Here is a 57671-nt window from a genome sequence, read left to right on the forward strand (position 1 = left end):
CTTGGAGATCCAGCCTGCATCGACGACCGCGGTCAGGTTGTCCTTGGTGACCGGGAGCGGTGCCAGGAACTTGGCGGTCAGCTCGGTGCCGGACGGAGACGTCCAGGCAGCTGCGCCATCGACGCCGGACATGTCGGTGCCACTGGCCAGGCTGACGGCAATTTCACCGGCGGCCTTGCCGAGTTCGCGAGCGTCCTTCCAGACGGAAACCGTCTGCGTGCCCTTTGCAACGCGGTTCAGAGCGGCATGGTCGCCGTCCTGACCGGACACCGGAATGCCGTCCATGCCCTGTGCGGTCAGAGCGGCCACGACACCGCCGGCCGTACCGTCGTTGGAGGCAACAACCGCGTCGACCTTGTTGTCGTTGGCGGTCAGGATCTGTTCCATGTTGCGCTGTGCGTTCGCCGGCAGCCAGCCGTCGGTGTAGGCTTCGCCAACGATCGTGATGTCACCCGCATCGATTGCGGACTGCAGGACTTCCTGCTGACCACCGCGGAGGAAGTCCGCGTTCGGGTCGGTCGGGGAGCCCTTGATCATGACGTAGTTGCCCTTCGGCGCGGCAGCCAGAACGGCGCGAGCCTGCATGCGGCCAACTTCAACGTTGTCGAAGGTCAGGTAGAAGGCGCGCGGATCATCGATCAGGCGGTCGTAGCCGACAACCGGGATGCCTTCGTCGGCAGCGGCCTGCACGGCCGGGCCGATTGCCTGGGAATCCTGCGCCAGGATGATGAGGGCGGTCGCGCCTTGTGCGATCAGCGCCTCAACGTCGGAAAGCTGTTTTGCGGACGAGCTCTGCGCGTCGGCGGAAATGTAAGTCGCGCCGGCTGCCTCAAGGGCGCCCTTGATGGCGGCTTCGTCAGTCTTCCAGCGTTCTTCCTGGAAGTTGGACCAGCTCACGCCGACAATGACGTCTTCTGCGTGGGCCAGGTTCAGTGCGGTCGCGGACAGCAGGGCGCCCGCCAGCAAAGTGGTGATTTTACGCATTGCGATGTTTCCTCCAGTTGGCGCATCCCACGTCGGACGGATGTGCCTGAAATGCGTCAGTGTCGAAGCGCCTTTTCGAGGCGCCTTCAGAAAGGACAGCCTTATTGTTATTTTTTTTGGTGCCCGAAAAAAAGTTGCAGGAAAGCGCTGCTCCTGTCAACATGGTTTTGCAAAACACTGTTCCGCGGGGTTTGACACGCCCGGTGAGAAGCAGGAAAACCGGGAGAAACCCGGGACAGAGGAAACACCTTGGGAAGAGCTGAGCGAGCATGACACGCAAGGCGGACCGGGATCAGATCCGGCGGCAAAACAGAAGTATTGTTCTACAGGCCCTGCGCCGGAACGGCCCCATGGCGCGGATAGATCTCGGCCAGATGACACGGCTGAGTCCCGCGACGGTGACGGCCATCACCTCCGATCTTCTGGACCAGGGATTGATCCTGAGCCTGGAGAGCGAGGAGCCCAAAACACCCCAGGCGCGTGGACGGCCACGCACCCTTTTGAAGCTCAAGCCGGACGCGGTCTATACGGTTGGCGTCCGTCTGTCGGTCAACAACATCGACCTGTCGCTGGTGAATTTCGCCGGCGAGGTGGTGTGCGACAGGCGCAGCCATTTTGACAGCGCCACAGAAGATGCCGACAGCTTTCCCGAAACCCTGATCAAGGCGATCAGACAGTTCCTTGATGAGGCTGAAATCGGCCCGTCACGGGTTCGGGAAATCGGCGTTGCCGCACAGGGTGTCGTTGAAACGGAAACCGGCGTCGTTGCCTGGAGCCCCGCCTTTGCCGGGCGCAAGATCCCTGTCGTCGGTCCATTGCACGAAGCCTTCGGGGCGGATTGCTACATTTCCAACGACACCAACATGATCACCGAAGCGCTGCACTGGTCGGACCCGAACAAGTACAGCGGGACATTCGCGGTGATCATGCTCGATTACGGTGTCGGCATGGGGCTTTACCTCGACAACCGGCTGTTTTCGGGGGCAAGCGGCACGGCGGCCGAGTTCGGCCATGCCAACCATCTGCCCGGCGGGGCGCTCTGCCGATGCGGCAAGAAAGGCTGCCTTGAGGCGTATCTTTCCGATTACGCGCTGGTGCGGGCTGCCTCGCATCTGCCGGAAAACACCGATCCGGGCACCATCAAGGCGGGCGTCAGCGGCCTTGCCCGGCTGATCGAACTGGCCGGCTCCGGAGACAAGGACGCCTGCAACGCGTTTCACGAGGCCGGCCGGGTTCTGGGCTATGGTCTTGCCCGGGTGATTGCGATGATCGACCCCAAGCGCGTGGTGCTGACCGGCGCTGCCATGCGCGCCTTCTCCTTCATGGAAAAAGGCATGTGGGAAGGGCTGGAAGAGGCTCTCGTTTCCGATCTCAGGAACAATTTCTCCCTGGACGTGATGCCGTGGAATGAGGACTTCATTCGCAGCGGCCTGATCGCCCAGTCGATGGAACGTCTCGACAAGGATTTTCTCGGCAACGCAACTCCGCCCTCTGGCCGCATAGCGCGGGTCGACCGCAAGGAGGCGACAGCATGACAGGCAAATCCCGGTTCGCGGTCTCTGCTCTCGTCCTCGGCATCACCCTGCCTGCATCGGCGCTTGCCGATCCCGCACCCTGGAGCGAACGGGCCATCAAGGAAGACGTCGATATCGACGCCCTGGCGCAATCGGGCGAAGATGCCATCACCGTGCTGCAGCCGCTTGGAGAAGAGCTGTTCAAGGCCAAGTTCACCACGCTGGATGGCGCAGGCCGGCCGGACGCGACGCGGGCTATCGTGCCGACAAAAGTGCGCCGCAAGGCACCGCAGGCCTTCCAGCGTCTTGCAGGAATGGACGCCAATTCCTGTTCTTCCTGCCACAACGAGCCTGTGATCGGCGGTTCCGGTGCGTTCACAGCAAACGTGTTCGTGTCCGAAGGCTTCGAAAGCGCCGACTTCGACACAACGGATCCCCAGTTTTCCAACGAGCGCAATACGGTCGCGCTTCAGGGAGCCGGGCTGATCGAATTGCTTGCCCGGGAAATGACCACGGACCTGCGCAGCCAGCGGACGGATCTGCTGGCCCGGGTGCGGAAAAGCGGTCAGGAAGAAACCGTCAGTCTGGAAACAAAGGGCGTCTCCTTCGGCAAGTTGACCGCCTTTCCCGATGGGACACTGGACGTTTCCCGTCTCGAGGGTATCGACGACGATCTGACCTTGCGGCCTTTCAGCCAGAAGGGTGTCTTTGCCTCGCTTCGTCAGTTCAGCGTGAACGCCACCAACGATCATCATGGCATACAGGCGGTCGAGCGGTTCGGCGCCGAGTGGACAGGATCGGACGACTTCGACGGTGACGGCCATACAGGCGAAATTTCGCCGGGTCAGATCTCGGCGCTGGTCGCTTTCCAGGCAACCCTTCCCGCACCCACCCGAAAACAGGATCTGCCGGATGTCTGGCAGCAAGCGGCGGCAAAGGGAGAAGCGCTTTTCGGCACCATCGGCTGCAGCTCATGCCATATTCCCGAATTGCCGCTCGAAAGCCTCATCTTTCAGGATCCCGGCCCGTTCGACACCGCCGGCACCCTGCGCCAGAGCGACGTGAAGGCGCCGCTCGAACTTGACCTCGGCACGCTGGACTGGGTGAAGGCCCTGCCGCGCGATGACCAGGGCCGGGTGCTGGTTCCCCTTTACGGCGACCTGAAGCGCCACACGATTGCCGATGCGGCCAACGACACCTTCGGCAATGAACTGCTGGCCCAACGCTTTGTTGCGCGCGACGTTTTCATCACGTCCGAGCTATGGGGCATCGGCAGCACGGCGCCCTATGGGCACCGGGGCGATATCACGACGCTGGAAGAGGCGATTCTAGCCCATGGCGGCGCTGCTTCCGACAGCCGCAAGGCCTATGCGGGTCTGGCGGAAACCGAGCAGCAGACGATCATCGCCTTCCTGCGCAGCCTGGAGATCGCGGAATGAAGCCTTTCAGCCTTTCCGTGTCCGGTGCGCTGTTGAGCGTAATCCTTGCGGCCCCGGCCCTGGCAGACGACACCCGTCAGGCTTCCGTTGCGCCCGTCCCCTCGTTTGTGGAAGAGGCTTCGGCTGCGGGCATCGAACATTCCTATGACGGTGCATGGGAATTCTTCGTTGGTGGCGGCACCGCGATCTTCGATTGCGATGGCGACCGCAAGCCGGATCTGTTCTTTGCCGGCGGCAAGAACCCAGCGCAACTTTTTCGCAACGAAAGCCGTGTGGCAGGACCGCTGAAATTCACCGCGGTGGAAACCGGCCTCAATGAAAAACAGGCCACCGGCGTGCTCGGCGCCTATCCACTCGACATCAACAACGACGACATCCTGGATCTCGTCGTGCTGCGCCTGGGTGAAAACCTGATCCTGGAAGGCAAGGGCGCCTGTACCTTCGAGGTCGCCAACCGGGCCCTTGGCTTCGACGGCGGCCGTGAATGGAGTACCTCCTTTTCCGCCACCTACGAACCAGGGCTCGATTATCCAACGCTTGCATTCGGCAATTATGTCGATCGTTCTGCCCCCGGTTCGCCCTGGGGCACCTGTCACGACAACTTCCTGTTCCGGCCGGAAAAGACGGAGGACGGCAGCCCGCTCTACGCGGAAGCAACGCGCCTGTCGCCGGGATACTGCAGCTTGTCGATGCTGTTCACCGACTGGAACCGCTCCGGCGAACCTGCACTCAGGATCTCGAACGACCGGCAATATTACCGCGGTGGCGAGGAGCAGCTCTGGGCCGTTGCGCCCGGCAGACCGCCTCGCCCCTATCGCAAGTCCGATGGCTGGCAACACTTGAAGATCTGGGGCATGGGCATTGCGTCCATCGACCTGGATGTGGACGGTTTTCCAGAGTATGCGCTCACCAGCATGGGCGACACCAAGCTGCAGAAGCTCGACCCGGAAGCGGACGAGACCGTGCCGGTCTATCAGGACATTGCCTTCGACCTTGGCGTTACCGCGCACCGGCCCTATGCGGGGGAAGACCTGAAACCGTCAACCGGATGGCATTCCGAGTTTCAGGACGTCAACAATGACGGGCTCTGGGATCTCTTCATAGCCAAGGGCAACGTGGAAGCCATGCCCGACTTCGCGGCCTATGACCCGGACAATCTCTTGCTCGGCCAATGGGACGGCCGCTTTGTGGAAACCGGCGATACGGCCGGGATCGCACTGAACCGGCGCGGACGCGGGGCGGGTCTGGCGGATTTCAACGCGGACGGACTGGTGGATCTGGTTGTCGTCAACCGCTCCGGACCGGTGAGCCTGTTCCGGAACGTTGGCCAGGGGACTTCAGAAGAACCGAAACAGCTCGGCAACTGGCTGGCTGTGGACGTGCGCCAGCCGGGCAAACCCAACTCCCGCGCAGTGGGTGCCAAGATCAGCGTGAAGACGGGCAACCGGACCGTGGTGAAGGACATCCAGGTGGGGGCTGGCCATGCCTCCGGCCAGATGGGCTTCGTTCACTTCGGCCTGGGTGTGGCGGAACGTGCCAACGTGCGTATTAAATGGCCGGACGGCGACTGGAGCCACGGCTACCGGGTCTTTGCCAACGGTCACGTGATCATTGAACGGGGTGCGGAAAAGGCAAAGCTCTGGTATCCGGAGTAGCCCCCGGCAAGGTACCTTTCCGGCACTGAATAACTGGTTCGCGAGGCCATCGTAAACTCAGAAAAGCTGCATTTTTTCAATGACTTTCCGGCTCTTTTGCCGGAACATGCAGGACAAGATGCAATTTCTGGAGAACCTGCGCTCATGGCCGGTCCAACCGACAAGAAATCCTTCAATCCTCCTTCCGTTCGAACACCCTTCGGGCAGTATAATCATGGCCTTTACGTGCCGCCCGGCGCCAGCCTGCTGGTGACCTCCGGCCAGCTCGGCATCCGGCCGGACGATACGATTCCGCCGGACGTGACCGGCCAGTCCGAAATCTGTTTCGAGGCCATCGCCGCCATCCTGAAGGAAGCGGAGATGAGCTTTGACGACGTCATCCGCATTTCCGGTTTCGTTACCCGGCGGGAAGATTTCGCGGACTATATGGCCGTTCGCGACCGCTACACCGGAACGCTGAAACCGGTCTCGACCCTTTTGGTGGTTGGTGGCTCACGCGTCCGGAATTTCTGGTGGAAGTGGAAGTGACCGCGGCGAAGGTGTTCTAGCCCAGCCAGCCTGGAGCGGTGTCAGAACCGCTCCATTTCCTTGCCGACCTTCTCCAGAAAGGCACCGGTCGAGGCCGGGGTGCAGTTGTTCATGTCGTAATGGGCGAGATATTTCACCGGTGCGCCAATCTTGATCTGTGCCCGGATGACCCGATTGACCACCTTGCGCGGTGGATCGCCAACCAGAAACGCCCGCCACCGGCTGCCGCCATAGGTCATGACGGCCGCCATCTTGCGGATATGGCGCAAGGTCGGTGTCAAGGTGCCGTCTTCCAGATGAAACGAAACGCCCGGCAGCCAGACACGGTCGAAGTAACCTTTCAGCATCGCGGGAAAACCGAAGTTCCAGACCGGCGTGCAGATGACCAGACCTTCCGCCGCCAGCAAGCGCTCGCAGTAATTGTCGACCAGTTCCCGGTTGTCGGGAACCGTGTGATAGATGTCCCTGTCGCGTGCGGAGAGGACCGGGTCGAACCCTTCCTCATAGAGATTGCAGCCGTCGACCTCATGCCCGGCCTTGGCCAGGCTTTCACAGGTCTTGTGATAGAGCGCCCGGCCGAAACTGTGCTCCTGCGGGTGGGAATGGAGAACCAGTACGCGCATCTGATCAGGCCTCGGCAAAGGCCTGAAGGCCCGGGAAAAGATAGTTCTGGCCGGAATTGAAGTCGAAGTCCGGATTGTCCCAGGCGATCATCTTGCCCGGATTGAGCAATCCCTCCGGGTCTGTCTCCTTCTTGAAGGCGAGCTGGACCTGGTCGGTCTGTTTCATGCCGCCTTCTTCAAGGGTGTAGCGATGCGGGTTGAACACCCGGCAGCCGTTTTCCTCGTGCAGCCGGATGATCTCGTCCAGCCGTTCTTCCGTCGTGTAGCGGATCAGGGGAAGGCCGGAGCATTGGACCTGACCATCGAACCGCAGGAACTCCAGGTGTCCGAAGATCTCGCCCGGGAACATTTCGGTGGTCTTGCGCACAAGCTCCACGTGGTTCGGGCCCGGATATTGCGTCTGCAGATAGGTGAAAGAACTGTCGAATTTCAGCGCCCGCAGCGTCGTGTGGTTCCAGGCAAGTTCATAGACATGCGGAATGCCCTTCATGCTTTCCACTTCGTCCGACCGGAAGCGCACTTTGCCCTTCATCCGTTCCGCAAGCGCAAGCATTGCCGACATGGAGTGCGGCGCCACCATCAACACGGTGACCGCCTCGCCTTCCTTCAGCCAGGGCTTGTGCCGCGTGAAGAAATCGAACGGAATGGGTGCCGCAATCGGGGCGACTTCCTTCAGCAGAATACCGTTGCTGCGCGCCAGCTTGTCGGAAAAGACGACCGCATCCATGAAGGTTTCATGGCCGACGATCACGTCCACCCAGTCATGGGCCGTCGTCAGCGGCATTTCGACTTCGGTGATGATACCGTTGGTGCCATAGGCATGACTGACCTTCTGCAGGTCCCAGGTGGACAGCTCGATCACCCTGGGTTCGGCTTCCATGGTGACGATACGCAGGCGCAGGATGTTGCCGAGGTCGCGCAGGCCGCCCCAATGAACCGAACCGACACCGCCGGAGCCACCGGCGATGAAGCCGCCGATGGTCGCGGTTTGCGCGGTTGAAGGATGGAAGCGCAGTTCCTGGCCCGAATGTTCCTTTGTAATCTTGTCGAGCTTGGCAATGACGATGCCAGGTCCGCAGACGACCCGGCCCGGTGCGATCTCCTTGACCTCGTCCATCTTCGACATATCGAGCACGATGCCGCCGGACAGCGGCATCGCCTGGCCATAGTTGCCCGTGCCCGCACCACGCGGCGTGACCGGCACACCGTGGGCGAATGCCGTTTTCAGAACCTTTATGACTTCGGCTTCATTTTTCGGCGAGACCAGAAGGTCTCCGGTGACGTTGTCGAGCTGGGCCTTGAGGACCGGCGAATACCAGTAGAAGTCACGGCTCTTCGCCTGAACCAGACGCGGATTGTCCTCAACCGCGATGCCATCAAGTTCGGCCTTGATTGTCTCGTAATCGGCCATGGTCAGCCTTTCGTCAGCGGGTCAAGTTCAGAATAATCCGGCAGGCGACGGTCGATGCCCATGCCATTCCGCATCACGATGCGGTCCGCCTGCGGACGGGACAGAAATTCGCTCCAGCTTCGAGCGTTGAAGATGACAAGATCGGCGCCCAGCCCCTCGGCAATCCGCCCGGCTTCGGGAACTTGCAGGATGTCGGCCGGAAGGCTGGTGACCACCTTGGCCGCATCATCGAGCGGGTGGTCCAGATGCGCAATGCGGACGGCCTCGCGGAATACTTCCACCATGTCGAGATCGCCATAGGCGTAGAAAGGATCGCGGGTGTTGTCAGATGAAACGGCCACCGGCACGCCTGCGGCCCGCAGTTCGTGCAGCAGTGTGACGCCACGCGAACGCGGTGTGCGGCCCGGGTGCCGGTCTTGCAGATACATGTTGCACATGGGCAGGGAAACGACGGAGAGGCCTGCCTCCCGCACCTTGTCGATTGTCGCCTTGGCCTTGTCGTCGTCCTGGCGCGCCAGGGAACAGCAATGGCCGACCGTAACGGCGCCTTCGAACCCGTTGCGCAGCTTGGCTTCCGCAATAGCAAGCAGCGTCAGGACGTTGGCATCCTGGGTCTCATCAACATGCAGGTCGATATCGAGGCCGTTGTCCGCAGCCGTGCGAAACAGGATATCCAGCCTGCGGTCGAGATCCGGCAACGGGAACGTCACGCCGCCAAGCAGACCGCCGTTTGCCACGACGACCTCCACCAGGTCGGAAAAATAAGCGTCGTCGTCGATGGCATCGATCGGAAACAGCGCGGCAGCCTGCAGGGCGATCCGGCCTTTCCATCGTTCGCGCATGTCGGCGAACACCTCGAAGGAAATCCGGTGCTGCGGTGCCAGGCTGTCGAGATGGGTGCGCAGGAGGCTGGTCCCGTGCGCATAGGCGCAGCGCAGGGAGAAGTCCATGCGCGTTTCAACGTCCCTGGCCGTCCAGTTTGCCTCCCGGTCGGCCCTGACGGCGGCAAGTGCACCGTCGAAATCGCCGGTCGGGTTGGGTTGCCGGTCCCAGATATGACCCTTGTCGATGTGGGTGTGCATGTCGGCAAAGCAGGGCCAGACCATGCGCCTTTGCAGATCAACGCTTTCGATGTCCGCTGGGGCCGCCCCAGCCGGGAGAATGGCCTCGATCCGACCGTCTGAAATGATCAGATCGGCCAACGACAGGCCCTCGCGCGCAGGGAGCGCCGATCCCGGTGTGACTGCGGCGGGCAGGGTTGCGGTGCGCAGCGCGAACCGGCCGGTTTTGGGAAGGTCGAGTGTCATCAGTTTTCCCGCTTCAGGCTGCTTTCGTGCCAGCGATGCAGTGTCCACCAGGAGATGAAGGACGTCAAAGCGAAGATCAGCACACCCAGGCTGGCAAGCAGGAACAGCGCTGCGAACAGACGTGAAATATTGAGCCGGAACTGGCTCTCCAGAAGGCGGAAGGCAAGTCCCGAGCCTGCACCGGCCGATCCCGCCGCAAATTCGGCAACGACCGCCGCAATCAACGCAAGACCGCCACCGATGCGAAGGCCGGTCATGAAATACGGTAGGGAAGCCGGCAGCTTCAGATAGATCAGCGTCTGCCAGCGCGAGGCACCGTAAAGTTCAAACAGGTTCAGGAGGTTGTGATCCACGCTCTTCAGGCCCTGCACCATGTTGGACAGGATCGGGAAGAAGGCGACGACAAACGCACAGATCAGAAGCGCTGCCTGTGTTGACGGAGCGTAGATCAGGATCAGCGGCGCGATCGCGATGATCGGCGTGACCTGCAGGATAACGGTGATCGGATAGAGCGCCGTCTCGATCCAGCGGGACTGCACAAGCAGGATCGCCATGCCGCCACCGCCGATCAACGCCAGAGCAAGGGAGGCAAGCGTGATCTTGGTCGTCACCCAAAGAGCGGGCAGCAGGATGTGCCAGTCGGACATCAGCGAATTCACCACCAGTCCCGGGCCGGGAAGAATGTAATGGGGAATGTCATTCACGGTGACCATGACCTGCCACAGCGCGATCAAGCCTGCGATGACGAAGATCGGCACCAGAACCGTCAGGATGCGCTCCCGCCGCTTGGCAGCGGCAGCGCTTTCCTTTGTCGGCAGCTTGGCTGCTGATGCCGGCCTTTTGCGCGCAACTTGCGCTTCGCTGTCTGTTTCTTGCAGAACGTCGGCGGCAGCCAGGGTTTCGTTTGCTGGTGCGGTCATCAGTGCTCCTCGCCTCCCATGGCTTCCGACAGCATGGCGGAGACTTCCGCGCAGGCTTGCCTGTACTCCTCGGAGGTACGGTACTGCGCATCCCGCTCAAGACTGGTGTGCAGGGGAAAATCCGAATGCACGCGGCCCGGCCGGGCTTTCATCACCACGATCCGGTTTGCCAGATAGGCGGATTCATAAACGGAATGGGTCACGAAGATCACCGTGATGCCTGTCGCCTTCCAGAGCGCCAGCACATCGTCATTCAGCTTTTGGCGCGTGATCTCGTCAAGGGCCGCGAAGGGTTCGTCCATCAACAGCAGCTTGGGCTCGGTTACCAGCGCACGCGCGATGGAGACACGCATCTTCATGCCGCCGGAAAGTTCGCGCGGATAGGCATCGGCGAAGTCCTTCAGGCCTACGCTTTCCAGCGCGGTCATGATCCGTTCCGATGCCGCTTTCTTCGAGACACCCTTGAGGCGCAGGGGAAGGTAGACATTGCCGAAGACGGTTTGCCAGGGCATCAGCGTCGGTTCCTGAAACACGAAGCTGATGTCGCCGTCAGGCAACCCTCTGGAGTTGATGCGGAAACTCGGCCAGTCGATTTCGCCTTCCGATACACCACCAAGGCCGGCGATGATCCTGAGTGCGGTCGACTTGCCGCAACCGGACGGCCCCAGCAAACTTATGAACTCTCCCGGCCGAACCGTCATGGACATGCCGGACAGGGCCAGCGTCCCGTTGGAGAATACCTTCGAAACATTATCCATCGCCACCAGCGGGCGGGACGATTTCACACTGCGGGCCGACGGCGTCTTCGTTTCTGCGCTGCCCTGTTCGGCGATGACCATGCTCAACTCTGCATCTGGAGGCGACCGCTTCGCACGCCGTGGTGCGAAGCGGAATGTATTTGCCAAACCGGCCTTACTTCTTCAGGTCGAGGCCGACGCCCTTGCAGACGAAGTCCGTGGTGTAGGACTGCTTGTAGTCAAGAGAGGCATCCACGACGGCGATCGAAGCCAGCGTATCGAAGAACGCCTTGAAATGCTCGTCGGTCATGCAACCGATGCCCTTTTCTTCCGTGTCGCCGGAATCCACGATGCCGTATTCCTTCATCTTCGCAAGGGAATAGGCGAGCTGACCGTCGGTCATTTCCGGGTTGTCTTTCTTGATCAACTCGTTTGCCGCAGCGTTGTCGCCGTAGAGGTAGTTGTACCAGCCCTCGATGGAAGCATCGACGAAACGCTGCACCAGATCCGGGTTTTCCTCGACCAGCGCCTTGGAGGTGGTGATCATGGTCGAGTAGGGCGTCCAGCCTTCATCGGCCAGGAGGAACACTTTCGGCGCCCAGCCTGCCTGGTTTTCGATTTCATACGGCTCGGAGGTCAGGTAGCCCTGCTGCGCGGACTTGGGATCGACGATGAAAGGAGCCGGGTTGAAGGTATAGGGCTTGAACTGGGCGTCGGAGAAGCCTTCGAAGTTCTTCTTCATCCACTCGAAGTAGGTGACGTAGCCGTCCTTGCCCATGTAGATGGTTTCAAGCTTGGCAAGGTCGGTGAACTTGTCGATGCCCTGATCGGGATGCGCCACGAGGATCTGCGGATCCTTCTGGAAGATGCTGGCGACGTTGATCAGCGGAATGCCTTCCTTGACGTAGTCGAAGCCCTTCAGCGTCCCGCCCATGTAAAAATCGATCTTGCCGGAGATCAGCAGCGCATCGTTGGCAGCCTGCGGGCCGCCCGGCGCGATCGTGACCTTCAGGCCGTATTTCTCGTAGGTGCCGTCGGCAACGGCCTGGTAAAACCCGCCGTGTTCCGCCTGCGCGAGCCAGTTGGTGCCGTAGCTCACCTCATCCAGCGCCAATGCCTGGTGAGTGGCGGTTCCGGTGAGAAGAACCGCTGCGAGAAGCGTCTTCGCAGATGGGAAAACTGTCATTTCGTACCCTCCAGTAAAACAAAACTACCGTGAAACCGCACATTTCCGAAAATATTTGATCCCTTGCAGCGCACGTTGAAAAGCATCAAAATTCGCCTGCAGCGATGCCTTATTGTCATCGCTACCTTTTCTGACGATCAATTGTGCCGCATGCACAAAAAGGAGGCACTTCTTGGCTCTGCTCCACTCCCGCAAGCTGCTCTACCTGGATGAGATCGCGCGCTGCGGTTCCATTCGGAAGGCGGCTGATCGGCTGAATGTGTCGTCCTCCGCCATCAACCGGCAAATCCTTGCCCTGGAAGAGGAATTCGGCGTGCCGCTGTTCGAGCGCTTGCCGCGCGGGCTGCGGCTCACCGCGGCTGGAGAGCTGTGCGTTGAACATATCCGGGGCGTTCTGAAAGACTATGCCAGGCTAGAGACCCGGATCCGGGCGCTGAAAATGCCGCAGGCCGGCCAGGTCTCGCTGGTGACGACCGTCGGCCTCGCGTCGGGACCGCTGTCGGAAATCATCGCGAAATTCATCGAGAAGAACCCGCGCGTTCACATCAAGCTGCGCAGTGACGGCGGCACGACGACGATCAATCCGGTCCTGACAGGCGAAGTCGACATCGGCCTCGGCTTCAACATTGCCGCAACGCCGGGCCTGCGGACGCTGGCCACCTTCGACATTCCCATTGGTGCGGTGGTTCCGCCCGGACACAAGCTGGCGCAGGAAACCGGGCCGGTCGATCTCGTGGATGTGGTTCAGGAGCGGCTGGTGCTGGCCCAATCGGGAACCAGCCTGCGGGACGTGATCAATCTGGTGCTGTCGTCCGTGCCGATCCCGGTGGAGCCGATCCTGGAAACGAACTCCTCGGAAACGGTTCGCCAGCTTGTCCGGCGCGGCATCGGCATCAGCCTGCTCAATCCACTGGACGTTCTGGCCGAATGCCGGCGGGGTGAGCTCGTTTTCCGACCTTTGAACGTTGCCCGGACACATCACCAGCCGATGAAGCTGTTCACGCGGGCACGAGCCTCGATGGACGCGGCAACAAGCCTGTTCGTCGAATTCCTGCTGCAGGAACTCGTTGCTCAGGTGGAGGAATTGCAACGGGAAGGCAACCTGCCCGTTTAAGATCCGAAGATCGTTATGGCTTATACAGGTTGGTCAGCGAATAGGCTGTGAAGTCACGCAGCATCTCAATGAAACCGGCGGCCTGATGAGCACTGATCACCGCTCCTTTTTCCGCCGTCCCCCTGGAGGCGTCACCAACGACGCCGGCCGGGTTGAGATCATGGGCGATCCAGGCCAGGGCATGGGGCGGCGTCGGCTGGATGTATCTGGAGTTTTCCAGCATCTCTTCGGCTTTTGAGACGAAGTTCTCTGCCTTGTCCATGCGGACCAGTTCAGGCCGGAAATGCAGCATCAAGGATGTTTCGACCTCGCCGCCGTGAATACCGAATTTGGACTCGTGAGCGGAAATCATGCCGTCCGGATGGCCGAACCGGCCCCAATGCGTCACCAGAACAGCCATTTCGTAACGAACACGAAGTTCGCGCGAGACGATGCTGATGATGTCGGTGTTGCCGCCATGGGAATTGACGATCACCATCTTGCGAATGCCGGCTTCCGACACTTTCTGGCCAATGGCGGTCCAGACGGGGATCAGCAATTCAGCCCCGAGAGACAATGTTCCCGGGCCGTAGACATGTTCGTTCGCCTTGCCGATTTCCTGCACCGGCAACACCAGGATGTCGAGATCTTCCGGCAGCTGTTTGCGCGTTTCGGCAAGCATTCCCTGGGCGATTGCGACATCGGTCGCGATCGGCAGATGCGGGCCATGTTGCTCGGTCGAGGCGGTCGGCAGGATCGCAATGGTCCGCTCGGGATCAAGCGCCGCAAAATCCGAGGCATTCAATTCGTTCCAGAAGAAATGCTTGGCCATCGGCGCTGCCCCAACTCTGTTGCCATGATGCGTTCCTGTTTGGCGTAGGCAAGTCGGCGACACTTGAAAAGCATCATTATGTCTTCAGCCCGCTGCCTTTTTGTGCGCAGTGGGTTTCAAGCCCATTGCCGACCCGGAGCGAAATATGGCGACATCCGCCCGCCTCCTTGTGCTCAATCGAAAAATAAATTCCATTTCTGTCCACAAACATGTCCACAGGCGCGGGGTTCGGAAAACAGGCTGAAACCGGTCATTTTCCCGCTGCTGCAAATCCGGAAACCTTTTGTTAACCATGCAGTTAGCGGGAGTTCCCCAAGGAGACGTGCTGCATTCCGGGCTCACTCGCCCGGCTCGGATGGCGAGCGTTTGGGCGCACCTACACCTACCCAGAAGCGAAACGGCCACATTTACACCAAAGATTTGCCTTGTGATGTCCGAGGTAGGACGCCGCATTGAGGCTCGGGATGCGGCATTGGGTAAAATGTAAGGTGGGTAACCGACATGTATCTCCTGTTCTTCATGGGAGCCGTCCTCTATGGCGCCGTTACGCTGGTGTTTCTGATCCTGTCGTCTGCGGAATTGCTTGATAGCGGACTGAGCACACCAAAGCGGCTGCTGGGAGTTCTGGTCACATCGATCTTGTGGCCTGCGACTCTTGTTGCAGTCAGTCTTGTGCTCGCGTTCCAGAATGTGGGCGGACGGGTTCAAAGCCCCCGTCAGACAGTGCCCCTGCGCCTGTCACACCACTCGCACTAACCGGACACGGTTCCGGAACCAACGCTACCAGTTTGCCTGGCGGCCGCTTTAACTCTGGTGCACACAGGTGCGCCGGAGCGCTTTGGCGTGCGTGCGCGTTGATCTATTCTGTTTTCCCCGTCAAAACGCCGTGACAGGCAGCTATCAGGCCGGATTTTGCGCCATGGCGCAAATTTCATCACAGCACCTTTTTTGCGTTAAGGTGCTGTTTTTCCGGTAATTTTATTGCTGATTTTTTCCCTCATGTTTTTAATCATTCCAAAAAAAATTTGACTAACTGTTCAAATTTTCTTCCAATGCATTCTTGAGCCTCCTCATCAAACGAAGGAAGCCACCTTGAAAACGATCGCCAACCTTCCGGAGATCTCCATGACCCAGACCAAAGCCGGCCCGGACATTGCCGCCGGGCGCTTGCCTGAGGACGCATACGCTGAGAATTTCAGCGACCTGCACCCGCTGCTGGACCAGCACGAAGCGCAGGTCGAAGCCGACCGTTGCTACTTCTGCTACGACGCCCCTTGCATGCAGGCATGCCCGACCAGCATCGACATTCCGCAGTTCATTCGCCAGATCTCGACCGGGAACCCGACCGGGGCCGCGAAGACCATTTTCGCCCAGAACATTCTGGGCGGCATGTGTGCCCGCGTCTGCCCGACCGAGACACTGTGTGAACAGGTCTGCGTGCGCGAAGTTGCCGAAGGCAAGCCGGTGAAGATCGGCGAGTTGCAGCGGTATTCGACTGATCACTTCATGTCGGAGTTCAGCTCGACGCCGTTCACCCGCGCTGCCGCGACCGGCAAGAAGGTTGCCGTCGTCGGCGCCGGACCTGCGGGTCTTTCCTGCGCCCACCGGCTGGCGGTGCACGGTCACGACGTCACCCTGTTCGATGCCCGGGAAAAGGCCGGCGGCCTCAACGAATACGGTATCGCCTCCTACAAGTCGGTCGACGACTTTGCCGCGCGGGAAGTGGATTTCATCCTGTCCATCGGCGGTATCGAGGTCCGGACCGGAATGCGCCTCGGCACCAATCTGGATCTTGCGACCCTGCGTGCCGAATATGATGCCGTGTTCCTCGGCATCGGCCTTGGCGGCGTCAATGCGCTTGGGCTTGAAGGCGAAGACAAGAGCGGCTCGATCGATGCCGTCGACTACATTGCCGACCTGCGTCAGTCGAAGGATCTTTCCGAGCTTCCGGTTGGCCGGCGCATCGTGGTGATCGGCGGCGGCATGACTGCGGTCGACATTGCGGTCCAGACCAAACTGCTGGGCGCCGAAGACGTCACGATCGCCTATCGCCGCGGTCAGGACCGGATGAACGCCTCCGAATACGAACAGCAGCTGGCCCAGACCAGCGGCGTCCGGATCATGACCTGGGCCCAGCCGAAGGGCCTTGTCGGTGAAAACGGTGCGATTACCGCAATTGAACTGGAGCGGACCCAGGAGCAGAATGGTTCCCTGACCGGTACCGGCGAAGTCATCACCCTGCCTGCGGACATGGTGTTCAAGGCCGTAGGCCAGACCCTGGTGCAAGCGGATCTCGGCGATGCGCTGTCCCTTGAAAAGGGTCGCATCGTGGTTGATGCGGACCGCAAGACCAGCCTTGCCGATGTATGGGCGGGCGGCGATTGCGTGCTGGGAGGTGAAGACCTCACGGTTGCCGCTGTCGAGGATGGCAAGATTGCCGCCGAGAGCATTAACGCTGCCCTGACCGCCTGAGACTTGCGCGCCTGAAACCTGAGCGACTGGGACCTGAGCGTCCGACAGCAGCTGACGCGCTCGGCGCCACCGATTTGAGGGAGAGCCACCATGGCTGACTTGCGTACTGATTTTATCGGCATCAAATCGCCGAACCCGTTCTGGCTGGCATCCGCGCCGCCGACGGACAAGGAATATAACGTCGTCCGGGCCTTCAAGGCCGGCTGGGGTGGCGTCGTCTGGAAGACGCTTGGGGAAGATCCGGCGGTGGTCAACGTCAACGGTCCGCGCTACGGCGCGATCCATGGCAAGGACCGGCAGCTGATCGGCCTCAACAACATCGAACTGATCACCGACCGTCCGCTGGAAGTGAACCTGCGCGAGATCAAGCAGGTGAAGCGCGACTGGCCGGACCGGGCGCTCGTCGTCTCGCTGATGGTGCCCTGCGAGGAGCAGAACTGGATCGACATCCTCCGCCGCGTCGAAGAAACCGAAGCCGACGGTGTCGAACTGAACTTCGGTTGCCCGCATGGCATGAGCGAGCGCGGCATGGGCTCCGCCGTCGGCCAGGTGCCGGAATACATCGAAATGGTCACCCGCTGGGTGAAGCAGCATTCGCGCATGCCCTGCATCGTGAAGCTGACGCCGAATATCACCGATGTCCGCAAGCCGGCGCAGGCCGCCAAGGCGGGTGGTGCTGATGCTGTCTCGCTGATCAACACCATCAACTCGATCATGGGTGTCGACCTCGACATCATGTCGCCGTCTCCCTCTGTCGACGGCAAGGGTGCGCACGGCGGCTATTGCGGCCCGGCCGTAAAGCCGATTGCACTCAACATGGTTGCCGAAATCGCCCGCGACCCGGTGACCCACGGATTGCCGATCTCCGGCATCGGCGGCGTGACCACCTGGCGTGATGCGGCCGAGTTCATGGCGCTCGGCGCAGGCTCTGTGCAGGTCTGCACGGCCGCAATGACCTATGGCTTCCGGGTTGTCGAGGACATGATCGAAGGCCTCAGCGACTGGATGGACACCAAGGGCTATACGTCCGTCGACCAGTTTGTGGGCAGTGCGGTGCCGAATGTGTCCGACTGGCAGTACCTCAACCTCAACTACATCGCCAAGGCCAAGATCGATCAGGATCTTTGCATCGAATGCGGCCGCTGCCACATCGCCTGTGAGGACACGTCCCACCAGGCAATCACCAACATGGTGGACGGCGTTCGCAAGTTCGAGGTGATCGACGAGGAATGCGTCGGCTGCAACCTGTGCGTCAATGTCTGCCCGATCGAAGGCTGCATCACCATGGAACCCATGGAGGCCGGCAGCATCGACCCACGCACCAGGCAGCCTGTCGAAAAAGACTACGCCAACTGGACGACGCACCCGAACAACCCGATGGCCGTCAAGGAAGCAGCCGAATAGGCAAAGCTCCGGCGGTCACCTTCAACGCGGGCAGGATCCTCCCTTGCCCGCGTTTTTTTTGTTCGCTTTTCAGGCTAGGTAACCTTGAAAGGGATTGCCGCAAGCAGGCAGATCAGCCGCCGGCCCGACGGATGCCTTCCATCTGCGACAAAGGATCAGGCGGCATCAACTCGTTGAACGGCAGCGGCCTGTCGAAGAGATAGCCCTGCAGGAACTCGCAACCCGCCTCCACCAGGAAGTCGCGCTGTGCTTCCGTCTCGACCCCTTCGCCGACGCTTTGCATGCCCATTACCCGGGCAAGGCTCAGCATGGAGCGGACGACCATGTCCGCTTCCTCGTCCTCGCCGATACGCGACACGAAACTGCGGTCGATCTTCATCTTGTCGAAGCGATACTTGTGCAGGTAGTTCAGGCTGGAAAATCCGGTGCCGAAGTCGTCAATGGCGAGCCCGACACCAAGATCGCGCAGCTTGAGAATGGTGTTCCGCGTCTGCGCGCTTTCCTCCAGCATCAGGTCCTCGGTGATTTCGAGAACAAGTCTTTCCGAAGGAAAGTCGTATTTCCGCAGCAGTGCCTCGACCTTGTCCGCGAAACCTGTGGCCTGGATCTGGCTTGTGCAGACATTGACCGACACGCCGGTCTGCATCCAGCTGCAGGCATCGTGAAGCGCCCGCTCCAGCACCCAGGCACCGATCACAGGCATCAGTCCAGCATCCTGGGCAACCGGCAGGAACATCACCGGCGGCACCAGGCCGCGGCTTGGATGCCGCCAGCGGATCAGGGCTTCATAGAAGGCCAGTTCGCCCGACCGGGCGTCGACGATCGGCTGATAGAACAGGTCGAATTGCTCTTCACGCAGGGCTGAATCAAGATCCACACGGATCTCGCGCCGTTCGCGCAGAAGGTCGTCCATTCGCTCGTCGTAAATCCGGAACGAGCTTTTCTGCTCCATCTTGCAGCGCTGCAGGGCGATATCGGCAGCGCGAACAAGGCCTGTCAGTGTCTGGCCGTGGTCCGGGAAGCGGGCGATACCCGCGCTTACGGACGTTTCAATGCGCTTGCCTTCATAGTCGAACGGCTGCCGCAGCTTTTCAAACAGCTTGCCCGCTTCCTCCACGGCTTGCTCCGGCGTTTCCCAACGCTCCGTCAGGATCAGGAATTCATCGCCACCGCTGCGCGCGACCAGGTCGAACGGGCCGAGGACCGATCTGATGCGTTCGGCCTGAGCGACCACCAGGCTGTCGCCCACGGTGTGCCCGTAGATGTCGTTCACCTGCTTGAGGTTGTCGACGTCGAGATAAATGATCCAGGCGCCACGCTGCTGATCCTTGCTCAAGGCCAGCCTTTTCGTGGCTGTGGCGTGGAAGTATCCGCGTGTGACAAAGCCTGTCAGGGAATCGTGATTGGCGGCGTAACGGGCTTCCTGTTCACGGGCTGCCAGCCGTGCCCTGGCGTTGGCATTCTGCCGGAGAGCTATCAGGGCCACCGTCAGAATGACCCCGAGCGACAGCAGGAGAACCGGTATCGAAGACAGGATGATCCCCGACGACTGGCTCATCGGATACCAGGCGAGATAACCAAGCACCGTGCCGGATCCGTTCTGAACCGGGGTGCCGATCATTCCGTCGGGAATTTCCGAAGCGAATTTCAGATTGTCGAGGGCGAGGCTGGACAGAAGATTGCTGAGATGCGCCGCATCGATCTCGAATGCGTTGACGAGAACGTTCGGCGGCCCGAAGGACATTTCGATCCCACCCGGATCCGGTACGATCGCAAAGGCCGCGACGATGAAGGGGTGATCGTTGATCTCGACGATGTCGATGGCCGAAATGTCGGCCAAAGCCCCGGTGAAGCGGACTTCGCCTGGTTCTGACCGGACCAGGGCCTCGACGTAATTGCCGCGTATGCTGTCCAGCGTGCCGGTAATGCCCGTCTGGACGCTCTTGGAAAAGTCTTCCGCTCTCTCCTTGCCGTGGTAGTTGGACGAAAAGAGAACCTTGCCGCCCGGACCGAAAAGCACCGTGTAGTCGTGGGCGAAATCCAGGGCCATATCGACGCCGAACCGGGTCCTGATCCAGTCGGGCGACAGATTGGTATCGATATTCTGATAGGCGGCGTTGGAAGCGGCGTAGCGCTCCATTTCACGCAACAGCAACTGCTTGTGGTTCTGGAAGACGCGCGCGACCGATTTGGTCTCCCGCATCGCAGCTTCGCGCTCCGCGACCAGCACCTTGAACAGCACGGCGCCGAAAGAAAAAATCACCGCGCAGAACATCAAAATGATGACGAGGCTGGAAGAAATGCCGAAAACGCTCGCGGTCATCCGGCGCGGTTCGTCGGACACTGTCTCCGCCGCGGAATGAACCAGGTCGAATTTGTCTGTTTTTCCAGACAGATCGCGCATTTCGCTTTCAAAATCCCAAGCTTTTGTCAGCGAAGCAGTCTGGGTTCAAACCTTTAATTTTTAGTGCCTTGGCAGGCATCAGGCAAAGGCAGCCGGAACGAATTCCGCCCCGGCTGCCCGATTGACGTTACATCTTGTCGGTTACGACCGTTGTGGTAGCGCCTTCCGGCTCCTTGGTGATGACCGGGTCGGAGCCGCCGGACAGGAGGGACTTCACGGTGCGCTCATAGGCAGACATGTCCAGTTTGCCGTCAGATCCATCAACCAGCTTGTTGATTTCGCCGACCATGCGGATCTGATGCTTTTCTGTCTGCGCGCCAGTGGCGTCGTTCTCCAGAACGATTTCAGCAGCTTCTTCCGGGTTTTCGGCGGAATAGGCCCAGCCCTTCATGGAGGCTTTCACGAAGCGGGCCAGCTTGTCGACCATTGCCGGGTCGTCCAGGCTGGATTCCAGGACGTAGAGACCGTCTTCCAGCGTTGCGACACCCTGGTCTTCGTATTTGAAGACGATCAGGTCTTCTTCCGGAATGCCGGCATCGATGACCTGCCAGTATTCGTTGTAGGTCATGGTGGAGATGCAGTCGGCCTGCTTCTGCAGCAGCGGATCGACATTGAAGCCCTGCTTCAGGACGGTCACGCCTTCGTCGCCACCGTCGGTCGGAATGCCGAGCTGGCTCATCCAGGACAGGAACGGATATTCGTTACCGAAGAACCAGACGCCGAGTGTCCGGCCCTTGAAGTCTTCCGGCGAGGTGATGCCGGTTTCCTTCAGACAGGTCAGCATCATGCCGGACTTCTTGAACGGCTGTGCGATGTTGACAAGCGGCACACCCTTTTCGCGCGATGCGAGGGCGGACGGCATCCAGTCGATGATCACGTCCGCACCGCCACCGGCGATAACCTGCGGCGGCGCAATGTCCGGACCGCCCGGCTTGATCGTTACGTCCAGGCCTTCTTCGTCGTAAAAGCCCTTGTCCTTGGCCACGTAATAGCCGGCAAACTGGCCCTGTGTGACCCACTTAAGCTGCAGTGTCAGCTCGTCCGCGGCGTTGGCCGCACCTGACACCAGGCTTGCGCCCAGGACAGACGCGAGCGCCAGACTTTTCAATGCCTTCATTGCCATTCCCCTACTGGTTATGGGCGAGCCGCTGTCGGACTCACCCTTCTCTGGAACTTCAAACCCCAACCGGTGCGGACCTCGGAGCGTTTCCCGGCCGCCTGATCCTCTTCCGGCTGTTTGGCCGCATCCGGACGCCGGGGCATTTTGCCTTCTCAACGAACAGCGCTGACCAATTGGTCAAGAAAATCTAGAAAGGTGCCATGTCACTGGTCAAGGTTATTTTTTCATCAAGGCCATTTGGCGTTTCAAAGAGGAGCATAGGCGGGCTTGGTTCAAGTTGTGAAGCCGGTGGACTGGATTTTTAATTGCCTGACGCCCGGTCAGTCGATCCATACTTAACGGTGCATAGTGGGAGGAGATTGCGCGGCCCGGGTTCCTTGCGAATCCGCCGGTCGGCAATGCAAATGGACAAAAAACATGATTTCCAAATCAGCCCTGGATTACCAACCGTTGCCACTGCCGGACCGGCGAATTTACGACGACAAGGAAATGCTGGCCCGTGCGCAGGACTTTTATGACGATGTGCGCACCCGCCATACGGTTCGCCACTTCTCGGACCGTTCTGTGGACCGTTCCATCATCGAAGCCTGCATCCGCGCAGCCGGAACAGCCCCGAGCGGCGCCAATCACCAGCCATGGCATTTCGTGGCGATTTCCAATGCCGACCTGAAGCACAAGATCCGCCTGGCTGCCGAGGAAGAAGAACGCAAGTTCTATGATGGCGGCGCGGGCGACGAATGGATCAAGGCACTGGAGCCCATCGGCACCGACGCGGACAAGCCGCATCTGGACATCGCCCCCTGGCTGATCGTGATTTTCGCGCAGCGCTGGGGCACCTTCGACGACGGCACCCGCTACAAGCACTACTACGTGCCTGAAAGTGTCGGCATCGCCACCGGCCTCCTGATCACCGCACTTCACCATGCGGGCCTTTCGACCCTGACGCACACGCCCAACCCGATGAAATTCCTGAACGGGATCCTGAACCGTCCGGAAGCGGAAAAGCCGGTCATGATCCTGGCCGTCGGCCATCCCGCTGAAGACGCGACTGTACCGGCTGTCGCCAAGATCAAGAAGCCGCTGGAAGAGATCCTGAGCGTGTTCGAGGACCAGGAATAGCTTCAGAACCAAGTGCGTTTCCAGAACTCACCCCGGGCGGACTGCGCGAAGCCCGGGGCTTACTCGCCCGCAATACACGGCGATCACCCCGTCACATGTGTCGGGGCGGCGCTGACATTGGCCTTTATCTTCTCCAGCAATTCCTTGCGGTCCGGACTGCCGTCGGCGGCGTAGTTGAGGTTCTTGAAGAGCGATGTCTGTTCGGTGAAGAACTTGCGGACGGCTTCCTTGTCGTCAAAGGCAAAGTCGGTACGGGCGATCCTGTAGACGAGATCGAAGGTTTCCTGCTGACGCTTGAGCGGAGCCGATACATCGACGTCGTCAAAGGCATCCTGCTGCAGGTAGACCATGTCGAGGAACAGCGCCTTCTGCTGAAGGATGAAATCGTCGGTCGAGACGCCTTCTTCGCCTGTCACCTGCATCATTCGGGTGATCTCGTCGCCCTTGCGCAGGAGTTCAATCATCTCGGAAACGCGGGGCACCCAGTCCGGGCCGATATTTTTCTGGTACCAGTCGTTGAGCTGAATGTGATACCGCGACCAGGACAGCAGCGGGTCGACCGCCGGATAGAAGCGCTTGTAGGCCCGCTCGGACGAGAGGCCCAGGAAGGTCTTGACCGTGCCGAGGGTCGACTGGGTGACCGGTTCCTCAAAATTGCCGCCGGCCGGAGACACCGTGCCGATCATGGTGAGACTGCCGGTCTCGCCGCTGGCAGTACGCAGGACCCCCGCGCGTTCGTAGATGCCCTTGATGGCGCTGTCGAGATAGGCGGGAAACGCTTCCTCTCCCGGAATTTCCTCCAGCCGGCCGGAGGTCTCACGCATGGCCTGGGCCCAGCGAGAGGTACTGTCTGCGATCAAGAGCACGTCATAGCCCATCTGCCGGTAGTATTCGCCAAGGGTAATGCCGGTGTAGATCGAGGCCTCGCGCGCTGCCACGGGCATTGAAGACGTGTTGCAGATGATGACCGTGCGGTCCATGAGCGTGCCGTCTCCGGAAGGATCGGGCTGGTGCGGGAACTCGGTGATCGTTTCGACCACCTCACCGGCACGCTCGCCGCAGGCAACCACGATCACGATATTGACCGCCGAGAAACGCGAAATCAGCGATTGCAGCACCGTCTTGCCCGCGCCGAAGGGGCCCGGAATGCAGCCCATACCGCCACGGGCGATGGGAAAGAACGTGTCGATCAGGCGCAAGGTGGTGATCAGCGGCTCGCTTGGATAAAGCCGCTCGCTCTGACCGGCCTTGACCAGCCCTTCCGGGATTGCCCGGCGAACCGGCCAATGCTGGACCATGGTCAAGTCGCGGGTCTCGCCGCGATCGTTCTTGAGCGTTGCCACCACCTCGTTGATGGTGAAAGTTCCTTCGCGTATCCGGTCCACTGTCCAGGAACCCGTCGTGACGAAGGGAACCATGATCCGGTGCTCGAACCTGCCTTCCGGAACCGTGCCGAGCGTTTCCCCGGCTTTGACCACATCACCGGATTTCACCTTGGGTTCAAACGACCATTTGCGGTTCTGGTCGAGAGCGTTGGTAAGCACCCCGCGCGGCAGGAAGAAGCCGTGCTCGGCCGCAATGTCGGCCAGCGGGTTCTGCAAGCCGTCAAAAACCGTGCTGAGCAGGCCCGGTCCGAGAGCAACCGACAGCATCTCGCCGCTCTGGATCACCTTGTCACCGACGCGCACGCCCGCAGTGCTTTCGAACACCTGTGCTTCAGCGGACTTTCCGCGCACGCGCAGCACTTCGGCCTTCAGGTATTCCCGCGGCTTTCCATCACGTTCGGGACCATGGGGGATAATATAAACCACCTCGTTCTTGATGAGAGGGGCAGAGCCGAGCGGAGACAGTGTGACGAGATCGTCCTGCACGGCGACGATTTCCGCGGTCGGTTCGGGCAACTGAACATGGCTCGTCATGAAGGGGCTCCCTCAAGGGCAGAAGTGAAGTCTGAGAAAAGGTCCGGCCGGCCGGCTTGACTGCCGTCGTCCGTTTTGCCGCCAAGGGCTGACGCCACGAGCGTGGCCAGACGGGCACGTGCATCGGCCTCGTTGTAGCGTGACCAGCGTTCCACGATCACCCAGCGCAGCACGTAGATCGCAACGGCCTCGAAATCGAATTCATGCAGGTTGCCGTAATGGCCCATCTGCCGGAAGACCTGGGTGAGGACAAGACGTTCCATGGCGATGTGATCGCCCGCCCGCATCAGTTGGTGAGCTTCGCCCACCCACGGCATGAAATGGCCGAGCCCGAAGGCCGGGTCGCTCCAGTTGGCCTTGACCTGTGCGCACCAGCGGCCGAAGCCCCAGTTTTCGATATCTCCGGCGCTTTCCTGTCCGTCCCGGCGGCGGCGCAGCGCTGCAATCAGCGTCCGCGTTTCCATGCGTGCCCCGACAAGGTGTTGCAGATCCGGATAGGCAGCCAGATCGGCAAGAACCTTTTTTGCCCGCCGGATCACATCGATGTCGCGATCATAACCGGCAACGCCGGCCCAGGCCGTCACCTCCACCATCTCGCGCAGCAGGCTCGCATGCGCGGGCTCCAGCATCGACAGCCGCTGCTTCAACCGGAACCCCGAGATCGGCACGTCCTTGCGCGAGAACAGCTTGCCAAGATGGGGCAGGCTGGACACCAGCGCGATATATTGGTGCGGCCGGCTCATGTCAGCGCAGCACCCCTTCCATCACCGCCCTGAGACGCGGTTGCAGGTGCCGCTTCAACAGTGTCGCGATCGATTCTTCGGTCAGATCGATGGAAACATCCCTGTCGGTCAACTTCACCTTGATGCCGTCAAAGCCCGGTGCGGTGGAGAAGGTGACCCCTTGCCGCAACACCTCGCCTGCAAGCGCGATCACGAAGTGGGTGAGGGTTCCCGGCTCGACCGCTTCGGGTGATTGCTTCAACTCCTCGAAGGTGACGACCTTCTCCGGCAGGACGATCTCCATCGGCTCAGTATCGCTGACCGACGCATTGTCCTTTGCGTTGGCGGCCATCGCCAGAATGAGGTTTTTCAGGAATTCCTGGTCGGCAAGTGTTGTTGCCACCAGCCGGCCGGCTTCCTGCTGGATGCGGTCGCCCAACTCGTTGCGCAGACTGAGGACAAGATCGCGCGCGGCAACCTTCAGCCCGTCTTCCGTAGCGGCCTTTTCCCTGGCCGCTTCCGCTCTTGCATCAGCCAGCAGGCTGTCCGCCTTCTGCCTTGCTTCCTCGACGATCGTTTCCGCCTTTTCTCTGGCCTTGGCCAGGATGGCATCCCCCTCCGACTGGCCCGCGGCCACGCCTTCGGACTTCAGTCTTTCGATAAGCGCCTGGACACCGGCACCAGCGGCGTTCTCCAGGTCGTCTGCTGCGTCATGTTTGGACATTGCCGCCTCCTGTTCCTTCTGGCCCTAAGCGGGGATCGAGCCGGACAGGACCAGCGCGAAGACGAGAGCAAAGACCGAAAACCCTTCCAGCACCGCCGCCGGTGCGAGGGAAATGCCGAAGATTTCCGGCTTGGCCTTGGAAGCATGAATGGCCGAGGCGAGCACCTCGCCCTGGCGAATGCCGGTGTAGAGCATGGTGACGCCGGACAGGAGGCCGATGCCGAAAAGCGCGGCGCCATTGGCTGCATCGATGGTGGGCTGCTGCAACGAGAACATGATCACGATGCCGTAGATCACCTGGGACGACGGCATCAGCGAAACACCGATGAACCGGCCGTAACCACCGTCGCTGTCCAGCATGGCGCCGATCGCGGCGCTACCGCCAAGGGCGCAGCCCCAGGCGCTGCCGATTGCGCCGAGGGCGACCGGCGCGAACAGCCCAAACCAGCCGAGAGCCACAACGAATTCGTTCACAGGCGTGTCTCCTCTTTCTTGAACGGACGGAAAGGCGTGCCCTCGTCCTTCAAACCCCAATTGAAAAATTCAATGACATTCAGACGCAGGCCATGCACGCAGCCGGCGATCAGCCCCAGCCCGATATTGATGGCGTGCCCGAGCACAAGAACCGCGATGGCAATCAGCAGACCGACGCCAGGAACCGCGTGGTTTAGCTGGCCCGAGAGCGAATTGATGGTTTCGGCAAGCGACGCTGCCGCTAGCCCCAGCGCAAACAGGCGCATGTAGCTGAGAACATCAGAGAAGATGTTGACGATACGGGCCAGCGAGGCGAGGCCGTCGAAGACCCTCAGGCCGCCGGTCTTGAGCGATGTCACCTTGCGGTCGCTGCCGAAGATGCCGACCAGCAGGAGCCCACCAACCACCACGACCGGGCCGGCAACCGCAATGAGAGTGCCCTGCCCCAGAAACGTTGCCAGGCCACCGAGTGCCACCAGACACCAGCCGACAGGCTGCAGGCGACCGCTCAGGCTCGTTTCGTGCCAGGCGCGCATCAGGTTGGCAATGACGATATGGGTCACACCGATGGTCAGCGTGATCTTCATCATCGTGTCGACGTCCTTCAGATGCAGCACCTTCAGGCGTGCGAGAAACGTGCCTTCGGGAGGCGCGACCCCGAAGTAGCTACCCGTTGCCACGCCAAAGGCCGCCGTCGAGATCATCAGCCAGACGGACATCCGGAACATGCGCCGGCCCAACGCCGAACCTTTGAAGCGCGCCCGGAACAGGTACAACAGCAGCAGAAGAAGCAGGCCATAGCCCGCGTCCGTCATGATCATGCCGAAGAAGATCACGAAGGAAACATAGACGATTGCCGAAGGGTCCCACCCTCTGTAGCCGGGGGTCTGGTAGAATTCGACCAGATCCTCTCCAGCTTCCAGAGCAGGTCTGTTGTCGAGAAGCGTGGGCGGCGCATCGGCCTCTTCGACATCCGTCACCAGCAGGGCGATGCCGAGACTGTCCGAAAGCGTGCGGACTTCCGCGACCTGGTCCCGCCGCGCCCAGGCCTGAAGCACGAAGACCTGTTCGGTGTCCGCTGTTTCGAGCGACGCCCTGTGGCGGGCAGAATGGTCTCGAGCGGCGGCAAGGTTCTGTGCCAGCACGAACCGCCATTTGGTGAGAGCCTGACGCTGCAGCTCCAGTTCTTCCAGTTGGATGGTTGCATCTTCATGTTGACGGCGAAGCACCGAGAGCGCCTCGGCCCCCACGTGAACGCGCGGCACCGGCATGGCATTTGCCGCCGGTTCTTCCGGAGAAAGCAACACGATGTAGCTGCGGTACTTGTCGCGGTGGACGATCTCCAGGATCTTGTCGGAAGAATCGATCAACTTGAGCTTGGCGTTGGGCACCACGTAGAACCACAGCCGGTGCTCGCCGATTTCGGCCAGGTCGGAAAAGCTGAATTCGCCCCAGGGCTCCACGTCCTGAATGCGCTGATCAAGGCGCGCCACCCGGTCTTCGCAGTCACGGAGCGCCTTGCGGTTGGCGAGCGTCTTTTCGACCACCGCTTCCAGGTCGAAGTCGTCAAGATGGGTGACCGGACGACGCTGCGCCTTGCTGTCCATGAGCCAGCGCAGGGCTTCGCTCGCCTCGCGCCCCCGGCCTGCGGGAACGGCTTCCAGTTCCTTTTGTGCCGAAGTCAGGGGGATCAGATGCAGGGCGCCGAATTCCTGCGTGGCTTCCAGCACCTTGTCCTTGTCCTCAAGGATGCCGACCAGATTCACCTTGACGAGCGGGACAATGGTCATAGCTCGGCCACCGAGGTTTCGGCGCCGCGAGCTGCCGTCTTGCGTTTGGAGATCTTGGCACGGACCACGGCATCGCGTTCCGCGTCCGCCAGGGCCATGCGGATTTTCTTGATGTTGCGTTCCGCCTGCGGGATCAGCACCTTTTCGAACAGGTTGACCCGGCGAGAGATAACCGCTTCGGCCTCGATCAGCCGGGCAATACGCTCCTTGGCAATCTCCCGCTCCTTGTTGAGCCGCAACAGTTCCTGCATGCCTGCGACATAGGGGTCGACCCAATGCGGGCGCGCCAGACGGGAATAGGCTTTCGTCTCGACTTTGATATCCTCCAGGACCGGCAGCCGGGTGCCGGAGAGGTTCTGCTCGCCGACGACGGCCTGCTTCAACACCACGAGCCCTTCCAGCGGGACATGCTTGTTGGCCATCATCGGCAGAGACCGCGCAAGAGCGTTGAATCGCTCCTCATACTCCGCCTCCAGGCGGACGGCTGCTTCCTTCGCCTTGGCGCGCTCGGCCATGATCTGAAGCCTCTTCAGCTCAAGAGACGGCAGGAAGCGCTTGTATTCCGAGAGCTGTCCGCTTTCCCGGGCCAGAGACGACTTGTTGAGGGCCAGCCTTGCCATCAGGCAGCCTCCTCGTCAGACGCCCCGCCGGCAGGTTTCCTTTTCGGGAAATACTTGTCGATCAGCCCCTGCTTCATCAGCAGCTGTTCCGGCTGGAAGCATTCGGCAAGCGTCTGCCAGCACAGGTCGAGCGCCTCCTCCAGAGGCATTGCGACATTGATATCCATGAAACGCCGCCGGAAAAGGCCGCCAAACTTCAGAAGCTGGTGGTCGTATTCCGACAATTCGAACGCCATGGACTGCTTCTGCTCCGCATCGCGCGCGCCGGAATAAAAGCGGATCATGGTGTTCATGATCTGGTTGTGATCCTCACGCGTCACCTTGCCGATCACATGCTGTTTCAAACGTGACAGCGAGCCGAAGGGGTCCAGAACGCCGCTGTGCAGGTAGAACTGGCCTTCGGTGATGTAGCCTGTGTTGTCCGGCACCGGATGGGTGACGTCATTGCCCGGCATTGTCGTAACCGTAAGGATGGTAACCGAGCCTGAACCCTTGAAATCGCAGGCCTTTTCGTAACGGCGGGCCAGCTGGGAATAAAGATCGCCCGGATAACCCCGGTTGGCGGGCACCCGCTCCATCGCAATGGAGACTTCTTTCATGGCATCTGCGAAGGCGGTCATGTCGGTAAGCAGCACCAGAACGCGCTTGCCTTCCTCAACGGCGAATTTTTCCGCAACCGCAAGGGCCATGTCCGGAACCTGCAGGCGCTCGACCACCGGATCGGACGCCTGGTTGATGAACATGACGGTGCGCGGGAAAACGCCCGCATCCTCGAACTGCTGCCGGAAAAAGGCATAGTCATCGAAGATCAGCCCGAGGCCGCCGAACACCACGATATCGGCGTCTGCCTGGATGCCGATACGTGCCAGAAACGGGTTATAGGGTTCGCCGGAAACCGAGAAGATCGGGATCTTCTGGCTTTCCACGAGGCAGTTGAAGATATCGATCATCGGCACATCTGTGCGGATCATGCGCGAGGCAAGTACGCGCTTCATCGGGTTGGCGGACGGTCCGCCGATCGCGACGGAAGGGTCGCTGGACAGATCCGGGCCCCGGTCAATCGGCTGCCCCGCGCCATCGAACACACGGCCCAGGATATTGTCCGAATAGGTGACCTTGGCCGGCTCACCCAGAAAGCGTACGGACGAATTGTTGGCGAGGCCCTTCGTACCGGAATTGACCTGCAGCGAAACCATGTCCCGGTCGATGTTGTTGACCTGTGCGAGAGACGTCGCACCATCGCCTGAATCGACCAGTGCCAGATCACCCAGGCACGGGCGCCCCTCCGACTCGCTCTTCGTCGAAGACACCTGAATGCGAATGATATCGCCAACGATATCGACAATCCGTGTGTGGGAGACCAGCATCAACGCCCCCTTGGGAAGGAAATTAACTCACATCGGGCCAAACCCGTTCTGCTGCAACGCAAACCATCTTAGGCGGGTTTTTCGATCCCGCACAACCTGTACTGTTGCCCGGCACCCAACTCGCTTCAACCAAAATGAAGTTAAGAGAGAAATGATTGCGTTCGTATGACTTGCATCAAAGTGCTCATGCCAGAGGCAGAAGGCCTGTTCCCGCACTGCCGCAACCCCATTTCACTTGCGTTAGCGGCGGGCCGACGTCGCTGATCCGCTTAATTCCGGCAAAAGCCCGGGGAAAAGCAGCATTCCGGAAAACGTGCAGTTGCGCTGCACAAATTTAAAGCAACTTTCAAACGATCCACCTGATATTCTACCTATATATTGGAATATCAATTCTCCAAGTTCCCGATCATTCTTCATGATCGTTTCTTTTTCACGATCACGCGCCTTCCCGCCATTGTTGATCTTCAGTCATCTGAATTTTTTCCCAAGAGGAAGATTTTTAAGCATGCGCAAAACCACCCGGATAGGTTTAAGGTCAGTTGTATTCGCCATTTTTTCTTCACTTTTGTTAAAATGTGATATTTTTTAGGCAAAGCGCTTTGAAATTTCCCGACATCCGGTTGCACAACCTATGCCGGTAACCCGGTCGCATTGCTGGCGGCCCTGGAGGAAAAGTTGACGGACCAAGTGACTGATCACGCCCTGGAACTGCCTTCATCGTCCAAGTCATCCAAGAAATCCCAAACAGGCCGGCACGCCACTGACGCAGATAGCGCGGCGAAAAGACCCGAGGACCGCAGCCCTCCGGTGCGCAGCGACATCGGCACGATCCTCCTGCACTGGACACTGGTTGTGGCGATCGTGACCAGCCTGGTCACCGGCATGCGCCTGTCGGCGGATGCGGAACACGCCTGGTTCTCCAAGCTTTTCGAACCGATCCTGCCACAGGGTGAAATCTGGACCTGGCACTATGTGTCGGCGATATTCGTTCTGGCAGTTATCTTTGCCTATGCGGCCTACATGACGCTTGGCCGACTGAAACGGCGCATTTCCTCCAAGAAGATCGTTGTCCTGACGCTTCCCGCCAGCACCAAGCTGCGCCTGGCCGCGGTCAACGTCATCGCCTACTGGATCCTGTTCGGGGCAGTGCTCACCCTGTCGGCGACGGGCGTCCTGCTTTATATCGGTCATGGCGGCATCTGGGTGACGGTGCATTACACGGCCGCCCTTGTGGTGCTGACCTATATCGTTGCCCATGTGGTGCTGCATTATTGCTATGGCGGCGTTGCCCAGTTGCTGCGGCTGTTCCGTCCGCAGGCGCTGCGCCGCTTCCCGGGCATGAGCCGTCACCCGCTGGCCCTGGCGACTGCCCTGGGCGCAATCGTGCTTGTTGGCGCCGTCAGCCTCGATTTCGGCACACGCGACAGTCTTGTCGTTGCCAAGGGCACCACCCTGCCGGAGCTGGACGGCACGCTGGACGATCCGGTCTGGCAGGACGCCACTCCTGTTTTCATCCGGACACAGCAAGGCTCGAACCTGGACGGAACGGGAGAATCCACCGTCGAAGTACGTGCCGTCCAGGTGGGGGACAAGATCGCGTTTGCCTTCCGCTGGGAAGACAAGAACCGGTCGCTGAAGCGGCATCCGCTGATCAAGCGTGAAGACGGCTGGCACATGCTGAACAACCGGGCCGACATTTCCGACGAGACCGCCTACTACGAGGACAAGTTCTCGGTTGCCTTTTCCACCACCGACACCTTTGGCGGCGGTGGCGCCACCCACATGGGCCCGAAGCCCCTGAGTGACAAACCAGGTGCCTTCAACTACCGCGGCCTGCACTATACGACCGACGGCAGTCTGGTGGATGTGTGGCAATGGAAAGCGTCCCGTGGCGGCATGCTGGGACGCGTCGACGACATGCATTTCGCGACGCCGGTGGAACCGAACGAAGCCCAGGCTGCCGGCAAGAGCCGCTACAGCGCCGGCTACAATGCCGACGAAGGCAAGGCTTTCTACGTCTACAACTACATCGGCGATCCCGTGACCCACTACCACGGGACCGTCGGCGTGCGCCGGCTTCCGGCTGACTATCAGAAAATGACATCACTGATGGGCACCATCGATCTTTCCACCGAAGTGAGCGAAGACGAGGGGTCGCAGTGGTGGATGTTCGAAAACGAAAGCGTGCCGTACTCGCCGGAAAAGGACGCGGAGATCCCGGTCGGGACGGTTATTCCGGGAGTTCTCATCGAGGGTGAATACTCCGGCAGCCGGGCAGATCTGATGGGTGGGTCCAGGTGGCAGGACGACCATTGGACGCTTGAAGTCGTCCGGGACATGGATACCGGCCAGAGCCAGGACCTTGCCATGACGGACGGTCTTTTCCTGTGGGTCTCTGCCTTCGACCACAACCAGACCCGCCACACCCGCCATTCCCGTCCCGTGCGGCTGACCTTCAATTGAGGCCTGCCCTTCCCGCCTTTCCTGTCTTTTCCGGACGTTTCTTTCAACGGATGTAATTACCCATGTCGAAAAGCACCTGTACGGTCACCATCAACGGGAAGGCCATCAAGGCCAATGTCGGCGACACGCTGATCGACGCCGGGCTCGGCGGACGCCTCGTCATCCCGCACGACTGCTGTTCCGGCCAATGCGAAACCTGCCGGGTTCGCGTTTTGAGCGGGCAGATCGACGACATGGGCACCCGGGAAAAGGACACCGTGCTCGGATGCCTTTCCGTTCTGGAAGGCGATGCCGAGATCGCCTATGACCCGGTACCGCTGGTGAAGACCACAAAGGGAACGGTGGAAAGCATTCGGCCGATCAAGGACGGGTACCTGGAAGTTCGGGTCAAGACGGCGCGGCCCGTGCCCTGGCTGCCGGGGCAGTATCTGCGCGCAACCTTTGCAGGATATCCGCCGCGCGACTACAGCCCGACAACCCCGCTCAACCTGGATGCGGAAGAGAATGTCCTTGTGTTTCACATCAAGGTCTACCCGGACAGCATCGTATCGTCGAAGCTGGGCAAGGAAATTGCCAAGGGACATGCCGTCAAGCTGCGAGGCCCATTCGGCAATGCGTTTTTGCGGCGGCAGCAGAACCCGATCCTGCTCACCTCGACCGGCACCGGGTTCGCACCGATCTGGTCGATCGCCGTTGCTGCAAGCCTGGGCCAGACCGGCCGTGAAATCCGCATCATTGCCGGGTCGAGAACCCGGGACGGGATCTACATGCGCGACGCGGTTCGCTGGCTGCAAGGCCGAGGCATTCCGATCACCCTGACGGCAGGCGATGGCGACGACGAGACGGTGCGCAAAGCGCGCCCGCATGAACTGGTCGGACAACTTACACCCGATCACGTCGTCTATTCGGCCGGTGCGCCGTCACATGTCGACGCCATGCGGGAGATCGCGCTAGGCGCAGGGGCAACCTTCTACGCCGATCCGTTTTTTGTGGCGGAAGAAGAAAGTGGCCTGCTGGCCCTTGCTGGAAACCTTATCCGAAAGGCATCCGCACCGTTTACCTCGGCTTCCGCCGGCTGACGCCAGAGCGCTACACCTGCCTCTCCTGAAAGCGAGCGGTCTTGCCGACTATTGCGCGGCGGTTGTCAGAGACCGTTCGCCGGCATAGATCAGCTCTTCGGTGCTGGCGACAGGCATGGGTCTGCCCAGGTAGTAGCCCTGCGCTTCCGTGCAGCCGATTTCGGTCAGCATGTCGAGAAGCTGCTTGGTCTCCACACCTTCGGCGGTGGTGGTCATGTTGAGATTGTTGGCCAGTTCGATGACCGCTTTCACGATGGAAATGGAATCGTCCGAATAGGCCATCGACCGGACGAAGGACTGGTCGATCTTGATCTTGTCGAACGGGAACCGGCGCAGGTAGCTGAGCGAGGAATAGCCGGTTCCGAAATCGTCCATGGACACTTTCACGCCCAGCGACTTGGCCTGGCGCAGCGAATCCAGAACATCTTCTGAATCGGTCAGAAGCACGCTTTCGGTCACTTCCAGTTCGAGACGGTCGGCCTTGAGACCCGTCTGGGTCAGGGCATCGATCAGCACCGGACCAAATGCGTGGCCGCGCAGCTGCCGGGGTGACAGGTTGACCGCGATCCTGAGGTGGTCCGGCCAATTGGACGCGATCCGGCATGCTTCCTTCAACACCCATTCGCCCAACTGGATGATCAGGCCGGTATCTTCGGCAAGCGGAATGAAATCAGCCGGAGAAACCATGCCCCGTGTCGGATGGTTCCAGCGCACCAGCGCCTCGAAGCCGGACACCCGGTCGTCCACGAGCGTGTATTGCGGCTGGAAATAAAGCTCCAGTTCGCCATTGGCGACCGCGGTCCTGAGGTCGGTGATAAGCTCTCGCCGGTCGTTCACGGCCGTGCCCATGTCCTGCTCAAAGAAGCGGTAGGTATTGCGACCGTCTTCCTTGGCCCGGTAGAGCGCAAGGTCCGCCTGCTTGAACAGTTCGTCGCCTGCAGTGCCGTCGGCCCTGGCAATTGTGATGCCGATGCTGACGCCGATTACGAGTTCATGATCCGTGATCTGGAACGGTTGGGAAATCTCCCAGATGACCGATTGCGCCAGTTCCTCGACATCAGCAAGCCTGCAGGGCAGACCGGTGAGGATCGCAAATTCGTCGCCGCCAAGGCGGACAACAACGTCCTTTCGGCCGATGAGGGCGCGCAGACGCTCCGCCACCTGCCGCAAGAGTTCGTCGCCAATCGGGTGCCCAAGGCTGTCGTTGACCGTTTTGAACTCGTCCAGATCGAGGCACAGAATGGCGAACTCGCCGCCCTTGACCAGTTGCTGGTTCAACAGCATGTCCAGCTGGTCCCGGAATTCGATGCGGTTTGGCAGCTGTGTCAGAAGGTCGTGACGCGCCAGGAACGCCAGCCGGTCGCGGGCTTCCTGCCGCTCAGTGATGTCTTCGGATATCGCCACCCAGCCACCTTCCGCCAGCGGCTGGCGGGTGGTCAGGACGATACGGCCCGAGCGGATCTTCACCATTTCGGTGCTTTGCGAGCCACCTGAATACCTGTGATCTCCCATCCTGGAATCGTGCAGAGCCATGTCACCGGTTTCAACGGCATCAACTTTCTGCAGCGTTGCGAGCTGAGCAGCCGTCATACCCGACTTTATCCTGCCCGGCTCGACTTCGAACAATTCGGCGTAGCGCTGGTTCGAAACAATCAACCTGCCATCGACGTCGAACATGCACAGACCGTGCGACATGTTGTTGAGAGCAGCATCAAAGAGGACGTTCTGCTCGCGCAACTGGGCTTCCTGAGAGCGCAGGATGGAGTTCTTTTCGTGCACGCGTTCGCGCAAGGCGTCGCGCTCCTTGACGGATCGCTGCAAGGAAACGACCGATCTGGCGATGTCACCGACTTCGTCCAGCCGCTCGGTTCCAACCACCTTGCTTTCGAAGTCGCCCGCTGCAATGCCGGTCAATACGCGCGTGATCTTGGTCAGCGGCCGGGTAATCTGCCGCGACATGAGAAAGGCGACAGCAGCGAAAGCCACCAGCGCGATCAGTCCGAACAGGAACAGCCGCCGGAGCAGCTTTGCTTCTTCTTCGGTGCCGATACGGATCAGTTTGTTCTGGATTTCGGTCAGCGCCGCGATGGGGGTCAGCGCACAGACAGTCATGGGAACGACAGGAACACCGCATTCGATGACATGCTCACCGTCCAGGGTGATGTTCGGCGTTTCTTTCGAGCGGGTGAGATCCGAATAGTTTCCGGTGAAATTCGCCGTGGAAATGATCTGGTCGTCGAAAACGATCGCCATTTCGAAGGAATTGATTTTTGCCAGATCCGCCAGGAGTGGCTCTTCCGGCCGCAGCCAACGTTGCGCGACAAGTCCGCCGATCACATAGCCGAAATCATCGAAAACCGGGACAAACGCGATCTGAGACACTTCATTGACCCGATCGCCTGGCACAAAGACACCCGTTTCGGACTTCGGCAAGACGCCGGAGTAAGTCAGCTTCTCTCCCGGGAAGCTGTCTTTCAGCGACTTGGCGACCTCGTTGAAGAAGCTCAGACCCTGCATCTTGGACCCCAGTTCGACGAGGTCCGCAGAATAGGAGGAGGCGCCGATCACATGGCCTTCCTCATCCAGAACGACGATGCCGTCCACATCCGCCAGTTTCGCGGCCGGGCCGAGCAGTTCCGACATGGCCACGACATTGCGTGACTCAACGGCCTTGGCGGTATCCACCCTCTCCGACAACGCATTTATGCGCCGAAGCCTGTCCTGAAACAGGAACTCCATACGGGTCCCGGCAAGCTTCACGTCGGCGGACAGGGTTTCCACAAGACGCGCGCGGGAAAGCTCCAGAAGCTCGGCCTCCTGACGCTGCATGCTGTCTTCAAGCTGGAAAGCCACCAGTCCGATAAGACCGGCAAATGCACACACCGCCGTGAAAACGGCGCCGTATGTATAATGCCAGAGAAGGGACGAGTGACGGATCATGTGGACCAATTGGGTTATCTACCGACGGGTACGCCACCGTAGTTACTGATCAATGTGTGAGCCTGACCCGACTGGGCGTAGTCGATGAAGGCCTTCATCTCATCGTCCAGCGTGCCTTCCTTGTAGATCAAGGCGAGGGTTACCGAACTCGGGTACCCCGGATCAGTCGGATGGTGACCATCGATCTTGAGGACCGACAGTCCGTCTTCAAGCGGCTTCGAATAAGGACCGAAAGCAATCGCGCCTTCGACTTCGCGCGCGCTGGAAATTGCTTCCTGGGTGGTAAGGGCCGTTTTCGAGCGCGGCGAGAACTCCATATCCGCCCAGCCCGGCATCGACGATTTCAAAACCTGCAAGGTGCTGTCCGCGTCTTCGCGGCGGACGAGGCGGACACGCAGATCGGCACCGCCTAGTTCAGACCAGTTGGCTATTTCACCGGTATACAATTTGACGAGTTCTTCACTGGTCAAAGCATCGATACCGGTGGACGGATGCGTGAAGATTGCGCTGGGGATTTTTGCAATCGGCAGGTAAACGAGGCCATATTCCACCTCGCTGTCCTTCAAGGGACGCGCGACCCGGCCCAACCGCTCCGTGCCGGAGCTGACGGCAGCGATACCGCCACCCGAGCCAATGCTCGGTGGAATTTCAAGATTGATATCGGGACGATTCTCGACAAAGCCCGCACCAATTTCCTGAAGCATTTCAAGGCCATCACCCGTGCCTACTACTTTTAGCGGGCCCTGTGCCGACGAAACTTCAGTGTGTAAGAAAAAAGTGCAAAGGGACAATGCCAAGGCAAAAGCCAAACTACGCATTTTTATCACCCAAAAATTGACGGTACTATCTAGAGTGACATATTCAAGTTAATTAAACGCTAAACCCCCGCGATAAATTACAATAAATGTGTAGTCTAATTAAAGTAATGAAATAAAAGCAAAATAATCCTGAAATTAAAATTCGATCTGATTTGGGCAATATTTTCCTAGTAGGAATAATTTACCGACTTAGCAAATTTGTTCACCCAATAAATTGACCGGTAAACATGACCTGACTACCACCAAGAAAGATGTATTCGATACAACCTTAGATTTTCTTTTCGCGCAAACATCAAGTTGCATGATTTATGCTGCAGGGTAGATTCACTGCTGATCAACGCTTACATCTAATTCGGGTAGCGAGAAAATTTACAACCTCATGCTTGCGCAAAACTTGCCGGTTGGATTTTCGACCCTGTCAGCGGTGGGCAACAGGGCCGCTATTCAACAAACCAGCGGCGCGGCGCTGGCCCTCACTATCAGCTCTACATCAACCATCACCGGTTCCATCTCGACGTCTGACCTGGTGTGCGCAACGTCAATACAATCCAGCAGGAGGGAAACTGCCCTGGCACCAAGCGCGCGCCGGTCCTGCCGAATGGTTGTAAGTGCCGGGACATAAAACTCCGACAGCTCGATATCATCGAACCCGACGACGGAAATATCCTCCGGAACGCGGACACCGTTTGCGGTCAGGGTCGAGATCAGCCCGAAGGCAACCTGGTCCGACGCACAGAAAACCGCTGTTGGCCGATCGTTCATCTCCAGGATCCTCTCACCTGCCATCCGGCCGGATTCCAGGGAAAAGTCGCCCCGGATGATCCATTCCTCCCGGGCAGGCAGCTCCAGCCTTGCACGTTCGGCCAGCATGCCTTCGCGCCGGGCATGCGTCAGAACATTTTCCTGCGGACCCGTGATATGGGCAATCTTGCGATGGCCAAGGTCATACAGGTGCCGGACGGCCAGTTGCGCCCCGCGAACGTTGTCACTGCGCACGGAAGGCAACGCGACGTCGTGCGCCCATTCACATGCAAAGACGATCTTGCCGGAGACGCCGTTGTCTTCGAACAGCTGCAATTCCTGGTGGGAGATTGCTCCGTCCAGACAGATCATGCCGTCGATCTGGGCGTCCAGAAAGTAGTCGACCACGTGTTTGCCACTGGTCGCATGGTCCTTGGTATCGGCGATCAGGACGGAATAGTCACGGTTGCCGAAGGATGCACTTATCCCGGCCAGGATCTGGGAAAAGAACGGATTGCCGAGGTTTGGCACCAGAACCAGGATGGCTCCGGCCTGCTGGGTGCGCAGGTTACGCGCTGCACGGTTGACCCGGTAACCGGTAGAGCGGATCGCCGCGAAGACGATGTCGCGGGTTGCCTCTGTCAAAAGTTCAGGATTGCTCAGCGCCCGGCTGACTGTTGCGGTCGATACGCCCGCCTCTTTGGCAACATCTTGAATTCGTGCTATTTTCTGGGCCAAGGCCTTCTCCGGTATTTCTCTTTTTTGAGCCTGGGCGCCTGCCGCCATGACGGCCGGTTCGTCCTCGAAACTGTCTGATCCGACATTCCGGGTTGACACAAGACCGTTTCCCGAGAATGATGAATGTAATCGATTACATATAGCATACAATAAAATGTAATCGATTACAAAATGCGGTGGAGGCCGCATGGTGAGGACAATCGGACAGTTCACGTTCGATGGGAGGAAATGATGAAAGCACTACGTGCAGTTTTTGCAGCAACGACCGCCCTTTGTGCAGCAACGGCCGCGAATGCGACCGATCTGGAAGTCACCCACTGGTGGACTTCAGGCGGCGAAGCGGCTGCGGTTGCCGAATTCGCAAAGGCATTCGACGCGACCGGCAACAAGTGGGTTGACGGTGCGATTGCCGGTTCCGGCGGCACAGCCCGCCCGATCATGATCAGCCGTATCACCGGTGGCGACCCGATGGGTGCAACGCAGTTCAACCATGGCCGCCAGGCAGAGGAACTGGTGGAAGCCGGCCTGATGCGCGACCTCACGGACATTGCAGAGGAAGGCAACTGGAAAGAAGTCATCCATCCCTCCAGTCTGCTCGACAGCTGCACGCTGGATGGCCGCATCTATTGCGTTCCGGTCAACATTCATTCGCAGCAGTGGCTCTGGCTGAACAACAAGGTGTTCGAGGACAACGGCCTGGCGGTTCCGACCAACTGGGACGAATACGCTGCCGCAGCACCCAAGCTTCAGGAGGCGGGCATCGTGCCGCTGGCCATGGGGCAGCAGCCCTGGCAGACGACACTGGCGTTCCAGGTGCTTCTCACCGCACTCGCCGGACCCGAGGCCTATACGAAGATCTTCGGCGAGAAGGATGCAGAGCTTGCCGGTAGCGAGGAAATGGCAAAGGTCTTCCAGGCTGCCGCGACTGCTCGCGACATGTCCAAGGACTCCAACGTCCAGGGCTGGAACGATGCCACCACCATGGTCATCACCGGCAAGGCCGCGGGCCAGATCATGGGTGACTGGGCGCAGGGTGAGTTCCAGGTCGCCAACCAGGTTGCCGGCGAGGACTACACCTGCCTGCCCGGCCTTGGCGTCAACGAGGTCATCATGACCGGCGGCGACGCGTTCTACTTCCCGAAAGTGGACGACCCGGCCATCACCGAAGCCCAGGGCGAACTGGCAAAGGTCATGCTTTCCCCGGAAGCCCAGGTTGCCTTCAACCTGAAGAAAGGCTCGCTGCCAGTGCGTGGCGACGTCGATCTGGCGGCTGCAAACGACTGCATGAAGAAGGGCCTCGACATCCTGGCCAAAGGCAATGTCATCCAGTCTCCGGACCAGTTGATGTCCGCCGACAGCCTGACCCAGGTGAACGACCTCTTCGTCGAGTTCTTCAACAACCCGTCCATGACCGCTGAAGACGCACAGTCGATGTTCGCGTCGATCGTCGGCAACGCCGACTAACAGCGGAAAAAGGCCCGCCGCCCGCGCCGCACGGTCCCAACTTTACCGGGACAGCGGCCAGGTGGCGTCCTCCAGCCCTGCGCGCTCCGGCGCGCAGGGAGCGCCCGACATCACCCTGGACGTCTCGACAAGGAAGTTTTCGGCATGGCCGCAGCTACGCGCCCCGCGAGGTGGCATCGGAACATCAGCGCCAAGGTGGCCGCGGTTCCGATGATCATCACCGCCGTGGTGGTCTTCATCGGCGGAACCGCCTGGACGGTTCTTTATTCCTTCACCAACTCCAAGCTCCTGCCGCGTGAGAAATTCGTCGGTCTTGCCCAGTACGACCGGCTGTGGAGCAGCAGCAAGTGGCTGATCTCCATCGAGAACCTGGCCATCTACGGAGCTTTCTCGCTGATTTTCTCGCTGCTGATCGGCTTCATGCTGGCGGCCCTGCTCGACCAGAAGATTCGGTTCGAGGACACGTTCAGAACAATCCTGCTCTATCCCTTCGCGCTCAGCTTCATCGTCACGGGACTGGCATGGCAGTGGATTCTCAATCCCGACTTCGGCATCCAGCACGTGGTGCGCAGCCTCGGTTGGGAGAGTTTCAATTTCGACCCGCTCTACAATCCCGAGATCGTCATCTATGGCATCCTCATCGCCGGCCTTTGGCAGGGAACCGGGCTGATCATGTGCCTGATGCTGGCAGGTCTTCGGGGGATTGACGAGGACATCTGGAAGGCCGCCAAGATCGACGGCATCCCGATGTGGAAGACCTATCTCTTCATCGTCATTCCGATGATGCGCGGCATCTTCATCACCGCAATCGTGCTGATCGCCTCCGGCATCATCAAGGTCTACGACCTGGTCGTCGCCCAGACCGGCGGGGGGCCCGGCATTTCCTCCGAAGTTCCGGCCAAATACGTCTATGACGCCATGTTCCTGTCGCAGAACCTCGGCCAGGGCTTTGCCGCCTCCACCATGATGCTGCTGACGGTCGTCATTATCGTCGTGCCCTGGGCCTATCTCGAGTTCGGAGGCAAGCGCAAATGACCAAGACGCCTCACCTGCTCAAAGGCTCGATGAAATACGATACCGGCCCGGCCGAAGCCGGCCCCGACCGGGCGCTCCGCCACGGCGACGGCACGCCATCCGGCAGCCGGATGGTCGAAGGCCCCGCCGGCCGCAAGCCACGCAAGGCGCTGTCCCGCAGGAACATCCTGATCTACGGCACGCTGATCGTCGTCTGCCTCTATTACCTGCTGCCGCTTTACGTGATGATCGTCACCTCGCTGAAGGGCATGCCGGAGATCCGGCTTGGCAACATCTTTTCACCGCCCGTGGAGATCACCTTCCAGCCCTGGGTGAAGGCCTGGGCGGAAGCCTGCACCGGCCTCAACTGCGATGGCCTGTCACGCGGCTTCTTCAATTCGGTCAAGATCCTGATCCCGTCCGTGATCCTGTCGATCGTGATTGCCTCGGTAAACGGATATGCGCTTGCCAACTGGCGCTTCAAGGGCTCGGAAACCTTCTTCACGATCCTGATCGTCGGAGCCTTCATTCCCTACCAGGTGATGATCTATCCGATCGTGATCATGCTGCGGGAAATCGGCCTTTACGGCAGCCTGACCGGGCTGGTGATCGTGCACACAATCTTCGGCATGCCCATCCTGACACTGCTGTTCCGCAACTATTTCGCCTCCGTGCCGCAGGAACTGTTCAAGGCGGCGCGCGTGGACGGGGCCGGGTTCTGGGCAATCTACTTCCAGATCATGGTGCCGATGAGCCTGCCGATCTTCGTTGTCGCCATGATCCTGCAGGTGACCGGCATCTGGAACGACTTCCTGTTCGGCGTGATCTACACCAAGCCGGACCTCTATCCGATGACGGTGCAGCTCAACAACATCGTCAATTCCACGCAAGGGGTGAAGGAATACAACGTCAACATGGCCGCGACCATTCTGACCGGCCTCGTACCCCTCACCATCTACTTCATCTCCGGAAAACTCTTCGTGCGCGGCATCGCCGCCGGTGCGGTGAAAGGCTAACGAGACGACCCATGGAACCAAGTATCTCCATCAAGAACCTTTCCCTGAGTTTCGGAAGCCTGGATGTTCTGAAGGATCTCAACCTCGATGTCGGCCAGGGTGAGTTTCTCGTGCTGCTCGGCTCTTCGGGCTGCGGAAAATCAACCCTTTTGAACTGCATTGCCGGGCTGCTGGACGTGACCGGCGGGCAGATCTTCATCGGCGGGCGCAACGTGACCTGGGCGGAGCCTTCCCAGCGTGGCATCGGCATGGTGTTCCAGTCCTATGCGCTCTACCCGCAGATGACCGTCGCCGGCAACCTGAGCTTCGGCCTGAAGAACGCGGGCCTGCCCAAGGCGGAAATCCAGGAGCGGGTGAACCGGGCCGCAAAGGTCCTGCAGATCGAACCGCTGCTCAACCGCAAGCCGGCCGCCCTTTCCGGTGGCCAGCGCCAGCGTGCCGCCATCGGCCGGGCTCTGGTGCGCGATGCCGACGTTTTCCTGTTCGACGAACCGCTGTCGAACCTGGACGCCAAGCTGCGGGCGGACCTGCGGGTCGAGATCAAGCAGCTGCACCAGAAGCTGTCCAACACCATGATCTACGTCACCCACGACCAGATCGAGGCCATGACGCTGGCCGACCGGATTGCCATCATGCGTGGTGGCCAGATCCTGCAGCTGGCCTCCCCCAACGAGATCTACAACCGGCCGGCCAACAAGTATGTGGCCGAGTTCATCGGTTCGCCGACCATGAATTTCTTTGAAGGAGAGCTGGAAGAAACCGGCGGAAATTACCGGTTCGCGTCAGGCGGAAAGACCTTCTCGCTTGACGGATACACCTTCCAGAACGGCCCTCCTGCAGCAGGCGCAGCCTGGTTCGGCATCCGTCCGGAACACATGGTCAGCGGCGCGGAAGCAGACACCGCGCTCGTGCGGTTGGATGGGCAGGTGGAACTGGTGGAGCCGCTCGGTTCGGACACGCTTGTCCGCTTTACCACCGGCGACCAGACGCTGTGGGTGCGCATGGACGGCCAGGCGAACATCCGGCACGGCGACGCAATCACGGTCGGGTTCGATCCCGCCCGCGCCAATCTTTTCGACAAAACCTCGGAATCCCGGCTCTAGGCCGGTCCTTAACCACTTCAGGACAATCAAGATGGATATTTCATTCCAGCTCTATTCAGCCCGCGAATTCACCCCATGGGACGGCGTTCTCAAGCGGCTTGCGGACCTCGGCTATACCCAGGTCGAGGGGTTCGGCGGAAACTACGAGAACCCGGCAGCCTTTCGCGACATGCTCGACGCCCAGGGCCTCAAGATGCCGTCGGGCCATTTCTTTCCGATGGAGCAGTTCGAAGACGACCTCGCCAAGGTGATCAGCACTGCCCGGACCCTTGGCATGGAACGGATCTTCGTTCCCGCCGTGCCGCCCGAGCAACGCGTTCCGGATGCGGCCATGTGGCAGTCCATCGCCGAGCGGCTGGAAGCCATCGGTCAAAAGATCCGCGATGCCGGCCTGCGGTTCGGTTGGCATAACCATGATTTCGAATTCAATGCCTGCGCCGATGGCCGCCTGCCGATGGACATCCTGATGGAGGCCGCCCCTTCCATCGAATGGGAAGCCGATATTGCCTGGATCGTGCGCGGCAATCAGGACCCGCTCGACTGGATCGAGAAATACGCCAGCCGCATCACCACGGCCCACGTGAAGGACATCGCACCGGAGGGCGAATGTGCCCACGAGGACGGTTGGGCGGACGTCGGCCAGGGCACCATGGACTGGAAAGGCATCATGTCGGCGCTTCGCGGCGTCGGGGTCGATCTCTTCGTCATGGAACACGACAAGCCTTCCGACTTCGACCGTTTCGCCACCCGCTCCGTTGCGGCCTTCCGCACCTACTGAGGTAACCCCATGAGCAAGACACTTGGCATCGGCATCCTCGGATGCGGAAACATTTCGGCCGCCTACATGCGCCTTTCTCCGCTCTTCAAGGGCATCGAGGTGCGCGCCTGCGCCGACATCTATGAAGCTGCCGCAAAAGCACGTGCCGAGGAATTCGGCCTGAGAGCCGAAACCGTCGACGGCCTGCTGGCGGCAAGCGATATCGACATCATCGTCAACCTGACGGTTCCGGCCGTTCACTACGAAGTCTCCAGACGCGTTCTGGAAGCCGGCAAGCATGTCTATTCGGAAAAGCCGTTCGTGCTTAGCCTGGAAGAGGGCGAATCCCTTGCCGCGATTGCGAAGGAAAAAGGCCTCAGGGTCGGGTCGGCCCCCGACACCTTCCTGGGCGGAGCACACCAGCTTGCCCGGCACCTGATCGACAGTGACGCCATCGGCAAGGTGACGTCAGGCACCTGTTTCGTACAGAGCCCGGGCATGGAAATGTGGCACCCGAACCCGGACTTCTTCTTCCAGGCGGGTGGTGGCCCGATCCTCGATCTCGGGCCTTACTACGTTTCCAACCTGGTGCAGCTACTTGGACCGGTGAAGCGGGTCTGTGCAATGAGTTCCGCCGGATCTGAATATCGCACCATCACCTCCGAGCCGCGCAACGGAGAAAAGATCAAGGTGGAAACACCGACGACCATCCACGCAGTGATGCAGTTCCAGTCCGGTGCCCAGATCACCTATTGCGCCAGCTGGGACGTGTGGCAGCACGGCCATTCCAACATAGAGCTTTACGGCCGCTCCGGCACGCTGCATGTGCCGGATCCGAATTTCTTCGGTGGTGAAGTGCGCATGACGGACAAGGGCAGTTTCGTGACCCTGTCGGAAGCCTGGAACCACCCGTTCTCCAAATCAAACGACCGTGGCCACGCCAATTACCGCACGGCGGGCCTGGCCGATATGGCCCTCGCCATCCTGGAAAATCGGCCGCACCGTTGCTCTTTGGAATTTGCTCTGCATGTTGTCGATGTGATGACGTCGATTCTCGCTTCCGGCGAGAGTGGGACTTTCATTGACATCAAAACCACCTGCGAGCGCCCGGAAGCCCTGGACCCGCAGGCGGCAAAAGGCCTTTTAGTATAACGGGATAGCCTATGACCTGGACAGCAGCGGAAACGCGCTACGACACCATGGAATACCGCCGATGCGGGAAATCCGGCCTGAAACTGCCGGTGATCTCGCTCGGCCTTTGGCACAATTTCGGTGACGATACGCCGCTCGACAAGAAACGGGAGATTGCCCGGACCGCCTTCGATCTCGGCATCACCCATTTCGATCTTGCCAACAATTACGGCCCCAAGCCGGGTTCGGCGGAAACCGCCTTCGGTGAACTGCTGCGGACGGATTTTGCGCCTTACCGGGACGAGATGATCATTTCGTCCAAGGCGGGTTATGAGATGTGGCCCGGGCCGTATGGCGAGTGGGGAAGCCGCAAATACCTGATCGCGTCCTGCGACCAGTCCTTGAAGCGGATGGGGCTCGACTATGTCGATATCTTCTATTCGCACCGCTTCGACCCGGACACACCGCTGGAAGAGACCATGATGGCCCTCGACCACATCGTGCGGTCCGGACGGGCGCTTTATGTCGGCATCTCGTCCTATAATTCCAAACGGACACGGGAAGCCGCCGCCATCCTGAAGGAGCTGGGCACACCGTGCCTGATCCATCAGCCGAGCTATTCCATGATCAACCGCTGGGTCGAGGAAGACGGTCTTCTGGATACTCTCGACGACCTCGGCATCGGTTCCATTGCCTTTTCGCCGCTGGCCCAGGGCATGCTGACCAGCAAATATCTGAAGGGTATTCCGGAAGACAGCCGGGCGAACCAGGGCAAATCGCTGAAGACCCAGTTCCTGAGCGAAGACAACCTCGCCACCATCCGGGCACTCAACGACATTGCCGAAAAGCGCGGCCAGACGCTGGCGCAGATGGCCCTGGCGTGGGTGCTGCGCAAAGGCCGGGTCACGACGGCCCTGATCGGTGCGAGCCGGGGCAGCCAGGTAAAGGACTGCGTCGGGGCTGTCGCCAATCTCCAGTTTTCCGACGAAGAGCTGAAGCTGATCGAGGAAACCACCCGCGAGGCGGACATCAACCTGTGGGCGGCCTCGGCTGAACGGAAAGGACCCAGCCGGAAATGATCCGAAATCCCATCCTGCCGGGGTTCAACCCGGATCCCTCGATCTGCCGTGCGGGCGATGATTATTTCATCGCCACCTCGACCTTCGAATGGTATCCGGGCGTCCAGATTCACCGGTCGAAAGACCTGGTCAACTGGGATCTGGCCTGCCGGCCGCTCAGCCGTGCAAGCCAGCTCGACATGCGCGGCAATCCGGACAGCGGCGGCATCTGGGCACCGTGTCTTTCCTACGCGGACGGACGGTTCTGGCTGGTCTATACGGACGTCAAACGGCTGGATGGGAATTTCAAGGACGCGCATAACTACATCGTCACGGCCCCTTCCATCGAGGGGCCGTGGAGTGACCCGATCTACGTCAGCTCACACGGGTTCGATCCGTCGCTGTTTCACGACGACGATGGCCGCAAATGGTTCCTCGTCCTGCAATGGAACCACATTTCAAATTCCGTCGGCGGGCATCCGCGCCATCCGGCCTTCGACGGCATCCTGCTGCAGGAATGGTCGGAAACGGAAGGCCTGAAAGGCGAAATCCGCAGGATCTTTTCCGGAAGCCCGCACGGTTTGACGGAAGGTCCACATCTTCACAAGCGCGGCGGCTGGTACTACCTGACGGTCGCCGAAGGCGGCACTGGCTACGGGCACGCCGTTACCATGGCCCGGTCACGGTCCATCGACGGGCCGTACGAGCTTCACCCGCAAACCCACCTCATCACCGCCAAGGACGATCCGGTCGCGCCGCTGCAACGGGCCGGTCACGGCCAGATTGTCGAAACGCCGGATGGCGACGTCTACCACACCCATCTGTGTTCCCGGCCCCTGCCCGGACGGTTCTCGCCTCTGGGACGGGAGACCGCGATCCAGAAGTGCGAATGGCGGGAGGACGGCTGGCTTTACCTGGAAGACGGCGGCATGGTTCCGAAGGTTGAGGTGCCGGGTCTGACGGCGACAGAACCTCGCCCCCCTCAACGGGTGGACCGCACTTTCACTGGCGAAGTCCTGCCGCCCGAGTTCCAGTGGCTGCGCACGCCTTATCCGGAGCGGCTATTTTCCCTCACGGGCACGGCCTTGCGGCTAACCGGACGGGAAAGCATCGGCAGCTGGTACGAGCAGTCGCTGGTTGCCCGGCGGCAGGAGCACCTCAGCTACCGGGTGGAAACCACGCTCACCGACTTTGCGCCAACGACCTACCAGCAGGCCGCCGGACTGACGACCTATTACAACCGGCACAAGTTCCATTTTCTGGCCGTGAGCTGGACGGGACAGCTCGGCCGTTGCCTGACGCTGCTTTCCTGCCCCGGCGACTGGCCGGATGGACGCATGTCATTTCCGGCAGACCCTGTCGCGCTTGGCGACGGACCGGTCGAGCTTGCCGTTGAGGTTGATGGTGCCCGCCAGCAATTCTTCTGGCGCCAGCAAGGCCGCGACTGGACGCCCTTCGGACCGGATCTCGATGCCAGCGTGATCTCGGATGAAGGCGGGCGCGGTGAGCACGGCTCCTTTACCGGTGCCTTTGTAGGTATGCTGGCCTTCGACATATCCGGGCAAGGCAAGACCGCCGATTTCAGCAGGTTTTCATACGCACCGGAAGGCACGTGAGCTCACACTCTAAGGAGATATTCATGGCTGGACTGATCAAGGGGCCCGCGATTTTCCTGGCCCAGTTTGCCGGAGACGACGCTCCGTTCAATTCGCTTCCCGCAATCGCCAAATGGGCCGCGGATCTCGGCTACAAGGGCATACAGATCCCGACTTTCGACAGTCGCCTGTTCGACCTCGACAAGGCCGCCGAAAGCGAAACCTATTGCGACGAGGTCAAAGGCATCTGCGCGGACGCCGGCGTCGAGATTACCGAGCTTTCGACCCATCTGCAGGGCCAGCTCGTGGCGGTTCACCCCGCCTATGACCTGGCCTTTGACGGCTTTGCACCATCCCAAGTGCACGGCAATCCGAAGGCCCGGCAGGCCTGGGCGGTCGACCAGATGAAAAAGGCGGCGATCGCCAGCAAGCGGCTTGGCCTCACTGCTTCCGTCAGCTTCACCGGTTCGCTGGCGTTTCCCTATCTCTACCCCTGGCCGCAACGGCCTGCGGGGCTGATCGAGGAAGCCTTCAAGGAACTGGCGGCGCGCTGGAAACCGATCCTTGATGTCTATGACGAAAACGGTGTCGATGTCGGCTATGAAATCCATCCCGGCGAGGACGTCTTCGACGGCGCCACGTTCGAGATGTTCCTGGAGGCGCTCGGCGGTCACACGCGCTGCCAGATCAACTACGATCCGTCGCACTTCCTGCTGCAGCAGCTCGACTATCTGGCGTTCATCGACATCTATCACGAGCGCATCTGCGCCTATCACGTGAAGGATGCCGAGTTCAATCCGGACGGCCGCCAGGGCGTCTATTCCGGCTATCAGGGCTGGGTCAACCGCGCGGGCCGGTTCCGGTCCCTGGGTGATGGCCAGGTGGATTTTTCCGGCATCTTCTCCAAGCTTGCCCAACATGGCTATGACAGTTGGGCCGTTCTGGAATGGGAATGCTGCCTGAAGTCACCCGAACAGGGTGCTGCCGAAGGGGCACCCTTCATCGAGCACCACATCATCGAAGTCACCGACAAGGCCTTCGACGACTTCGCCGGCGGCGAGACCGACCAGGAGCAGATCCGGAAGATGCTGGGGCTGAGTTAGGGGCAGACTGACCGCGCATCCTCATTCCGGCAAGGTAACCAGTCCTAGCTGGCTCAGTTTTGCCGGTATCTCGGTTGTCAGCCCGGGCGACCGAAGGAAGACCGGAGGCCTACTCGTTGCCAGAGATTCGGTTTGGAGCGAAGTCTCTTGTAGACATCCGACCACTTCGGCAAGCGGCGCTGAGAGTGGACCCCGGATCTGCGCTGCGCTTGTCCGGGGTGACAATCTTCAATGCGGCACCTCTTCCTCCCCTCATCCTGAGGAAGCGCGAAGCGCTGTCTCGAAGGATGGGCTGCTTGCTCGGGATATGCCGCCCATGCTTCGAGACGGACCTAGCGGTCCTCCTCAGCATGAGGGTTGCTTTTCGGTTACGTGCGAGAGATGTGGCTTCACAGCAGCAGGTGCGAAACCGAGGGGGCGTAGAGCGCATCGACAGCGGCGGCCGTCGCACCGAGGGCGACAGCTGTTGCACCGGACGTACCGATGCGGATCCTGTCTTCTTCAAGCGAACCGTCGAGACGGCGAGGAAGCGGGGAGGCACTGTCGAGCAGCGCCTGGAGGAAGTCCGGACGAATGATGCCGCCCAGGATCAGCGCTTCCGGGTCGAGCATCATCTCGATCATGTTGATCATCTGGCGCATGAGCGGCGCGACTTCGGCTATCCAGCCGAGGACCGCCGGATCTCCTTCGGCGAACAAGGCTTCGATCCGTCCAACGGAGCCTGGTTCCGTCGGCTCAAGGCCAAGCCTTTCGCACAGCGCGTTGAGTGACAGATACCGCTCCAGGCAGCCGGCGTTGCCGCAGGAACAGGCCGGGCCTGTCGGGTCGATCACAACGTGCCCGATTTCGCCGGCGTTTTTCGTCGCACCCGGATAGAGCGCCCCGTTCAGGACGAAGCCAGCGCCAAGCCCCATGCCGAACTGGATGAAGGCAAAGCTGTTGAAGCTGCGGCCGATCCCGTAAACATGCTCGCCCAGCGCGGCGGCCGACGCATCGTTCTGAAGGACCACCGGCAAGCCGATCGCCGACTGAAGCTGTGCGAGATTTTCCGGCGAGCCGAAATCCGAAAATGTGGTGGCATCGGTGCCGCTGGAGGTCTGCGATCCGGTTTCGAAAGGACCGGGAGCAGCAAGACCGACGCCGAACAGACACTTGGCCATACCGGGATGAGCAGCGCGGAATTCCTCTGCCATCGACAGGATCCGGCTGTTGGCTGCCTTGGGCGTGGCAGCGGCCATGTGGGCGGCCGACTGCCAGACGATGCTGCCCAGAAGATCGCAGGCAATCGCCGTGACAGACAGACGATCGACATGAAACCCGAGACTGTAGGCATGATCGGGTTTGAGCTGCACCGTCATGCCCGGATGTCCGCGGCCCCGGGCCTTCTGGGCATGCATCTCGACAATGCCGCGGCTTTCCAGCTCACCGACGATATTCTGCACCGTCTGGCGGGAAAGCGACGTGATTTCAGATATTTCCGAGCGACCGATCGGACCGCGCGTGCGGATGACTTCCAGCACCACGCGGTGATTATGCGTCTTGGCGCGGGTCAGGTTTGTGCCGCTGGTCCGGAAGGATGCGGGGATCGGAGCACTGTCGTTCATGGCGCCAATAGACCAGAAATTATTTTTTCTATCAATTTGACAAAATAAAAAAACCGAACATAGGATGCTTTGCCTACACAAAAACCGGAGGGCGAGATGAACACGTTTGGAAAGTTGATTTTGGGGTCCGCCTTCGCGACCCTGGCCATGACCACGACGGCATTGGCCGACACCACACTGAATGCACTTTTCATGAGCCAGGCGGCTTATAGCGAAGACGACATCAAGTCGATGACCGCCAAGTTCGAGGAAGCAAATCCCGGCGTCACGGTTGCGCTCGAATTCGTTCCCTATGAAGCCTTGCACGACAAGATCATTGCAGCGGCAGGTGCGGGCGATGACGGGTATGACGTTGTCCTGTTCGACGTGATCTGGCCGGCCGAATTCGCAACGCGCGGCTTCCTGCAGGATGTCACCGACCGCATTCCGGCCGACTATACCGACAAGGTTTTCGATGGCGCCTGGACGACCGTCGAATATGACGGCAAGCGCTATGGCATGCCCTGGATCCTCGACACGAAATACCTCTTCTACAATGCCGACATGCTGGCAGAGGCTGGCATTTCCACCCCGCCCAAGACCTGGGCCGAACTGGCGGAACAGGCCAAGCAGATCAAGGACAAGGGCATTGTCGAATATCCGCTGGTCTGGAGCTGGTCCCAGTCCGAGGCGATGATCTGCGACTTTACCACCCTGACGGCGGCCAATGACGGCGCGTTCTTCGATGAAGGCCAGCCGGCCTTTACCGCAGGCGGTGCCAAGGATGCCGTTTCCTTCATGAAGGCAACGCTGGACGAAGGCCTGAGCAACCCGTCTTCACGCGAATATTTCGAAGAAGACGTCCGCCGGGTGTTCTCCAACGGCGAAGCGGCGTTTGCCCTCAACTGGACCTACATGAACGCCCTTGCCAACGATCCGAAGGAAAGCAAGGTCGCCGGCAAGGTGAAGGTAGCTCCCGCACCAGGCGTCGAAGGCAAGTCAACCGCCTCCAGCGTCAACGGCTCCATGGGTCTCGGCATTCCCGCCAACAGCCCGCATGCGGATGAAGCCTGGGCCTATATCTCCTTCCTGACCCAGAAGGACGTTCAGGACAACTATGCCAAGCTCAGCCTGCCGATCTGGAAGGCGTCCTATTCCGAACCGAAGGTGATCGAAGGCCAGGAAGACCTGATCGCGGCGGCGAAAGAATCCATCGCTGTCATGTATCCGCGTCCGCTGGTGCCGTCCTACACCGAAGTCTCCGACATTCTCCAGAAGAACATCCATCAGGTCCTGCTCGGCCAGGCAAGCGTGGATGAAGCGCTGGAAGCTGCCGCAGACCGCGTCAAGCGCATCCGCTAAGTTTGCGACTGACGGGAGACTGACCATGCATGGCCGACGCCAGAAACGTGAAAAATGGATCCTTCTGGCGCCGGCCCTGGCTTTGCTTGCGCTGGTCACGCTGATACCGCTTGCCAACACACTGTGGCTGAGCTTCACCGACACGCGCATTTCCGCTCTTCCCGAGCCGGTGCATTTCATCGGCCTGGAAAACTACGTCTACGCGCTTACCGACCCGGATTTTCAGGACGCCCTCTTCAGGACGCTTTACTTCACAATCGTCTCGGTGGGTCTGGAAGGCATTCTCGGTGTCGCGGTTGCCGTGCTGCTCAACCAGGAATTCCGCGGCCGGACGCTGCTTCGGGCTCTGATCATCCTGCCCTGGGCGGTGCCGACCATCGTCAACGCCGTTGCCTGGCGCTTGATCTATCACCCTGATTATGGCGCGCTGAACTCCCTGCTGTTCCAGTTGGGCCTCATTTCCGATTACCGCAGTTGGATCGGCGATCCGGCGACCGCCATGAACATGGTCATCCTGGCAGATGTCTGGAAGAACTTTCCGCTGGTTGCCTATGTTGCACTGGCCGCCCTGCAGACAGTGCCCGGTGACCTCAACAAGGCGGCAGCCATCGAAGGCGCCGGTCCGTGGAAACGGTTCCGCTCGATCACCCTGCCCTGGATCGCCGGTCCATTAATGGTCGTCATGGTGCTGCGAACCATCGAGGCCTTCCGCGTCTTCGACATCATCTACGTGATGACCGGCGGAGGCCCCGCGGACAGCACCAAGACCGCGAGCTTTTACGTCTACCAGGAATATTTCAACTACCTCAGAAGCGGCAGCGGGGCCTCCTATGCAGTGCTGGTCGCCGGCATCAGCGCCGTTCTGATCGTGTTCTATTATTCCGCCACCAGGCGGCAGACGGCGGGAGGCGCGGCATGAAACGCTCGCTCGTTCAATCCATCCTGCTTTATGGCTGCGCCCTGTTGCTGGCAGCCTTCACAACAGGTCCGCTGCTCTGGCTTGCCGTCATGAGCATCAGCGCGCCGACCGACCTGACCGCGGTGCCGCTGCGCTGGATCCCCTCCGAACTTGACTTCAGCCGCTACACGAGCCTGCTCAGCCTTGAAGGCGGCAACGGCGAGCGGTTTTTGAGCGCACTCCGGAATTCCCTCCTGACAGCTGGCGGGGCGACCGTCATCGCGCTTCTGCTCGCCATTCCGGCTGCCTATGCCTTTTCCAGAAGGCAGGCGTCGATGGTCCTGTTGTTCGCCTTTCTCGCAACGATCATGATGCCGCCGATCACCTATGTGCTGCCGCTCTATTCGACCTTCAGCAGCTTCGGCATGCTGAACCACACGGTGACGCTGATCATCGTCTATACGGCCATGCTGCTGCCTTTCGCCACCTGGCTGATGAAGGCCAATATCGACGTGCTGCCGGTGGAAGTGGAGCAGGCTGCCTTCATGGAAGGTGCCGGAACCGCCTACACAATCCGGCAGGTGGTGCTGCCACTGGCTCTTCCGGCCATTGCCGCCACCGCCATGCTGTCCTTCCTGGTGGCCTGGGACGAGTTCTTCTACGCCCTGATCTTCACCAACGATCTCAGCGCGAAGACCCTGCCTGTTGCGATCGCGGATTTCTCCGCCGGACGCGTTACCGACTACGGCGTCATCGCCTCGGTTGGCGTTCTGGCGACATTGCCGCCAGCCATCCTCGCCATCGCCTTCCAGAAATTCATCGTCTCCGGACTGGTCGCCGGATCCGTCAAGGGCTGACCACAGCAGGAGACCGACAAGGAATGAACGCCGCAATGCCGCAAGACCCCATCCTCCAAATCAGCCGCCTGCAGAAGAGATACGGGGACGTGAATGTCCTCAAGGACATCGATATCTCCATGGCGCCCGGCGAGTTTCTTGTCCTGGTCGGACCGTCCGGTTGCGGCAAGTCGACCCTGCTGAGCTGCATTTCCGGACTGACCGACATTTCCTCCGGCACCATCCGCATTGCCGGCAAGGACCGCACCAACGACGAACCGGCCGACCGGGATATCGCCATGGTGTTCCAGTCCTATGCCCTGTTCCCCAACATGAGCGTGGAACGCAACATCGGCTTCGGCCTTGAAGTCCGAAAGGTTGAAGAGGCCGAGAAGAAACGGAAGGTGGCCGAAGTTGCGGATCTTCTGAAAATAGAGCACCTGCTGCACCGCCGCCCGGCGGAACTTTCCGGCGGACAGCGCCAGCGTGTCGCCATGGGCCGGGCCCTTGTGCGCGAACCGAAGCTGTTCCTGTTCGACGAACCGTTGTCCAATCTCGATGCCAAGCTGCGCGTGACCATGCGCACCGAAATCAAGCGCATCCATCAGACCACAGGCGCGTCCATCGTCTACGTCACCCATGACCAGATCGAAGCCATGACGCTGGCCAGCCGGATCGTGGTGATGAAAGACGGCGTGGTCCAGCAGATCGGCACGCCGCAGGAGATCTACAACAAGCCGGTAAATGCCTTTGTCGCGGACTTCATGGGCGCGCCGTCCATGAACCTGATGACCGGCACCGCTACACGCGAGGGCGACCATCTCCGGCTGCAGATCCCGACGCCGGAAGGACCGCTGCTGGAACTGTTCGACTATGGTCCGGGGCCGGAAACGCTGTCCGCCGGCGGTACGGCAGAGCTCACCATCGGCCTTCGCCCGGAGGCGATGACGGATCTTGGCTTGCGGTCCGGTGGCATCGACGGCCGCAGCCTGCAAAGCGCCGATTGCCTTCTCGACGTGGTCGAACCGGCCGGCGCCGATACCTATGCGGTCATTCAACTTGGCGGAACGGAAGCCGTTGCCCGGCTGTCAGCGGATGCGCCGGTCACCGCCGGACAGCGCGTCCCGATCGCTTTCGACCTTTCCAAGATTTCCTATTTCGACATTGCATCGGGTAACCGCCTATGAGCATTCAACGAGGCCTTGCCGCCGACATCGGCGGCACCAACACCCGGCTGGCGCTGGTCGAGAACGGCCGCGTTCTGGAAAACACCATCGCGCGGTTCCGCAATGCGGATTTCGAAACACCGGAAGCGGCCATCAGCACCTATCTTTCGGAAGCCGGGCGACCGGCCTGTGCTTCTGCCGTCATCGCCATCGCAGCCCCCATCGATGGCCCCGCGATCCGCATGACAAACCATCCCTGGACCTTCAGTGCCGACTGCATCGGCAAGGTTCTGGGCGGAGCGAACATTACCTTCCTGAACGATTTCGAGGCGCTCGCCTATTCGCTGGACAAGGTCCCAACGGAGCGGCTTCAGCCCGTCTATGAACCAAGCCAGAAACTGCGCAGCAACGCCACGCGCCTCGTCGTCGGCGCGGGAACCGGTTTCAATGCTGCCGCGCTGTTTCAGACACCTGCCGGGTTTCATGTCGGCACCGGCGAATGCGGTCACTCGACTTTGCCGGTCGAAACCGAAGACGAACTTCGGCTCTGGAATTACCTCGCTCTCAACCGTGGACGCGCCTCCGTCGAACGGGCGCTGTCGGGAAGCGGTCTCAAGGAAATTCACGAGTGGTATTGCCTGGAGCAGGGCCTGTCGCCGCGCGACCTGTCACCGGCTGACATTGCGGAGCGCGCCAATTCCGGGTCCGATCCGCTTTGCGTTTCCGCTGCCCGGCAATGGGTGACATTTCTCGGCCGGGTGATTGGCGACCTCTCGCTGGTGTTCCTGTCCCTTGGCGGCATCGTGCTGACAGGCGGCGTCACCCGAAGCCTGGCGAGGTTCCTGGCAGAACCGGAATTCATCAACGCCTTTTGCGCGAAGGGCCGCCAGCAAAAGCTGGTTTCCGGCATTCCTGTTCATCTGCTTGATGACGATTTCGCAGCTCTGGCGGGGTGTGCCTCGCGGATGTAGTCGACACCGCACCATCAGGAACTCAGTCCCAGCTCCTCGATCACGGTCTGTACCGCCAGCCGGAAGACCTGTTCCTCGGCACCTGGCTGGGTGTCCGGACGGGTCATCAGCCCGACCGGCCCCTTTGTCATGTCGGTGTCAAACGGCAGGCGGACCAGGTGACCGTCGGCGGTTTCGTTCTGCACCACGCCGGACGAAATGATCCAGACCGCGTCGGTCCGGCGGGTATAGACCCTGCCGAAAGCACCCGAGACCGTTTCGATCTTGTTCGGAATCTCGCCGACCCCATTGGCGATCATGAAGCGCTCGACCAGAGGCCGGATCGCCGCGCCTTCCGGCGGATAGAGCACGGGCCATTCGACAATACGCTTGATATCCGGCCTTTCCAGAAGCGGGTGCCCGACCCGGACGATCACATCGACACGCTCGGAATAAAGCTGGGTGAAGGAAACGCCTTCCATGGAAACCGGCCTGCCGAGCCGGCCGATCACCAGGTCGAGTTCACCCATCTTCAACCGTTCGATCAGGTAGCCGTGCGGGCCGTCCATGATCTGGACCATGACATGAGGTGCCAGTTCGGAAAACTCCTTGATGACCGGGGGCATGAAGCTGGCCGCGACACTCGGCAGAACGCCCACCTTCAAGGTCGCACGGGCGTGTTCGCCTTCTTTCTCGACCCCGTCCAGGCCTTGCTGCAGGCTCGCCAGCGAGATCTGCGCGAAATGCAGAAACACCTTGCCCTGTTTGGTCAGCGCGATGCCGGCCCGGTTTCGCGTCATCAGGCTGGCGCCGATGATATCTTCCAGTTCCTTGAGCGTTTTGGAGATCGCCGGCTGGGTGAGATTCAACTTGTCGGCAGCCAGTTTCAGGCTGCGTTCCTGCGCAATCTCCACGAAGCACTGGATGTGCCGGAACTTGATGCGTCGGTCGATCATTTAATTTCTCGTTTTGGAAAGAAAGAAGCCGAATATCTCATTTTACTTCCCAATTTCGATCATTCAATATCAATTCAACAAGGGAGGATCGGATGCGAACTCAGGTTGTCATTGTCGGCGGTGGACCGTCCGGCCTGCTGCTCGGGCAGCTTCTTCATCTGAAGGGCATCGAGACCATCATTCTGGAGCGCAAGACGCGCGAATATGTGCTTGGCCGCATCAGGGCCGGCATTCTGGAAACGGGTCTCGTCAACATGATGCGCGAGGCCGGCGTGGCCGAGCGGATGGACAAGGAATGCTTCGTCCATGACGGCACCTGCATCTCATACGAAAACGAGATGTTCGACATCAACTTCCAGAAGCTGATCGGCCAGAATGTCGTCGTCTACGGCCAGACGGAAGTCACGCGTGATCTTTATGACGCCCGCGATGCAGTTGGCGGTCAGACGATTTTCGAGGTCGAGGGGGTCGAGATCCGCGATGCGGACACCGACGCGCCCTATGTCACCTTTACCGTGGACGGCAGCGCGCGGCGC

47 protein-coding genes and 1 pseudogene (2 of these 48 running past the window's edge) are annotated in these 57671 nt (G+C 60.2%); 26 read left to right on the forward strand and 22 right to left on the reverse strand.

From position 1 onward, the window contains the following. Positions 1 to 984, reverse strand: the 5' portion of a protein-coding gene (gene xylF / locus FIV03_RS04760; RefSeq protein WP_173013774.1) for a D-xylose ABC transporter substrate-binding protein. The gene continues 48 nt to the left of window position 1, outside the view; only the first 984 of its 1032 coding nucleotides appear in the window; its start codon is at positions 982 to 984; its stop codon lies beyond the left edge, outside the window. Between the two features lie 350 nt (positions 985 to 1334). Here xylF and FIV03_RS04765 point away from each other — a divergent pair, with 350 nt between their 5' ends. The 4 genes and pseudogenes from FIV03_RS04765 (at position 1335) to FIV03_RS04780 (ending at position 6140) form a co-directional block, all read left to right on the forward strand. Further along, entirely contained in the window at positions 1335 to 2519 is a 1185-nt protein-coding gene (locus FIV03_RS04765) for an ROK family protein (RefSeq protein ID WP_209009855.1), read from the forward strand. Beyond that, positions 2516 to 3937: a di-heme oxidoredictase family protein gene (locus FIV03_RS04770; protein ID WP_152508844.1), complete on the forward strand. Its 1422-nt coding sequence runs from the start codon at positions 2516 to 2518 to the stop codon at positions 3935 to 3937. Before FIV03_RS04765 ends, FIV03_RS04770 begins: the two co-directional genes overlap by 4 nt. Next, the gene (locus tag FIV03_RS04775) at positions 3934 to 5592 is read left to right on the forward strand and encodes a CRTAC1 family protein (RefSeq protein WP_152508845.1); all 1659 of its coding nucleotides are present in this window, start codon (positions 3934 to 3936) and stop codon (positions 5590 to 5592) included. Before FIV03_RS04770 ends, FIV03_RS04775 begins: the two co-directional genes overlap by 4 nt. Positions 5593 to 5736: 144 nt before the next feature. Next, a pseudogene (locus FIV03_RS04780) lies at positions 5737 to 6140 on the forward strand (RidA family protein). A gap of 21 nt (positions 6141 to 6161) precedes the next feature. Here FIV03_RS04780 and FIV03_RS04785 read toward each other — a convergent pair. From FIV03_RS04785 to FIV03_RS04810, 6 genes are all read right to left on the reverse strand, one after another. After that, on the reverse strand, positions 6162 to 6743 hold the full coding sequence (locus FIV03_RS04785) for an NAD(P)H-dependent oxidoreductase (RefSeq protein ID WP_022999255.1): 582 nt from the start codon (positions 6741 to 6743) through the stop codon (positions 6162 to 6164). Positions 6744 to 6747: 4 nt separating this feature from the next. Further along, positions 6748 to 8154 carry an FAD-binding oxidoreductase gene (locus tag FIV03_RS04790; RefSeq protein ID WP_152508846.1) on the reverse strand — a complete coding sequence of 469 codons (1407 nt, stop codon included), beginning with the start codon at positions 8152 to 8154 and terminating at the stop codon, positions 6748 to 6750. 2 nt (positions 8155 to 8156) lie between these two features. Beyond that, entirely contained in the window at positions 8157 to 9461 is a 1305-nt protein-coding gene (locus FIV03_RS04795; RefSeq protein ID WP_152508847.1) for a cytosine deaminase, read from the reverse strand. Continuing rightward, a complete protein-coding gene (locus FIV03_RS04800) occupies positions 9461 to 10381 on the reverse strand; it encodes an ABC transporter permease (protein ID WP_209009856.1) in 921 nt (306 codons plus the stop codon). Before FIV03_RS04800 ends, FIV03_RS04795 begins: the two co-directional genes overlap by 1 nt. Next, positions 10381 to 11139 (reverse strand): ABC transporter ATP-binding protein, encoded by a 759-nt coding sequence (locus FIV03_RS04805; RefSeq protein ID WP_208984499.1) that lies wholly within the window; start codon positions 11137 to 11139, stop codon positions 10381 to 10383. The genes FIV03_RS04800 and FIV03_RS04805 overlap by 1 nt, the downstream gene beginning before the upstream one ends. Before the next feature lie 154 nt (positions 11140 to 11293). Then, a complete protein-coding gene (locus FIV03_RS04810) occupies positions 11294 to 12304 on the reverse strand; it encodes an ABC transporter substrate-binding protein (RefSeq protein WP_022999260.1) in 1011 nt (336 codons plus the stop codon). A gap of 178 nt (positions 12305 to 12482) precedes the next feature. Here FIV03_RS04810 and FIV03_RS04815 point away from each other — a divergent pair, with 178 nt between their 5' ends. Next, positions 12483 to 13418, forward strand: a complete 936-nt coding sequence (locus FIV03_RS04815) for a LysR family transcriptional regulator (RefSeq protein WP_031268748.1) — start codon at positions 12483 to 12485, stop codon at positions 13416 to 13418. Between the two features lie 13 nt (positions 13419 to 13431). Here FIV03_RS04815 and FIV03_RS04820 read toward each other — a convergent pair whose 3' ends face one another. Next, the gene (locus tag FIV03_RS04820) at positions 13432 to 14229 is read right to left on the reverse strand and encodes a creatininase family protein (protein WP_152508848.1); all 798 of its coding nucleotides are present in this window, start codon (positions 14227 to 14229) and stop codon (positions 13432 to 13434) included. A gap of 501 nt (positions 14230 to 14730) precedes the next feature. On the opposite strand from FIV03_RS04820, the gene FIV03_RS04825 reads away from it, so the two are divergent. The 3 genes from FIV03_RS04825 (at position 14731) to preA (ending at position 18105) form a co-directional block, all read left to right on the forward strand. Next, entirely contained in the window at positions 14731 to 14985 is a 255-nt protein-coding gene (locus tag FIV03_RS04825; protein WP_152508849.1) for a hypothetical protein, read from the forward strand. A gap of 369 nt (positions 14986 to 15354) precedes the next feature. Continuing rightward, on the forward strand, positions 15355 to 16701 hold the full coding sequence (locus FIV03_RS04830; protein WP_055659228.1) for an NAD(P)-dependent oxidoreductase: 1347 nt from the start codon (positions 15355 to 15357) through the stop codon (positions 16699 to 16701). A 90-nt stretch (positions 16702 to 16791) separates the two neighbouring features. Continuing rightward, positions 16792 to 18105 carry an NAD-dependent dihydropyrimidine dehydrogenase subunit PreA gene (gene preA, locus FIV03_RS04835; RefSeq protein WP_152508850.1) on the forward strand — a complete coding sequence of 438 codons (1314 nt, stop codon included), beginning with the start codon at positions 16792 to 16794 and terminating at the stop codon, positions 18103 to 18105. A 112-nt stretch (positions 18106 to 18217) separates the two neighbouring features. Here the strand turns inward: preA and FIV03_RS04840 are convergent, their stop codons facing one another. After that, positions 18218 to 20509, reverse strand: a complete 2292-nt coding sequence (locus FIV03_RS04840; protein ID WP_152508851.1) for an EAL domain-containing protein — start codon at positions 20507 to 20509, stop codon at positions 18218 to 18220. A 127-nt stretch (positions 20510 to 20636) separates the two neighbouring features. Next, a complete protein-coding gene (locus tag FIV03_RS04845) occupies positions 20637 to 21632 on the reverse strand; it encodes an ABC transporter substrate-binding protein (RefSeq protein ID WP_023014426.1) in 996 nt (331 codons plus the stop codon). Positions 21633 to 22046: 414 nt separating this feature from the next. Between FIV03_RS04845 and FIV03_RS04850 the strand changes: the two genes are divergently transcribed. Further along, a complete protein-coding gene (locus FIV03_RS04850; RefSeq protein WP_152508852.1) occupies positions 22047 to 22748 on the forward strand; it encodes a nitroreductase family protein in 702 nt (233 codons plus the stop codon). 83 nt (positions 22749 to 22831) lie between these two features. Here the strand turns inward: FIV03_RS04850 and FIV03_RS04855 are convergent, their stop codons facing one another. Genes FIV03_RS04855 through FIV03_RS04885 form a run of 7 tightly spaced genes read right to left on the reverse strand, consistent with a single transcriptional unit; the run spans position 22832 to position 30364 of the window. Further along, positions 22832 to 24667 (reverse strand): V-type ATP synthase subunit A, encoded by a 1836-nt coding sequence (locus FIV03_RS04855; protein ID WP_152508853.1) that lies wholly within the window; start codon positions 24665 to 24667, stop codon positions 22832 to 22834. Continuing rightward, positions 24664 to 25410: a hypothetical protein gene (locus tag FIV03_RS04860; protein ID WP_152508854.1), complete on the reverse strand. Its 747-nt coding sequence runs from the start codon at positions 25408 to 25410 to the stop codon at positions 24664 to 24666. The genes FIV03_RS04855 and FIV03_RS04860 overlap by 4 nt, the downstream gene beginning before the upstream one ends. A 1-nt stretch (position 25411) precedes the next feature. Then, positions 25412 to 26113, reverse strand: a complete 702-nt coding sequence (locus FIV03_RS04865; RefSeq protein ID WP_152508855.1) for a hypothetical protein — start codon at positions 26111 to 26113, stop codon at positions 25412 to 25414. A 24-nt stretch (positions 26114 to 26137) separates the two neighbouring features. Beyond that, a complete protein-coding gene (locus FIV03_RS04870) occupies positions 26138 to 26587 on the reverse strand; it encodes an ATP synthase subunit C (RefSeq protein ID WP_006939055.1) in 450 nt (149 codons plus the stop codon). Further along, positions 26584 to 28377, reverse strand: coding sequence for a V-type ATP synthase subunit I (locus FIV03_RS04875; protein WP_152508856.1), 1794 nt, complete (start codon positions 28375 to 28377; stop codon positions 26584 to 26586). Before FIV03_RS04875 ends, FIV03_RS04870 begins: the two co-directional genes overlap by 4 nt. Next, on the reverse strand, positions 28374 to 28997 hold the full coding sequence (locus FIV03_RS04880) for a V-type ATP synthase subunit D (RefSeq protein WP_152508857.1): 624 nt from the start codon (positions 28995 to 28997) through the stop codon (positions 28374 to 28376). Before FIV03_RS04880 ends, FIV03_RS04875 begins: the two co-directional genes overlap by 4 nt. Continuing rightward, positions 28997 to 30364, reverse strand: a complete 1368-nt coding sequence (locus FIV03_RS04885) for a V-type ATP synthase subunit B (RefSeq protein ID WP_152508858.1) — start codon at positions 30362 to 30364, stop codon at positions 28997 to 28999. Before FIV03_RS04885 ends, FIV03_RS04880 begins: the two co-directional genes overlap by 1 nt. A gap of 675 nt (positions 30365 to 31039) precedes the next feature. On the opposite strand from FIV03_RS04885, the gene FIV03_RS04890 reads away from it, so the two are divergent. Together FIV03_RS04890 and FIV03_RS04895 are read left to right on the forward strand one after the other, a co-directional pair. Further along, positions 31040 to 32827, forward strand: a complete 1788-nt coding sequence (locus FIV03_RS04890) for an ethylbenzene dehydrogenase-related protein (protein WP_286202265.1) — start codon at positions 31040 to 31042, stop codon at positions 32825 to 32827. Between the two features lie 62 nt (positions 32828 to 32889). After that, the gene (locus FIV03_RS04895; protein WP_022999276.1) at positions 32890 to 33906 is read left to right on the forward strand and encodes a 2Fe-2S iron-sulfur cluster-binding protein; all 1017 of its coding nucleotides are present in this window, start codon (positions 32890 to 32892) and stop codon (positions 33904 to 33906) included. 48 nt (positions 33907 to 33954) lie between these two features. On the opposite strand, the gene FIV03_RS04900 is transcribed toward FIV03_RS04895, so the two are convergent. The 3 genes from FIV03_RS04900 to FIV03_RS04910 form a co-directional block, all read right to left on the reverse strand. Continuing rightward, the gene (locus FIV03_RS04900; protein ID WP_286202297.1) at positions 33955 to 36846 is read right to left on the reverse strand and encodes an EAL domain-containing protein; all 2892 of its coding nucleotides are present in this window, start codon (positions 36844 to 36846) and stop codon (positions 33955 to 33957) included. 14 nt (positions 36847 to 36860) lie between these two features. Next, positions 36861 to 37664, reverse strand: coding sequence for a substrate-binding domain-containing protein (locus FIV03_RS04905; protein ID WP_152508860.1), 804 nt, complete (start codon positions 37662 to 37664; stop codon positions 36861 to 36863). A 444-nt stretch (positions 37665 to 38108) separates the two neighbouring features. Further along, positions 38109 to 39143, reverse strand: coding sequence for a LacI family DNA-binding transcriptional regulator (locus FIV03_RS04910; protein ID WP_152508861.1), 1035 nt, complete (start codon positions 39141 to 39143; stop codon positions 38109 to 38111). A gap of 228 nt (positions 39144 to 39371) precedes the next feature. Here FIV03_RS04910 and FIV03_RS04915 point away from each other — a divergent pair, with 228 nt between their 5' ends. The 9 genes from FIV03_RS04915 to FIV03_RS04955 all read left to right on the forward strand — a co-directional run bounded on the left by FIV03_RS04915 (position 39372) and on the right by FIV03_RS04955 (position 49384). Beyond that, entirely contained in the window at positions 39372 to 40607 is a 1236-nt protein-coding gene (locus tag FIV03_RS04915) for an ABC transporter substrate-binding protein (protein ID WP_022999280.1), read from the forward strand. A gap of 144 nt (positions 40608 to 40751) precedes the next feature. Further along, positions 40752 to 41642: a sugar ABC transporter permease gene (locus tag FIV03_RS04920; RefSeq protein ID WP_055656892.1), complete on the forward strand. Its 891-nt coding sequence runs from the start codon at positions 40752 to 40754 to the stop codon at positions 41640 to 41642. A gap of 110 nt (positions 41643 to 41752) precedes the next feature. Beyond that, positions 41753 to 42637, forward strand: a complete 885-nt coding sequence (locus FIV03_RS04925) for a carbohydrate ABC transporter permease (protein WP_152511822.1) — start codon at positions 41753 to 41755, stop codon at positions 42635 to 42637. An 11-nt stretch (positions 42638 to 42648) separates the two neighbouring features. Further along, the gene (locus FIV03_RS04930; RefSeq protein WP_152508862.1) at positions 42649 to 43740 is read left to right on the forward strand and encodes an ABC transporter ATP-binding protein; all 1092 of its coding nucleotides are present in this window, start codon (positions 42649 to 42651) and stop codon (positions 43738 to 43740) included. A 31-nt stretch (positions 43741 to 43771) separates the two neighbouring features. Beyond that, entirely contained in the window at positions 43772 to 44518 is a 747-nt protein-coding gene (locus FIV03_RS04935; protein ID WP_152508863.1) for a sugar phosphate isomerase/epimerase, read from the forward strand. A 9-nt stretch (positions 44519 to 44527) separates the two neighbouring features. Next, complete coding sequence (locus FIV03_RS04940) at positions 44528 to 45649, forward strand: Gfo/Idh/MocA family oxidoreductase (protein WP_152508864.1); 1122 nt, start codon at positions 44528 to 44530, stop codon at positions 45647 to 45649. Between the two features lie 11 nt (positions 45650 to 45660). Beyond that, positions 45661 to 46707 (forward strand): L-glyceraldehyde 3-phosphate reductase, encoded by a 1047-nt coding sequence (mgrA, locus tag FIV03_RS04945; RefSeq protein WP_022999286.1) that lies wholly within the window; start codon positions 45661 to 45663, stop codon positions 46705 to 46707. Then, entirely contained in the window at positions 46704 to 48302 is a 1599-nt protein-coding gene (locus FIV03_RS04950; RefSeq protein ID WP_152508865.1) for a glycoside hydrolase family 43 protein, read from the forward strand. The genes mgrA and FIV03_RS04950 overlap by 4 nt, the downstream gene beginning before the upstream one ends. A 23-nt stretch (positions 48303 to 48325) precedes the next feature. Continuing rightward, positions 48326 to 49384, forward strand: coding sequence for a sugar phosphate isomerase/epimerase (locus tag FIV03_RS04955; RefSeq protein ID WP_152504958.1), 1059 nt, complete (start codon positions 48326 to 48328; stop codon positions 49382 to 49384). Between the two features lie 389 nt (positions 49385 to 49773). On the opposite strand, the gene FIV03_RS04960 is transcribed toward FIV03_RS04955, so the two are convergent. Next, complete coding sequence (locus tag FIV03_RS04960; RefSeq protein WP_152508866.1) at positions 49774 to 50988, reverse strand: ROK family transcriptional regulator; 1215 nt, start codon at positions 50986 to 50988, stop codon at positions 49774 to 49776. A gap of 147 nt (positions 50989 to 51135) precedes the next feature. On the opposite strand from FIV03_RS04960, the gene FIV03_RS04965 reads away from it, so the two are divergent. Genes FIV03_RS04965 through FIV03_RS04985 form a run of 5 tightly spaced genes read left to right on the forward strand, consistent with a single transcriptional unit; the run spans position 51136 to position 56200 of the window. Beyond that, positions 51136 to 52329, forward strand: a complete 1194-nt coding sequence (locus tag FIV03_RS04965; RefSeq protein ID WP_286202298.1) for an extracellular solute-binding protein — start codon at positions 51136 to 51138, stop codon at positions 52327 to 52329. A gap of 25 nt (positions 52330 to 52354) precedes the next feature. After that, positions 52355 to 53248, forward strand: a complete 894-nt coding sequence (locus tag FIV03_RS04970) for a sugar ABC transporter permease (protein WP_152508868.1) — start codon at positions 52355 to 52357, stop codon at positions 53246 to 53248. After that, complete coding sequence (locus FIV03_RS04975; RefSeq protein ID WP_152508869.1) at positions 53245 to 54084, forward strand: carbohydrate ABC transporter permease; 840 nt, start codon at positions 53245 to 53247, stop codon at positions 54082 to 54084. Before FIV03_RS04970 ends, FIV03_RS04975 begins: the two co-directional genes overlap by 4 nt. 23 nt (positions 54085 to 54107) lie before the next feature. Then, positions 54108 to 55250 carry a sn-glycerol-3-phosphate ABC transporter ATP-binding protein UgpC gene (ugpC, locus tag FIV03_RS04980; RefSeq protein WP_152508870.1) on the forward strand — a complete coding sequence of 381 codons (1143 nt, stop codon included), beginning with the start codon at positions 54108 to 54110 and terminating at the stop codon, positions 55248 to 55250. After that, positions 55247 to 56200: an ROK family protein gene (locus FIV03_RS04985; protein ID WP_152508871.1), complete on the forward strand. Its 954-nt coding sequence runs from the start codon at positions 55247 to 55249 to the stop codon at positions 56198 to 56200. The genes ugpC and FIV03_RS04985 overlap by 4 nt, the downstream gene beginning before the upstream one ends. Positions 56201 to 56214: 14 nt before the next feature. Here the strand turns inward: FIV03_RS04985 and pcaQ are convergent, their stop codons facing one another. Next, on the reverse strand, positions 56215 to 57135 hold the full coding sequence (gene pcaQ, locus FIV03_RS04990) for a pca operon transcription factor PcaQ (protein WP_055656875.1): 921 nt from the start codon (positions 57133 to 57135) through the stop codon (positions 56215 to 56217). Between the two features lie 92 nt (positions 57136 to 57227). On the opposite strand from pcaQ, the gene pobA reads away from it, so the two are divergent. Beyond that, a protein-coding gene (gene pobA, locus FIV03_RS04995) for a 4-hydroxybenzoate 3-monooxygenase (protein ID WP_022999296.1) crosses the window boundary here: on the forward strand, positions 57228 to 57671 show its start. The gene runs 726 nt beyond the window's last position; the window shows 444 of its 1170 coding nt (coding positions 1-444); its start codon is at positions 57228 to 57230; the stop codon falls past the right edge of the window.

The sequence above is a fragment of the Labrenzia sp. THAF187b genome, from assembly GCF_009363375.1.
Lineage (GTDB): Bacteria > Pseudomonadota > Alphaproteobacteria > Rhizobiales > Stappiaceae > Roseibium > Roseibium algicola.

Coding starts and splice junctions, on each gene's coding strand:
- FIV03_RS04785 (WP_022999255.1), bottom strand. CDS start 6,743: ATGCGCGTACTGGTTCTCCATTCCCACCCGCAGGAGCACAGTTTCGGC.
- FIV03_RS04850 (WP_152508852.1), top strand. CDS start 22,047: ATGATTTCCAAATCAGCCCTGGATTACCAACCGTTGCCACTGCCGGAC.
- ugpC (WP_152508870.1), top strand. CDS start 54,108: ATGAACGCCGCAATGCCGCAAGACCCCATCCTCCAAATCAGCCGCCTG.
- pcaQ (WP_055656875.1), bottom strand. CDS start 57,135: ATGATCGACCGACGCATCAAGTTCCGGCACATCCAGTGCTTCGTGGAG.
- FIV03_RS04965 (WP_286202298.1), top strand. CDS start 51,136: ATGACCACGACGGCATTGGCCGACACCACACTGAATGCACTTTTCATG.
- FIV03_RS04955 (WP_152504958.1), top strand. CDS start 48,326: ATGGCTGGACTGATCAAGGGGCCCGCGATTTTCCTGGCCCAGTTTGCC.
- FIV03_RS04880 (WP_152508857.1), bottom strand. CDS start 28,997: ATGGCAAGGCTGGCCCTCAACAAGTCGTCTCTGGCCCGGGAAAGCGGA.
- FIV03_RS04795 (WP_152508847.1), bottom strand. CDS start 9,461: ATGACACTCGACCTTCCCAAAACCGGCCGGTTCGCGCTGCGCACCGCA.
- FIV03_RS04985 (WP_152508871.1), top strand. CDS start 55,247: ATGAGCATTCAACGAGGCCTTGCCGCCGACATCGGCGGCACCAACACC.
- FIV03_RS04900 (WP_286202297.1), bottom strand. CDS start 36,846: ATGATCCGTCACTCGTCCCTTCTCTGGCATTATACATACGGCGCCGTT.
- FIV03_RS04810 (WP_022999260.1), bottom strand. CDS start 12,304: ATGACAGTTTTCCCATCTGCGAAGACGCTTCTCGCAGCGGTTCTTCTC.
- FIV03_RS04820 (WP_152508848.1), bottom strand. CDS start 14,229: ATGGCCAAGCATTTCTTCTGGAACGAATTGAATGCCTCGGATTTTGCG.
- FIV03_RS04940 (WP_152508864.1), top strand. CDS start 44,528: ATGAGCAAGACACTTGGCATCGGCATCCTCGGATGCGGAAACATTTCG.
- FIV03_RS04830 (WP_055659228.1), top strand. CDS start 15,355: ATGACCCAGACCAAAGCCGGCCCGGACATTGCCGCCGGGCGCTTGCCT.
- FIV03_RS04840 (WP_152508851.1), bottom strand. CDS start 20,509: ATGCGCGATCTGTCTGGAAAAACAGACAAATTCGACCTGGTTCATTCC.
- FIV03_RS04975 (WP_152508869.1), top strand. CDS start 53,245: ATGAAACGCTCGCTCGTTCAATCCATCCTGCTTTATGGCTGCGCCCTG.
- FIV03_RS04885 (WP_152508858.1), bottom strand. CDS start 30,364: ATGCTGGTCTCCCACACACGGATTGTCGATATCGTTGGCGATATCATT.
- preA (WP_152508850.1), top strand. CDS start 16,792: ATGGCTGACTTGCGTACTGATTTTATCGGCATCAAATCGCCGAACCCG.
- FIV03_RS04920 (WP_055656892.1), top strand. CDS start 40,752: ATGGCCGCAGCTACGCGCCCCGCGAGGTGGCATCGGAACATCAGCGCC.
- FIV03_RS04960 (WP_152508866.1), bottom strand. CDS start 50,988: ATGAACGACAGTGCTCCGATCCCCGCATCCTTCCGGACCAGCGGCACA.
- FIV03_RS04790 (WP_152508846.1), bottom strand. CDS start 8,154: ATGGCCGATTACGAGACAATCAAGGCCGAACTTGATGGCATCGCGGTT.
- FIV03_RS04855 (WP_152508853.1), bottom strand. CDS start 24,667: ATGACGAGCCATGTTCAGTTGCCCGAACCGACCGCGGAAATCGTCGCC.
- FIV03_RS04865 (WP_152508855.1), bottom strand. CDS start 26,113: ATGTCCAAACATGACGCAGCAGACGACCTGGAGAACGCCGCTGGTGCC.
- FIV03_RS04925 (WP_152511822.1), top strand. CDS start 41,753: ATGGTCGAAGGCCCCGCCGGCCGCAAGCCACGCAAGGCGCTGTCCCGC.
- FIV03_RS04970 (WP_152508868.1), top strand. CDS start 52,355: ATGCATGGCCGACGCCAGAAACGTGAAAAATGGATCCTTCTGGCGCCG.
- FIV03_RS04765 (WP_209009855.1), top strand. CDS start 1,335: ATGGCGCGGATAGATCTCGGCCAGATGACACGGCTGAGTCCCGCGACG.
- FIV03_RS04770 (WP_152508844.1), top strand. CDS start 2,516: ATGACAGGCAAATCCCGGTTCGCGGTCTCTGCTCTCGTCCTCGGCATC.
- FIV03_RS04915 (WP_022999280.1), top strand. CDS start 39,372: ATGATGAAAGCACTACGTGCAGTTTTTGCAGCAACGACCGCCCTTTGT.
- FIV03_RS04930 (WP_152508862.1), top strand. CDS start 42,649: ATGGAACCAAGTATCTCCATCAAGAACCTTTCCCTGAGTTTCGGAAGC.
- FIV03_RS04845 (WP_023014426.1), bottom strand. CDS start 21,632: ATGGCAATGAAGGCATTGAAAAGTCTGGCGCTCGCGTCTGTCCTGGGC.
- FIV03_RS04905 (WP_152508860.1), bottom strand. CDS start 37,664: ATGCGTAGTTTGGCTTTTGCCTTGGCATTGTCCCTTTGCACTTTTTTC.
- FIV03_RS04775 (WP_152508845.1), top strand. CDS start 3,934: ATGAAGCCTTTCAGCCTTTCCGTGTCCGGTGCGCTGTTGAGCGTAATC.
- FIV03_RS04860 (WP_152508854.1), bottom strand. CDS start 25,410: ATGAGCCGGCCGCACCAATATATCGCGCTGGTGTCCAGCCTGCCCCAT.
- FIV03_RS04895 (WP_022999276.1), top strand. CDS start 32,890: ATGTCGAAAAGCACCTGTACGGTCACCATCAACGGGAAGGCCATCAAG.
- FIV03_RS04950 (WP_152508865.1), top strand. CDS start 46,704: ATGATCCGAAATCCCATCCTGCCGGGGTTCAACCCGGATCCCTCGATC.
- FIV03_RS04805 (WP_208984499.1), bottom strand. CDS start 11,139: ATGGATAATGTTTCGAAGGTATTCTCCAACGGGACGCTGGCCCTGTCC.
- FIV03_RS04875 (WP_152508856.1), bottom strand. CDS start 28,377: ATGACCATTGTCCCGCTCGTCAAGGTGAATCTGGTCGGCATCCTTGAG.
- FIV03_RS04800 (WP_209009856.1), bottom strand. CDS start 10,381: ATGACCGCACCAGCAAACGAAACCCTGGCTGCCGCCGACGTTCTGCAA.
- FIV03_RS04825 (WP_152508849.1), top strand. CDS start 14,731: ATGTATCTCCTGTTCTTCATGGGAGCCGTCCTCTATGGCGCCGTTACG.
- FIV03_RS04935 (WP_152508863.1), top strand. CDS start 43,772: ATGGATATTTCATTCCAGCTCTATTCAGCCCGCGAATTCACCCCATGG.
- mgrA (WP_022999286.1), top strand. CDS start 45,661: ATGACCTGGACAGCAGCGGAAACGCGCTACGACACCATGGAATACCGC.